This is a genomic window from Methanomethylovorans sp. (assembly GCF_041305605.1).
Lineage (GTDB): Archaea > Halobacteriota > Methanosarcinia > Methanosarcinales > Methanosarcinaceae > Methanomethylovorans.
On record NZ_JBFYLB010000132.1, the window covers coordinates 1 to 41119 of the forward strand.

Genomic DNA, 41119 nt, shown 5'->3' on the forward strand with positions numbered 1-41119 from the left:
TTATGAACGAAGAAGTCGAAGTTGTATGTCCTTCCTGCTCACCACGTCATCCGGTGCTGCATGAAGTCTTGAAATCCGGTGTGAACCCCGTGGTAAAATGTTTAGAGTGTAGTAGTGTCCATCCAACCATAATAGAAACTCCTAAGGCCGTCGATATTAAGGTAATTGTAAGTAGGGGGGAAGTTTCCTTTCCTTTGCGTACCCGTCTGCAGACAGACTATATAGTCCGCGTTGGTGACGAGATGTTCATCGATGACGAGTCTTCTGATGAGGTCTATCCTGTAGTTATAACAGCCATAGAATCAGGTCAAAAAAGGCCTGAAGCAGCTAAAGTTATAGATATTGACTCTCTCTGGGGCAGGGCCATAGATGAGGTATGTGTGAAGATAGCAATTCATGAGGGCACTATCACAAGGTCTGTTATCAAGCAGGTCCCCGGAGGTTATCAGTTTACCATTGGTTCGAACGAAAAGGCCGGTCCAGATGAGTTCAAGATCATAAAAATTAAGGTAAGAGATGGTACTTTCAAATCCCGTGACGGTATTGTTATAGAAGCAAAAAATATAACACGTATCTTTGCAAACCCTGTTCATAGAAGATCATGGGGAAGTGGTACCTCGTGGAGTTCGCGAAGGAGAGAGCAGAGCTGGTAGCTCGTCTTAAAGTACATGGTATAAGCGAAAAAGTACTTAACTCAATGCTTAATGTGCCCAGGCATCTTTTTGTTCCTGCTGTACATATATCAAGTGCTTATGTGGACACGCCACTTAACATTGGATATGGACAAACCATTTCTGCACCTCACATGGTAGCTATCATGTGCAATCTTCTTGACCTGCAGGAAGGTCATAAAGTTCTGGAGATAGGTGCCGGTTCAGGGTATAATGCTGCTGTCATGGCTGAGGTCATAGGAAATACAGGTACAGTGTATTCTACTGAAAGAATACCAGAACTTGTAAAATCCTCAAAAAGTAATCTAAAGGCGGCTGGCTATCGGAACGTGAAGGTTAATCTTTCAGATGGGTCTATAGGGTTGCCTGAGCACGCACCTTATGACAGGATATGTGTAACGGCGTCAGCACCCTCCATTCCCGAACCTTTGGTCCAGCAGCTTAGATCCGGGGGGAGAATGGTTATTCCGGTTGGGGAAATGTTCCAGTCTCTCTACCTCGTTATGAAAAAGAGTGACGGCACTGTGGTTAGTAAAGAATGGGGTGGGGTAGTTTTTGTTCCTTTAATTGGAAGACATGGTTTTCATTTCGAGTCAAAGCCCTATAGGCATCATTGAAAATTTCATTTCATTTGAACAAATCTGCTGTTCATATATCAGAGAGAGGAGTTTTGATGGCATATCTATATGAGATATGTTGAACAATAGTTGATGATAGGGGACAGTGTTCTAATCATGGGAAATGAGGAAGGTGTAAAGGAAGTTTTTGTAAAAGGTATTTTCCTCGTAAATATGCTGGGTGGTACATCTCCTGCAGTATTGTTGGAAGGTGGGGATGGTTTAGTGATGCCTATTCATATTGGTCAGGCTGAAGCAGTGTCAATTGATACGGTGATACGCAATGAGACACTTCCCCGTCCTATGACTCATGACCTTCTGGTATCTATTCTTGAGCGTATGGAAGTTGAAGTTGACAGTGTGTTCATCGATGATAAAATAGATAATGTATATTATGCCCGCCTGGTGCTCAACAATGGTGGGAAACGTATGGAATTTGATGCAAGGCCAAGCGATTGCATTGCCATAGCTTTAAGAAAAGGTGCTCGTATCATGATATCTGAGGACTTGATCATAAGTGATGCTGTGAGCAAGGATCTGCTCAAAGGGGCACGTTCGCTATCTCTGTATTGACCTAATAATTTCAAAAAACATATATAGTGTTCAGTTAATGTTCCTGTATGAGGCACAGGATATTCTATAATCCTTTTACGATGGTTTTTACTTTTGTGCTGTTCCTTTTACTCTCGATTAGTGTCTCCTTTCTCTTTTTAGGACTAGTAAGTTCTGCTTTTGTAAAACTATTCAATTTTGGCTGGGGTTATGCTTTCCTTCTTCTTTTTATATGCCTAATTGGCAGCAATATCAATGTCCCTCTCACTACATTGGAAACCCTGGTGCCCATTCCTAACGGCAATTTCGTCAGGGTCTTTGGTGTAAAATATCGCATACCTTTCAAGGAAAGTTTTATCAGAAAGACAACGGTAGCTGTGAACATTGGAGGAGCGGTTATACCCACCCTTGTATCGGTATATCTTCTTTATAGGTACCCTGGGGCTCTAATATATTCTATATACGGGATAATTATCGTAGCCCTAATTACCAAACAGGTAGCGCGTCCTGTAAAGGGAGTGGGGATAGTGACACCTGCATTGGTGCCCCCCCTGGTTGCTGCACTGAGTTCCATACTAATAATCTCTCAATTTCCTGCAAATCCTGAGTTCATTTTCATAATTGCATACACAGGTGGAACCATAGGTACTTTGATCGGAGCAGACCTGCTCAACCTGCGCGGCATAGCAAAGATAGGTGCTCCTGTGGTTAGTATAGGTGGAGCAGGAACTTTTGATGGTGTCTTCCTTGCAGGCATTATAGCTGTGCTCTTGGTCTGAGGGATTCATAATCTATTAATACGAGTTTCCCTTGATAATGCATTATGCTCACAAAAAGAATAATTCCCTGTCTCGACGTGACACTTGATGAAGCAGGCGGCACCGTGGTCAAGGGTGTCGAGTTCGTGGACCTGAGAAAAGCAGGTGATCCTGTGGAACTTGCCAAGCGCTACAATGAACAAGGCGCCGATGAACTGGTATTTCTGGATATCACAGCTTCTCATGAGGGCAGAGGCACTATGATCAATGTGATAGAAAGGACTGCAGATGAGGTTTTTATTCCTCTTACTGTGGGGGGTGGTATTAATTCAATTGAGGACATCCGGCAGATCCTCAGAGCTGGTGCTGACAAAGTTTCTATCAACACTGCTGCAGTGAAAAATCCAGACCTTATCAGGCAATCATCAGAGATATTCGGTTCCCAATGCATTGTCACTGCCATCGACTGCAAGCGCAATCCGGATGTTGAGAACAATCCGGATAAGGTTATACTGGAGCTTGAAGATGGTACTCCTGCATGGTACGAAGTTGTTATCTACGGAGGCAGGAAACCCACAGGTATCGATGCGGTGCAGTGGGCAAAAAAGGTAGAAGAACTGGGCTCAGGTGAGATCCTGCTGACCAGTATGGATAAGGATGGCACATATGATGGTTTTGACATCCCTGTCACAAGAAAACTATCTGAGGAACTGGATATCCCTGTGATAGCATCAGGCGGTGTGGGCAATCCACAGCATATGTATGAAGGCTTCACTAAAGGCAAAGCTGATGCTGCATTGGCTGCAAGCATCTTCCACTTCGGAGAATACACTGTGCAGGATGTAAAAGAGTATCTCAAGGAAAGGGAGATACCTGTCAGGCTGTAATTTTGGAGATGTTGTAATGGAGATCAAGGAATTCCAGCAGCTTATGTATGATTTGTACGCTCATAATGACAGGAAGCGCGGTGCGGCTGCTACCATGCTCTGGCTAGTAGAGGAAGTGGGTGAACTCGCAGAGGCTGTACGCAGAAATGATACCGAGAACATAAGGGAAGAACTTGCGGATTGTTTTGCCTGGGTCGGTGCCCTGGCAAACCTTTATGATGTTGATCTTGAATTAGCTTTTCTGGAGAAATACCCGCTTGTATGTCCCACTTGTGGCAAAAATCCATGCGTATGCATAGACTGATCTGCAATAAGCAACTCATAGATCACATATAGGGTTCGCAATGAATGTAGAGAATGCTATTTTTTCCATACTTCTCGCGTAAGCGATTCTCTACTTCAGTGCATATATCATGAGCTTCGATAAGGCTAAGGTTCTTATCTACCTGGATATGCACATCAGTGGCAATATTATTGCCTACCTTCCTTGTTTTAAGCTTGTGGAAGTCTTTAACACCATTAGTTGATGCAATAATATGCTGTATGCCCTCAATGACGTCTTTTTCAGGAGCGGCCTCAGTAAGCTCATTTGTACTCTTATATGTGATATCGAATGCAACCTTGAATATGAAGAAACTTAATATTACCGCAGCAATTGGGTCGAGAATTGCCCATTTACCCCCAAGAACTATTGCTCCGCCAATTCCCAGCATTGTTCCCACTGAAGAGAATGCATCTGAGCGGTGATGCCATGCATTTGCAACCATTGCATTACTTTTGATCGTTTTGGCATAACTCAAAGTGTATCTGTATAAGAATTCCTTTGTAAGGATAGAAAACACTGCAGCAATGAAGGCTATCATTCCAGGTTGTTCAAGTTTTCCACCATTAATTACCAAAAGAATTTTGCTCAAACCACTAGCGAGAATCTCTACTCCTATTATAAAAAGCACAATGCCTACAAAAGCTGCGCACAGAGTCTCTATTTTGCCGTGACCGTAGTGATGATTATTGTCCGCAGGTTTTCCTGCAGCCTTTAGACCCACAATTACAACAACATCAGTTATAAAGTCGGAAAGTGAATGAACAGCGTCTGCGATCATTGCTGCACTGTTACCTAAAATTCCAGCAATGAACTTAAAAACAGTCAGGACAATGTTTATTATCATCCCATTTACGGTTACTTTTACTGCGGTTCCACTTCTTTCGTTCTCTGTGTGCATACGATTGGATGCTCCATTGAATCAAATAAAGATTAATATCTCTCTATTTAACTCTTTGTGTATTTTTTGAGCACCATTTTCTTTTTTGAATCCCTTTATTACTTATTATTTCCTTTATTTATTAAGTATTTGAAAATATGTTTTGTCATCCTATCTCTTATAGGTGTTTATTTTAACTCTCATCCCTTATTCATCTATTTTTTTTTATTTCTAGTGTAATTTAAATAGAAAGAAGACAGAATTATCATATACACTTGGAGTGGTGCATATGCTTAACAATGTTAAAAAATACTATGTCATGATGCTCTTGTTGGCATTAGCTCTCTTTGGTAGTGGCTGTGTCAGGGATTTTGATGAAGCGTCTTCACTATTTATCACAGATACCGAGTTGTCAGCGGATAAAGTGACCACTTCTTTTGTCAATCTTAATGTGACCACTTATATTTTACACGAGGGTGGCGCTCAGAAAAATGATACTTTACTGCAACTGAAGGTATTTGACAGTAATACGGGTTTTCTCAAGTTGCGTGAGGTTAGTGATGTAGGTCCGATAAAAGAAGGCGAAACATCTCCAGTGTCTCAGTCTATCAGGTTGCCCAAGGAAGGCAGATACAGGTTAGAATTCTTTTTGTCAGAAGGCAACAAAACAAAATCTACAGCAGAGATTTATCTGAGTGGCCTTGAAAGCTTGAAGACAGATGTGCAGGAAATAGGTATAGGCATAGATGGCATGGATTTTCTGGTTAAAAAGGTTGTAGGTAATAATGTTGTGATAGAAAATGATATCTATTTAACTAATTCAGGTTCTAATGTCAGTGAAAACTATAAGATGCTTGTCAAAGCCCGTGAAATGGATGCACGTCTTATAGCGAATAAAGTCTGGACCACTACCGGGACTATCGGTCCGGAAGAGACTGTGATCAGAAGTGTAAACCTTACGGTACCTGACAACTATAATTATGTTGTGGAGGTCATCATCTGGAAGGACAACACAATAGTAAAGCGTGGAGAGGATTACGTCCAGTTGAACCCTCAAAAGGTTATTGATAAGAACAAGACTGTAGAGTCAAAGGATGTTGTTACAAGTGATTTTATTGTGGAAGAACCTACAACTTGGGGAGAGCCTTCATATGAAGTACCTTATGAAGAAACAGGAACTCCCGGATTTGGTTCAGGTCTTGCTATAATATCTATAATTGCAGCATTGATCATGTTCAGGAGGAAATCTGCATGAGTGGGGATTTAGAAGAAACTGGAATTATGGGACAGGTACCATCTACTGCATCTGTAAAGGCGAAAGATAAGAAGGCTTCTTCAATAGAGGATTATTTTAGAGGAGGTTTATTCGTACTGGTAGCTCTTCTGCTTGCAATTTCCTCTCTTCAGTTCTATGGTTCTATAAACGATGTGATCTACACATGGTTCAAGTCGGAATATATTCCCATCATCAGGGCTGGGTTCAATCTTGCAGTAGTAGTTTTCTGTTTGTATGTTATCAAATTCCACCTGATGAAAAAGAATATATGATTTTTCCATCTTTTTTGCTCTAAGTGCTGGCCGGAAACTTCAAAGTCTTCTGGCTATCTTTTATATATTGTGACATCATCACAAACCCCCATGCTACATATCCCTGAACTTCTGGCCCCTGCCGGTGATATGCTATCTCTTAAGGCTGCTGTGGAAAATGGTGCAGATGCAGTGTATCTGGGTGTTAAGAAGCTCAGTGCCAGAGCATACGCTTTTAATTTTTCCCTCGATGAGCTGGAACAGGCTATCGATTATGCTCATCTCAGAGGGGTGAAGGTATATGTTACAGTGAATACTCTTATAAAAGATGCAGAATTTTCTGAAGCTGCCCGAACACTGCAGAGTATTGCAGCATATGGGGCAGATGCCGTAATAGTGCAGGATATGGGCTTGCTTTCTTTCTTATGCGAACTCCTCCCGGAACTTCCTGTACATGCAAGTACCCAGATGACAGTCCATAACACTGAAAGTGTGCGTTTACTTGAAGATCTGGGTGTAAAAAGAATTGTGCTGGCACGAGAACTATCGCTTGAAGCCATTGGTTCCATATGTGATAATACACAAGCAGAACTTGAAGTATTCATTCATGGTGCCTTATGTATCTGTTATTCAGGACAATGTTTGTTTAGCAGCATGATCGGTGGGAGAAGCGGTAACAGGGGGTACTGTGCCCAGCCTTGTCGAAAGCAGTATACCTTGAAGAAGAACGGAAGAGTAGTAAGTGTCCAGAGTAATTTCCTGCTAAGCCCAAAGGATCTGAACACTTCAGAAATCCTGCCCCATCTTATTGAAGCTGGTGTTTCGTCTTTTAAGATAGAAGGAAGGATGAAACGACCCGAATATGTGGCAGGTGTAGTGGGTATTTACAGGCGGCTTCTGGACCGGTATGCTGCAGACCCCACAGGTTATTTTGTATCCGGGGAAGAGTTTAGGATGCTTGAACAGCTTTTTAACAGGGGTTTCACCCATGGCTATCTCTCGGGAAAACCACGCGTTGAGCTGATGGACCATGGTGTGCCATATAATCGGGGGGTTCTGGTGGGCACTGTAAGGGGGCAGTCTGGAGGAGGGTATGTAAGCCTTAAATTGTCAGGTTCTCTTAACGTCGGTGATGGAATAGGCTTTTCATGTGGGGATGTGGGTGAGACCGTTACCAGAATATCCTACGGGGGCAAACCGCTCACCTCTGCTGATAAAGGCATGATCGTGGACCTGCTTCTTTCCAACTCTGTATCCGCAGGCACGCAAGTTTACAGGACTTCTGATACCTCTCTTCTTAAGTCCATGGAACGATCTTTTGATTCTCAAACACCTGTACGCAAAGTGGCTGTGAGGCTTAAGCTTATTGCTATCAAAGGCAAACATCTGGAACTGAATTTTCAGGACAGCGATAACAATATAGTAAGAATAATCTCGGAATACATTGTAGAGCCCTCTCAGAAAAACCCAACAACTAAAGGGGATATGGAAAAACAGCTCTTAAAGCTTGGAAATACTGTTTTCCATCCGGTCTCACTGGAAGTTATCTCAGACCTGGATATTTTTGTTCCTATCAAGGAACTGAACAATATCCGCAACAATGCTGTTCAGGAAATGGACAAAATAAGAACAAGCAAATGGAAACGTATATTTGAGCGCTTTATTTTTTCACTTCCTCCTCACCAAGAGCAAAATCTAGGAAAACCTTTGCTGGCTGTCAGTGTGAATACTCTAGATGGTTTGTTATCTGCAGTTGATGAAGGCGCAGATCTCATTTATTTTGGAGATGAGAACTACCGTGACCATACGAAAGCCAAATTCAAAGAAGCACATGATGTTGTATTTAGGGCAGGCTGCAGGATATATCTCACAACACCATCTATTGTTTGGGATTATGAAATGAATGAACTGCAATTGCTCATCCGGCAGGCTCTGGAAGTCGGTTTCCATGGAGTGCTTGTTGGTAATCTTGGTGTTCTTAGATTAGTACAACAGATAGGTTGCAATTTTATTGTTGATCATCACCTTAACATTTTGAACCATAGGACGGTCTCATTTTTCAAGAGATTAGCTGCTGAAGCGGTGGTATTATCTGCGGAACTTACTCTGGAACAGATTTCATCTTTAAGTAGGTATGGCAATGTGGAATGTATGGTGCATGGCGACCTGCAGCTCATGGTCACAGAAAATTGCATTGTTGGAAGTTTGCTGGGAGGTAAAGGCAATGCCTGTTGTATGCCTTGCAGAACAAACAATTTTACAATAATGGACGAGAAAGGTTTTGAATTTCCATTATTGATGGATGAACACTGTCGGACCCATATTTTCAATTCCAGGGAATTATGTCTGCTGGATGATATTTCCAGCTTTGTTAAAGCAGGTGTTCGCAGATTCAGGATAGATGCAAGGTATATGGGCGTACAAAAAGTGCAAGCAGTTGTAGCTGCATACAGACAACGCATAAATGAATGTGTTTCTCAGGAAGCGATTTCTGGTCTTACATGCAGGGACCTGTCTGATAAATATACAAAAGGGCATTATTTCAGGGGTGTATTATGAAGGTATTCTTTTCAGGTTCAATCCGGGGAGGGAGGGAATTGTTGTCAGTTTACCAATATCTTTGCACATTTATCGTGTCTGAGGGCCATGAAGTGCTTAGCGAGCATGTGGTGGACCCTCAGCTTGAAGACATTGAATCTTCTATGACAGAGCAGGAGATCTTTACAAGAGATATGGACTTATTAGGTCACAGTGCATGCCTTATTGCAGAGGTTACCATTCCTTCCATTGGGGTTGGCTATGAGGTATGTAGCGCGGTTCAAAGGAATATGCCAGTGCTATGCCTGTACAGATCAGGTTCACATGTATCATCTATGATCCTGGGCAATCGTAATGTTGTCCTGCAAGGGTATTCCATACGGGAGGAACTTGACTCTATAGTGTTAGGTTTCCTTGCCTCGCTGCAAGTAAAATATAGGGACAATAGTTAAATATTTATTCTGCCTTATATACTATACATGGTAACAGAGATCATAATTGTCCTGGCTGCAATAGTAATTGCATACCTGCTTTATAAAGTCCTAAAGACTGTAAAGAACATGGTCGTCAATACTATCATGGGCTTGCTGGTACTTGTGATAGCCAACACTGTTTTCGGACTGGAAATAGCATACTCATGGGTCGTGGTTCTCACTTGCGCGATCGCAGGTGTTGTTGGGGCCATCCTTGTAATCCTGCTGAACTATGCAGGCATCTTTTTCTGATGATACGCGCATAACGGCACTTATCATGTGCCGGATATACTTCTCTCCTCTATACTTCTTTTCCAATAGATTATTTTTCAGTTCAAGGAATTCGAATCCTTTGAAAAGTGTTCTTATTTCTTCCAGAGTGAAGTAATGGTAGAGTATCCCATGTTGACGCACAAAAGTATGTTCTTCTACTTCCTCTCCTCCAAATCTCATATCCTGAGAACCAAACACCTCAAAAAAGACCAAACCATTTGATTTCAAAATTCTTTTTATCTCTGAGACTGCAGTGTATCTCCCCGATTCGGTCAGGTGCTGCAGCACTCCCAGGCATATAACAGCATCAAAAGTCTCTCCCTTTAAGGGTAGGTGAGTAAGGCTTGCAGTGGCATAATCAGCTTTTCGATTATGTTTTTCCAGGTAATCCTTTGCTCTAGTCAAAGCTGTAAATGAAATATCTATGCCTGTCGTGCTATAGCTGGAAGAAAGGGGTAATAAATGTCTTCCGCATCCGCATCCAACATCCAGTACTTTGCTTCCCGTAGGAAGCCTTTCTGTTATATGGGACGTTGAGCCAGCACATCCCCATTGCAGATGCCTGTACTCCTTTTCCCATGCAAAAATATGTTCTTTTTCTATCAATTCTATATTATGGCCTGTAACTTGCAGCTTCACTGAATCTCTTTGCAAGGAAGTCCTTTTCCATTGATGAAAGGAACCATCCGGCTTTGGGGCCGGATTGTTGTCCCAAAACTGCCAGGTAAATAGCTTTGAACATTTCGGTGGGTTTTACTTCCAAGTTATCGGAAGGAATTCCTATTATACGTGCCATCTTAGTGTTAAGTGATGACCCCTTCTCCTTCGAAGAATAGACCAGATTATGATAATCTTCCCCACTTAGCTCTTTCGCCGCATCAATTTCCTCGGACAACGCTTTAAGGAAAGCTCTCTGCAAATCGTTCAGTGTTGCAGCCTGTACGGGAATTTCTTCCTTCACACTGAACTTCACCATGTCAGGAGCATACATTTCAAGCCATTTTCCTACATTTTCAGCAAGTTCCAGGATACACTTTTCATTCTTCGTGCTGTATCCTGATCTTTCCACTATCTTCATTACCTTGTCAAGATCGCCATGAGCCACCTGATAAATGGTGATCATATGCCTGAATGGAATGTCTGTATGGCATATGCCAGCTGCATGTGATAGTTCTTTAAGTCTTTTGCTATAGCTGGATTCTTCGGTGTCAGCGCTCAGTTTTTCATATTCATCCACCAGGTTTAACAGAGGCAGGGATGGATCGAAACGAATATGTTTTTCAGGTTTTGTTCTTATTATGAGATACCTAAGGATCTCTGGTGGGAGCACTTCCAGCATTTCGGATATTGATACCACTACGCCGCTTGAGGAGGACATTGCCCCTTTTGTACCCAGCATGATCCATTCATATACTACCGGATATGGTGCCTTATATCCGTATATCTCTTCACTTATGGCTTTACCTGTATCGTAGGATCCACCCTTGGAAGCATGATCCTTTCCAAAAGGTTCAACAGTTACACCCAACACGCCCCAGCGGGCGGGCCAGTCCACACGCCAAGTGAGTTTTCCTCCCCCTCGCATTGACACTGTTCCGGAGTCGCCACAAGAGCAGACGTAATCCACTGTCTCTGAATTGATATCAAAGCCAGTTACTTTTGTGGTTGTAAGCCGGGCACATTTCTTACAGATCGGATTAAAGGGGCTCCAATCTGCTGTGACCTCCTTTCCGGAATGTTTCTGGAGAATATGTGCTATCTTGTCCCTATTGAGGAGTGCTGTCTTGATGCTTCCAACATACATTCCCTGCTTATACATCTCGTCAGCACGGTATATTTTGGGATGGATTCCTAAGCGGTCCAGAGCTGTGTAGAAAGGCTTGAGAAAATGCTCTGCATAACTGGTACATTCACCGCATGGGCATGGTATTTCTGAAATGGGTTTTCCCACATGTGGTGCAAAACTTTCATCCAGGAAAGGATATACTTTCCTCAGAGGGTCGTATGTGTCAGCAACATATATTATCTCTGCATTTGCTCCCTGGTCCAGCAGAGCGCGGTATGTTGCATCTGCTGTAACTACTTCTCTCATGTTCCCGATGTGTATGTGTCCTGAGGGAGTGATGCCAGTTGCAACCAGGTGCTTTTTTCCGCTCCCGATTATTTCCTCTGCCATGACATCTGCCCAATGCGTGATATCTGTCATATTAGTTCACCAAATTCATGATAATGATGCTTTATGAAATTATATACTATTATTTTAGGGCTGTGGTGTGACGATATATGTAAGTGCGAGTTTCACATTTCAGCCAATTTTTATTATTATATCATATATATTACTCTTACTGATTGGTTTTTATCTACCTATAACATAAACTCTATCATTCAATGCAGGGCGATAAATATGCAATCACTTACTCTTAAAGAACGCTTTGTCCGAGCCCTTAAAGGAAAGGAAGTAGACAAAGTACCGGTGTGCTCGGTCACACAGACAGCAACAGTTGAAATGATGGAAGTAACCGGTGCAAAATGGCCTCAGGCCCACTACGATCCGGAAAAGATGGCCACTCTGGCGATCGCAGGTCATAAGCTGGCTGGTCTGGAAGGCATAAGGTTTCCCTTCTGTACAACTGTAATCGCACAAACCTTAGGGTGTAAGATAGATGAGGGAAACATCGATACTCACCCATATCAATTGAGTTTCCCATGCGCCGATGTAAAAGATGTGAAAAACATAAACGTTCCCGAGGACCTTTGTGAAAGTGAGAGAATATCCACTGTTCTGAAAGCAGCAGAGATTGTAAGGGCGAGAGTGGGAGAAGATGTACCTTTGATCGCTGGTATGATCGGACCGGCAGCAGTTGCTTTTTATCTGGCAGGTGCAAAGAACTATCTTATGTGGTGCATTCAACACCCAGAAACTATACAGGAACTCATGGAGATCGGTACTGAAGTATGTATAGAGTATTCAAATACACTCTTTGAACATGGAGTAGATGCTGTAAACCTCTCTGATTCCGAGGCTGGGCCTGATATATTTCCATCTCCCATGTTTGAATCCATGGTGCTTCCACAGTACAGGAAGCTTACTTCCAGATTACATGGGCTTTCAGTATTGCATATATGTGGAGATGCCACAGAGATACTCGATCAGATGGCAGTATCAGGGTTCAATGGACTGAGCATTGAAGAAAAGGTCAATGTAAGATATGCACGGCACATCATAGGGGACAGGGCATGTTTGATCGGTAACGTTTCACCTACAATGACCCTTCTCTCAAAGTCACCTGAATCCATAAAAAAGGAGGCTAAGCAATGCATCGAGGACGGAGTGGGTATACTTGCCCCAGGGTGCGGTATTGAACCCCATACCTCAATCGAGAACCTGCAGGCATTTGTGAATGCGAGAAACGAATATTATCAAGGGCATGTATAGTGAACTGTTCGTTTTTCACGAATATTGGTATTTTCACTATATAATGGCCCATTCGGTATTGTAAACAACTATCCGTATGTTAATCTCTAATTCATCCCTTTGAGGGGTCAAATTGTTGTTTGCTCAGTCACTGGCCTTCACATGAGAACAAATGTTCGCACAAGTACGAATCGAAAGAGTTAATTAGTAGTATATGCTCTTTTCTTCAATGACTCGTATCACGCCCGAAGGAGAAAGGAACAGTCTTTCAGTCATGAAGGACATATTCATGCTGTATCGGATGCGGGACCCTGCAGGCAATGAGCTTGCCTCTCTTATTGAAATGCTGGGCACTCATGGTGCTATTGCATCTGCCCCGGTTCTTTATGATGAGGGTGACCATCCAGAAGATGATGAAACAGACACTAATGCTACTCAGGCCGTGCTCATCTTTACCGGTGAACTCCAAAGTTCAGCAGTTCAATAACCTTTTTTTCATATTCCTCAAAGAACGGATAGCTTTTGATAATATGTCCGTTATTTTCAAGAGTGTCCAGAAAACCATACCAATAGACAACTAATCCATGACCACACATTTGTTCGTAATGGCTGAACTGTTTTTTCATATAATACTTGTGTTCCTGCTCATCCCCGAACATCGCCTTACTTTCTATCCATGAGACTTTTTTTCCTTCCAATGTAATAGATTCAGGTAGCAAGAAGTCCGGAGTTTTAGTCATACTCTGTTCTCTTAATTGATCCTCGGTCAGGAAATCTATTTTATGAGCCTTTAACCAGAGAGAGATTATTTCCTCTCCAAGCTTTCCTTTTTCCAATTGCAGGCTATGTGCACGGGGAGAAAAGAAATGATCATTTTCAAGTGCTTCTGTGATCTCTTTACTCAAACGGCTACTTTCAAGCCTCTCCGGAAAATTGAAAGCAATTTTTTTAGGTATGTTCAACTCTTTCAGGATAAGGGAAGCCATCAATGTGGCAGGTATCCTGTTCATTCCAGCCATTTCAACTATGGTTTTACCACTGTTCCATTGTTCCAGTTGTACAGGTCCGCTTCTCTTTAAGTTGCTAAATTTCGATTTCACCATAGTTACTGTCTTTTGAGACAAAATCGTATAAGCAATGCCAGGATGTATCTCAAACCTTTTGGCTACAGATCCGACATCCGCTATATCCCATAGGGACTGATATATCTCTTCATATCTGTTTTTTTCCATGGACTGTCCCTTTCCTGTGACCATTTACTAAGATACATTCATTACAACGCTTTTTTCCACAGTATGATTTTGCATATTCAACGACAAGTGCATGGTATTCTTTGAACATACCAACGTCATGGGGAAGCAGGTTTTCAAACATTTCTTGCAGTTGTTCATAATTCCCTTCCACGCCCATACAGCCCATAATGCGTGTAGTATACGCATCGATCACAAATTTAGGTTTGTCAGCAGCATACAATATTATACTATCTGCAGTTTCATTGCCAACACCGTTCATAGATAACAAAATTTTACGTAACTGGTCCATGGGAAGCTTGAACAGTTCATCCATGTCATTTTCTATCATAAACTGTGCTGCATTTTTTAACCTACTGGCTTTCTGTCGATAGAATCCGCAGCATCTTATCATCCTTTCCAGTAAGGTAATATCTGCTTTGGCAAGATCATATGGTTCAAGCATTCCTGCTCGTCTTAGGTTTCCTATGGCTTTTTCTACGTTGGACCACTTTGTCTGCTGTGTTAGAAAAGTGCCTATTATTACTTCAAATCGCGTTTGTGCAGGCCACCAATACTGCGGCCCAAATTCTTTTAGAAGTAACTCGTATATTTCATGGAGGTCATTTTTTTCTATTTCTGAGGGTAACAGAGGATCATCATCTCCAAAGCTTTTCTCAGTTTTCAGAAAAGTCTATAACATCACTTTTTATATGTTCTATCCTTCTTTATTTTATCGTGGGTTTCGATAACAGTTGTATTTTTGTCACTTTCAGTTACCTTCTCAAAGTGTTTTTCGATCTGCATATCCTGTATAGCATTTTGAAAACAATTTTCTGGTTCTTTTTCAGGCATCTCTGGACTGCCGATATCTCTTCCTAATTTTGTCCTCGTATTTTCTATGTATGTATCCAGGATCACTCTGTCAGAAAGCGTTGTTTTGTGGGAACTTCCGTATCCTATAATGCAATTAGCTTCTTTAGTGCGCCAATCCACATGATATAGATGGCATTGTTTTCCTTTGCAACTTGATTTTCCGTCAAGAGGACACTTTACAGGCAATCCCACAATGATAGCCAATAATGATTCTTGGTTTAGATCTTCTTTATAGAACCGGCAATAAGGGGTGCCACGCTCACAGAACTCTGTGCCTTCTCCAGTGTGTCCGTAGCTATGATATCACGGACACCAGCATTAAAAAGGCGTAACACTGCATTTTTTGCCAATACGGGATGTACACATGCAAGATAAACATCTCTTGCACCCTGTCCCTTGAGAAGTTTTATAGATTCTGCCATTGTACCGCCTGTAGCTATCATGTCATCCACCAGAACAACATCCCTGCCAGAGACATCCATATTCTTCGTCTTGATGGTTACGGTGTCTCCCGAGAGCCTGGTCTTTTCAAGGTGATCATACTGAAGACCAACGCCCTTTGCTGTATTCTCTGCAAGGTTCACAGCACCTATGTCCGGAGCTACTATCAATGGATCTTTCAGTTGGAGGGAGCTTATATACTTGCCTATGACATCTGATGCGTCCAGGTCAAATGCATCAGAACTGAAATAATCCAGGATACTTGGCTTGTGGATATTTACAGTAAATATTCTGTCTGCAGATATGGCTCGAGCTACGGCTCTTGCGCTGATAGGCTCTCCACATTTGAACTTCTGATCTTGGCGTGCGTATCCCATATAGGGGATGACAACGTTCACTACCTGTGCATCTTCACAGGCATCTATCATAAGTAGCAGTGCCATGAGGTCAGAATCTGTTGCAGTACTCTGTATTATGGTTACTTCGTCCATAGGTTCTTCCATTATACGGGTATAAATCTCCCCATCGGGAAAACGGTTGAACTCACACAGAGTTGGTTCAATGTTCATTTCCCTTGCTACGCGGGTAGCAAGTGCCTGTGATGCCGGCCCTCCTATTATCTTCAATTTAAGTACCTCATGAAATTGTTTACTGGATCTTTTATGATCTGATTTTCCTACTCTACTATGTCTTATGTTAATTAGTTTTGGTTCCCTTTATCTTTTCGAGCACGCTTATGTTCTGTATGGATGTGTTGGGATAATTGCCTGTATTATCTTTTTCTGCAGATTTCACCATATCCCATACTGTAAGTAGTGCGATCGAGACGCCAGTAAGAGCTTCCATTTCTACTCCTGTTCTGCCAACAGATCTTACTTCAACGTTAGCTACTAGTGACTTCTCTCGGAATGAAAAGTTTACGTCCACTGCTGTTATAGGTATCTGGTGGCACATTGGTATCAGTTCCGGCGTTCTTTTTACTCCAAGTATAGCCGCCGTTCTGGCAGTGGCCAATACATTTCCTTTTTCTATATTTCCATTTTTAATTCTCTCAAGAGTTGAGTCAGAAAGTAAGATCTCACCGACTGCTCTTGCACGTCTTTCAACAATATCTTTGATACTTATGTCCACCATTATGGCTCTATCATCCTTCAGGTGGCTTAATTTTGTTTCCAAGGGAACCACCATCAATCAGTCTATACGCAATTTTTGCCTCTGTTGATAGTCCTCAACAATATTCTCTAATTTCTCTCTAAGATCTTTAGCTTCATCAACAGTCAATTTGAGTATTTCCTCGTCTTCTGCATGGGTAATTATTATTCTTACGTTTTTTCTCTCGATATCAACGCTGATCTTCCGTTTCTCATCTTTTGCCATTATAATTCACTCCCTCATTACATCAGTTATCCTTTCTATTATATCGGTAGCCAGTAATCCATACCCTTTATCTTTGAATGCAAGGTCTCCCGCAGTTCCATTTATATACGCTGCGCAGGCTGCAGCTTTCATTGGTGGATTGATGGCTAAAAGTGCACCTGTGATACCTGCAAGCACATCTCCGGTGCCACCTACACTCATTCCTGCATTACCTGTCCGGTTAAGCATAACTTTCCTTCCATCAGAGACAATATCTACTTTTCCTTTGAGGAGGGTAACTACTTTCTTTTCTCTGGAAAATGCCATTACTTCCTCTATCCTGTTATTTATCTCCGTAGAGGTTTCTATTTTTCTTATTCGTGCGAACTCTCTGGCATGGGGTGTAATTACTACTTCAGAATAAGTGCCTTTAGTTTCTTCGAGGGCAGGCAATGCATCTGCATCAAGGACTAGTTTTTTGCACAGGGGAATTATTCTGCGTGCAGTTTCAACCACTTCTTCATCATTCCCAAGGCCCATACCCATAACAATCACATCGTGCTGATAAGCAAGTTTTGTGACCAGCGGTATATCTTCACTGCAAAGTCTTTGGCTTGATAGACAACGTACAATAAGATCAGGAGAGAACGATGCGATGGTACCAGCTACATTGGCTGGAGCTGCCACTGTTACAATATCAGCTCCTGTTCTGAGTGCTGCCAGGGCTGCCAAGGCAGGAGCTCCTGAATAAGCACCTCCGCCAATGATTAGTATTCTGCCAGCTTGTCCCTTATGGGAATCAGGGGTTCTTATATTCAGAGTCCTCAGGTTCCCTATGCCTGTAAAACTTTCAGCATGAGAACAAATACCTATGCTTGAGACCTTTACCTCTCCTGTGTAATAGAATGCGACAGGTGTGCTCAATTCTTCTTTCATTTTATGGAAGGTAATTGTCAGGTCTGCTTTGACACATTTTACCTGTTCGCTCTTTGTGTCTGGTGTCCCAGAAGGCAGATCAATGGCTATCACGTATTTCCCGGATAAATTGATAAGTTCTATTGCCGAAGCTTCAGGTTCTCTTATCTTCCCTGCTACGCCAGTTCCAAGTATCCCATCAACTATGACATCGGCATTATTGATCAATTCGGATAGTGACACATCTCCAGGGTTTGTTATCTCTTTTATATTATTGATCTTGCAATGTCTAAGCAGCAGGAAGTTTCTCTTTGCTTCTTCAGTGCGGATGGAGGCTACATTCCCTAAAAGTATCACATCGACCTGAAATTGTGGGTATTCGCAAAGGTGGCGTGCAGCTACAAAAGCATCTCCTCCGTTGTTCCCTCTGCCCGCAACTAGCAATATTTTCCCTCCGGAGAAACGATCTCTTATCTCTTTTGATATTGAAGAACCTGCGTTCTCCATGAGCTGGATGGGTAAAAGACCAAGCTGCGCACAATTTGCATCAATGGCTTTCATTTCTTCCCAGGTGATGGAATCCATAGTTACCTATTAATCCATTGTTTGCATTCTATTTATTCATTGATATGTCCCGAATCCAGTAATTAACCGAAGATCATGGTTTAACTGTGATGAAGTTTAACGGAGGTCGTCCTATTAACGCCAGCACCAAAGAGATGAATGCCATGGACAAGTCCAAAATAAAACCACTTTATCTTGTCCTAGGCAGCGGTAGTTTAGGTTTCGCTCTTGTAAAAGAGCTCAAGGAACGTGATAAGGAATTATTTGTAGTAGACAAGGACCCTCAAAAGGTGGAAACCCTAAGGGAAGAAGCTTATGATGCTATGGTAGGCGACATCAGCGATCCGGAAGTTCTGGAAAAGATCAACACCAAAAACCTAGCAGCTATAATGATCCTGAGTTCTGACCCGCTGGCTAATAAAGCGGCGCTGGCAAATATACGAAAGAAGGTTTCACCTGATGTTTATTGTGTAGCCCGAGCCTCGGATGCCATCAACATGCAGGAAATGGAAGCCCTTGGGGCTGACCTTGTGATCATTCCTCCTAAGGTCGTGGCAAAATCCCTCGCAAGATCTCTGGAAAGAGCCGAGTCCATGTTAAGGGGGAACAAACTTGTCCAGTGGTTCAACGGGCTAAGGGGGAAAACAATGGCAATAGTCGTACACAATAATCCGGATCCAGATTCAATCTCCGGTGCTCTTGCTTTACAGGAGATCGCTAAAAGTTTTGATGTAGTTTCGGATATTCTTTACGGCGGAGAAATAGGCCATCAGGAGAACAAAGCCTTTGTGAATTTGTTGGGTATAGACCTTTTCAAGATGGAAGATCGTGATATCTCAAATTATGATAAAGTTGCTCTTGTAGATTGTGCAGTCCCGGGTTCCAATAATAAATTGCAACCTGGCACTCATATAGGTGCTGTCTTTGATCATCATCCGGTTGGTGATACACATATCGATGCTGAGTTCATTGATATACGTCCGAATGTAGGTGCTTCGGCAACCATCCTTACCAAATATCTTCAGGAATTAAATATAGATATCGACCAGAAGCTTGCAACTGCTTTGCTGTATGGTATCCGTACTGATACTCTGGACTTTAAAAGGAATACGGATCCGTCCGATCTTTCTGCAGCATCTTTTTTGTATCCTCTTTCTGAACATGACATCCTTGATCAGCTTGAGCGTCCTTCCATGTCCACGGAAACTCTGGATGTGTTGGGTGAGGCAATTCTCAACAGGCAAATATATAGCGGTTATCTCATCTCTAATGTAGGAAGCATCAGGGACAGGGATACATTGCCTCAGGCAGCAGACTATCTGTTGAACCTTGAAGGAATATCTACTACCTTGGTCTTTGGTGTATCAGAGGACACAATTTTCATTTCGGGCAGAAGCAACGACATACGTGTGAACCTTGGTGATGCCATGAAAAAGGCATTTGGCGAAGGTTCCGGTGGTGGTCATGCTAATGCTGCAGCTGCGCAGATCCCTCTGGGTGTGTTCAGTGTTGCAAAAGACAGGCAAACTTTGCTCAAGCTTGTGAACGAGTCAGTTGTTAAAAGGTTCCTTAATGCGGTGGGTGTGGAAGAGTCAAGCAAGAAATAGTCTGTAGAGGATTAATTTCTTTTTCCTCTTTATTTTCTTATCTATCCTTTGTTTTTGTCTTTAGCTGTTACATAAGTTTATTCTATATTTTGCTCTGTAACTACTAGATGCATCATGTTACTGCGGCTATATGTGTTTCTTGCGTTTTCATATTTATTCATACAAACTTCTATTATTATGAAGATGGTGTGCTTATGTATGAATTTATATGAACAGGCAGAGGAAATCGTTTCATATTTGTATGAAAGTTATTATTCTATATTTATCTTCACAATCGGTTAATTTGTATTCTTTGTCCTTTGCATTTTGTGCTCTTGTTCAATTGTTAGAACAATTTCTATACGTCTGCATTCTATTATCTTTTTTGTAGAGTAGATATAATATCACAGACCTTCAATAATATTCATTATTATATACACTTATTATAATAGGGATTGTCCGACATCTTGATTACTAATCTTGCATCAATACAACCTACAATGTCGTTTCCAGATCAATACAAAAATCTCCTTCTGGAATATGCCAGAAAAGAGCTTCATAAAGCATCTGAGTTGAAAGTCGAAACCATTGGCTCGCAAATCAGGGAAATAGGATTCTTATGCACACAATGCGGGAGTTGTTGCAGAGGCTATCACAGTGACAACCGGGTAATGCTGCTGCCACAGGATATTTTGAATCTGTCTAAAAACAGTAGTTTATCCGCAGCAGAATTTGTATTACCTTTTATTGCGGCTGAAGTTGAAGACGCTCTAAATGGTATTTCTGATCTCTCTGGTCTCATTCCGTATCTCGATAAAGACGGGAATGTACACAGTTTTGGATGGATGCTCAAACGCAAGAAACACGGTGACTGTTTTTTTCTTGAAAGAGGGGATCTGCCATATAAATGTGCTATCTATGATTTTAGACCTGCTCTCTGTCAGACGTATCCTTTTTACCTAGAGGAATGCGAGCTTCATACTTCGGAATGTGAAGGATTAGGGTCAAGTATATCATATGAGGATAGCCTTTTACTTGCCAGGTTGGTGCTCAAAAGGTACATGCTTGAACTTGAAGAGCGTATCTTGGTATATCAGCGATATGAGCATTTCGAGCCAATGGACACAAACGTTGGCTTTTCTCTGGAAAGGTTCAAAAAGGGGCATGTATTTTATATAGTGCATGACAGTGAAGGGACTCATCGCATATGCGAGCGTATGTAATCCCTATTGTCAATCTCTTTATTTATAATGAAAAATTAGAACGTTGATCACCATGTCTGAGAACATCGATTATCCAATGACTATTGCCGAGAAGATCTTCTCCAAAGCATCGGGGAAAACCGTAAAAGCAGGCGAATTCGTACTTGCAGATATTGATCGTGCAATGACGCATGATATCACTGGTCCTCTTGCAATTGACGGTTTTTATGAGATCATGGAAAGCAAGCAAGAGAAGAAAGTGTGGGATTCCAGCAAGATAGTTATCATTTTTGATCACCAGGTGCCTGCAGATTCTCTTAATGCTGCAGCAAACCACATAAAACTGCGCAAGTTCGCCCAGGAGCAGGGTATCCTTAATTATGATGTATATGAAGGTATCTGCCATCAGATAATGCCTGAAAAAGGGCATGTAAGGCCCGGTGACCTTGTAGTTGGTTCAGACTCACATACCTGCGCATATGGTGCTATCGGCGCTTTTTCCACAGGTATTGGTTCGACGGACATGGCGGCTGTCTTTGCTACCGGCAAGCTGTGGTTTAAGGTCCCTGAGACCATAAGGTTCGAAGTGGAAGGTAAGCTGCCAAAAATGGTGTACTCTAAAGACCTGATACTGCACCTTATAGGTGACGTGGGTGTGGAAGGAGCCCGTTATCAGGCTGCAGAGTATGCTGGATCAACCATACATAATATGTCAATTTCCGAGAGGATGACTATATCTAATATGGCTATAGAGATGGGTGGCAAAGCTGGTATAATCGAAGCAGATGAGACAACTGAAGCTTACCTTAAGGAGCGCATTCCTGATTATAAATTTGATCCACGCTGGAAACCTGATGAAGGTGCAACCTACACTGAGGTAAGGAAATATGATGTCTCTAAGCTTGAACCACAGGTAGCTTGCCCTCACAACGTTGACAATGTAAAGCCTGTTTCAGAAGTCGAAGGCACAAAACTTAACCAGATATTCGTGGGTTCATGTACCAACGGCAGGTTCGAAGATATTGAAATCGTAGCAAAGATAATGGGTGATGAACCGGTTGCCAAAGGTGTCAGGCTGCTTATTATCCCTGCTTCAAGGACAGAATACCTCAAAGTCCTAAAAGCCGGTTATGTGGAACAGTTCATGGAGGCAGGTGCCATAGTGGAAGCTCCGTGTTGTGGTCCATGTATGGGCGGTTCTTTTGGATTGCTAGGTGATGGTGAAGTAGGGCTTGCAACATCTAACCGTAACTTCAAGGGCAGGGAAGGAAGCCCGGCATCATTTGTCTACTTGAGTTCCCCTGCAACTGCTGCAGCCTCAGCTCTTACCGGTGAGATCACAGATCCGAGGAAAATTTGAGGTATTGAGACCAAAAGAAATAAATACATTTCTTCAGTGATAATTTGGCTAAGACGTTGGTTCTACCAATACCCGTCATATTGGATGGATTAACTCCAACGTCTTCACATTAAATTCTATTTTTGGACCAACAGGGAAAACTCTTTACACAAAGACCGCTTCAGTGCATGCACTTCGTATTCATTCTGATGAGGTGAACCATGTCCGACGCTGATCTTTCTGTCCTTAATGAAGTGTATGATGTTATCCGTGACCGCAAGCTGAACCCTGTAGAAGGTTCATATGTATGTTCCTTGCTCAATCATCGAAAAGGCATCAACAAGATCCTTGAAAAAGTTGGAGAAGAAACCATAGAAACCATTCTGGCGGCAAAAGAAAAAGAAAAAGGACATATCGTTTCTGAATCCTCTGATCTCCTATTCCATTTGCTGGTTATGTTTGCAGCGCTTGATATCTCTCTTGAGGACATTGCCGAGGAAATGAAGAAGAGAAGAAAATAATTCTCTTTTTATTTCTCGTATATCAGTCCTTTATCAGTATACTGCAAGTTCATGCAGCACATCTGTTTTTGAGAGTACGCTTTTTGGAACTCCGTCATAGGTCACTATAATAAAACCCACTCCATGGGCGTTGAATAACTTTACGGCATCTATCAGGGAAGCTTCAGAATCAATTGTTACCAGGTCCGTTGCCATTATGTCTCTCGCTTTTGCATCCATTGTTCCCTTTGCAAGGGCGTGTCCAATATCCTTAAAGGTAATTACCCCTACTATGTTTCCGTTGTCTTCTACGGGAGCACCATGTATGTTACTTTGGAACAGCATCATAGCAGTATCTTTTATACTTGTGTTCAAGTTCACTGAGATGAAATTTTTGCTGGAATAGTGTCTCACAGACTTTTTAGGCAAAGAGATCATTTCATTGATAGAGAAAACTAACGTATTTTCGGTGTCGTCCCTACCCACGATTTCCCCTCTTACTATCAGTCTGTTGACTGGAGTAGGTCCCATCTGTACGTGGTCTCCCTGCTCAAAGCTTCTTATGTTGCCAAGTACCTTGATCATGCCATGGCAAAGGTCCGGATGGCGTACAGTGGTAAAACTTATTTCTGCTACCGTTGCTCCTTCTACTACGTTCCCATTCCTGTAGATGGGTACCATGGCTTCATTCTCCATCGCTGTGACGTTTAAAGCCTCATAAGCTTCTCCTGTTGCCTTATAGCCACCTTTGGGCCCAGGTACTCCCTCCACAAGCCCAAGTACTTTTAAGGACTGCATCTGGTTTCTGACCGTACCCGGATTTCTATTGATTATTTCTGCTATTTCTTCACCTTTTATAGCGCGGTCTTTTTCTCTCTGGAGATTGATTAAAGCAATAAGGATATCTTTCTGGATAGGTGTGAGCTCCATGTGATCACCATTCGCCTCTTATAAAACTAAAATATAGTACTCCACCCATATATATATAATTGAGTATTTCTCATCAATGTTAATTATATTCTCTCTACAGAACAACAATTATATACGTCATATACCTTGAACCTCATACAGGTAAAGAAACAATGATATTCGAGAAGATTCCTACTATCCGCACTTCTGATGAACTAATAGATAAAGCCTTTAGAAGAGGTGTAAGGGCAGCAACTGGGAAAAAATCAAGTAGTAAGGCCAGCTTCCTTGATTCCCAGGAGTCTATGCTGCTAACTTCAGCTAATATATTAACCGATAATCTGGCTAATGTCAGCAAAAAATTTCCGAACTTTGATGAGTTGTCCGGTTTTTACTATGAACTGGCAGATATACTCGTAGGCGTGGACAAATTACGCACTTCTCTCTCCAGGGTAGCGTGGACAAGTGAAAAGATACATGATCTTGCCAGAGAATATGTGAGTCGCATGCGCGGTAGTCCAGTTCCAGATACCTTGCGTAAACAATGTTTTGGTCGCATAGGATCTTTGATGGATTCCATAAGCAAGGATCTTTTGCTCTTAAATGAAGCCCGTAATATCCTGCGCAAACTACCCGATGTTCACGAAGAGCCAACAATTGTTGTGGCAGGTTACCCTAACACCGGTAAATCCAGTTTTGTTACAGCAGCAACGAAGGCAACTCCTGAAGTGGCACCTTATCCGTTTACCACCAAAGGCATATCCATAGGTCATTTCTCCATAGGTGATCTTCGGTATCAGGTGATTGATACCCCAGGTCTTCTGGACAGGCCAATGTCTAAGAGGAACGATATTGAACTGCAGGCCATTACTGCCTTAAAGCATCTGGATGCAGTGGTGCTTTTCCTTGTTGATGCAAGTGAGAACTGTGGTTATACTATTGAGGAGCAAAAAAATCTATTACAAGAAGTTAGAAATCAATTCGATTTGCCGATACTGGTTGTCTCTAACAAATCTGACCTGCCTCATTTTCAGAATCTGGATTTCACAGAGATGTCAATGTCCACCTCTACAGGTGAAGGAATTGATGAAGTGATTACAGCTCTTGTGGGCATGATTAAACAAAAAAAGAATGATGAACCTGTGCTTTAATTCATGTAAGCACTTTCTTCATTATTTCCAGTGCTTTGAGGATGTTTGACATGGATGATGCATAAGATATTCTGATATGTCCATCTCCTCCCTCTCCAAAAGCTGTCCCAGGTACTACAACTACTCCATTGGCTATGAGCTTTGAAGCTACCATATTGCACTCTTCCACTTCAGGGAATGCATAGAATGCTCCTTTTGGAACAATACATTGAAGTCCCATGGATCTGAGTCCGGATATCAATACATCTCTGCGTTGCAGGAATTCCTGCTTCATCAGAAACACTGAATCCTGGGGTCCGGATATAGCTGCAAGAGCCGCTTTCTGTGCAATGGAATTAGCACATGCCTGTACATACTGGTGAACCTTCAACATCTGTTCCACATATTCATTCTTAGCAGCCACATATCCTATTCTCCATCCAGTCATGGCATAGGTCTTGGAAACAGCATTAACCGTAATCACATTGTCTGTGAACTGAGCAGGGCTGACATGTTCCCCTTCATATATGAAATGTTCATATACTTCATCAGAAATGATTGTGATATTTTTGTCATCTGCTATTTCTGCAAAGGCTTTCATATCTTTCTTACTCTGCACTGCACCAGTGGGATTAGCGGGAGAATTAATTATCATTGCCTTTATTTTGGGGTTCATTTTCTCCATTATGGCTTCTGGACTGATGGTGAGTTCCTCATCCAAAGGGATGCTGGATACTTTCCCCCCCATCATGTTCACAAGTGCGTTATATGACACAAATCCAGGATTTGCTATCATCACTTCATCGCCAGGGTTTACAAGAGAAGCAATGGCAAGTTCAAGAGCTTCCGATGCTCCGGAAGTTACGATGATTTCCGAAGGATCCACAGCAAAGGAATTCTCATCTTTATACTTCCGGCTCAATTCTTCGCGAAGTTCTGCAATTCCCGGGCCAGCTGTGTATGCGGTGAATCCCGAGTTTATTGCATCAATGGCTGCCTGTTTTATATGTTGCGGGGTATCAAAATCAGGCTGTCCCAGTCCAAGATTAATGGCATCAGAGCCCGCAGCCTCGAACATTTTTCTGATGCCTGATATGTTCATACTAAGGACCCTGTCAGCAAACTTCGATCCACACATATAGTTTCCCCCTCTCATTTATTCCAGTGTGCTGTGTCTTGATTTAAGGTCTTCTTCCGAGGCACCGGTTATGTAGATTAGTTCTGCTATGGCCCCATCCAGGAAAACACTGGCTGATGTCTCAAAAGATGTGCCAAGGGGGGTCAGGTATGAGTACTCTCCTCTAAGGTGTCTCTCAACATATTCGCCGGCATCTTCTTTTGTTCTTCCTGCTATCTTCACGATAGTGTCAGATATCTTCCCCAATGTAGATTCGTCGTTAGAAGTGATGGTGATGAGTTTAGCACCTATTTCTTTTGTGATCTTTCCCAGGTTGGCTATTGAACGTGTCTGTCCGGAACCAGATATTGCAATTACCACATCTTCTTTTGTTACTGCGGGTGTTGTGGATTCTCCTACAACATAAGCTGTGAATCCAAGATGCATAAGTCTCATGGCGAAGGCCCTTCCAACAAGTCCTGATCTCCCGGCCCCCATTACAAAAACTGCCCTTGCATTAGTAATGTGTTCCAGCATTTGCTTGATGCTCTGCCTGTCAAGCTCAGCAACTACTTTTTGAAGATGTTTTGCCATAAGCTCCATTGATGAAATCAAATACTTGCATTCGGTAACTTCTAATCTTTTTTGTATCATTTTCTCACTTGCCTTATCGCTTAGAAATTTGATGTACTTCTGCTCTCATCCTTATAGGTTATATTTTTGAGTTTCCATTCCTCTATGTTGTGCAGTTCCTGATACAATCTCATAATATTGGCATAATCGCCTGCCCAGTATATATCAATAAGCACATTAGTTTCCTTAAGCTCTTTAAATATGGAATCTGCCAGATATATCAGAGCTTTGTTGCTTAAGAAGGGGACATTAAAAGTTGCCCTGTACCCACCATCGGATTTAGCGTAAGAGATCAGTACATACCCATAACTTTCGTAAACAGTGATGTCATCAAAGCTGCAAATTATCTCTTTTTCATGAACTGCCAACTTGTCAACATTGGATATGCAGATGAGAACTTTCCATATTACTGTGCCAGGCACGGTCCGGCCAAACCATACTGATATTTTTCCGTAGCTACACACTACATTAACGTCATCTCTCCCCATCTCCATGGTAGAAAGGGATTGAGTAGGTGATATCATTGCTCCAGTATTGTCTGCCGGTTCTATCTTGCTCACAGTCAGCACCTAGTATCACATCTCATTCATGAGCTGATAGGAGTGCACTTATCATATTCCTATCCTTTTTGAGGGTTTTAAGCTGGTCTGCAGGTCCTATCACTGTAAGCCTTGTGCGTACAGTGTTCTTTTTAAGTATTTTTCCAAATATTGACGTATCAGCTTTGGATGGATAGCTCTCCATTTCTATTCCGGAGAACCCTTCTGGATCGATCAGTGTCATTGTCATTTCTATGAGGTTTGCCTCTTCTTCAGGTGTCAGACCTTTTTCCAGGACAAGGATCTTGCCGCTTCTGACCTCATCGATAATGAATCTGACTTTTTCCACAGGAGCCATCTCAGCAAGTTTTTCTTCGGATATGAGGTCCATCTGGATTCCTTGCATTTTCATCACCCAAACCTTTTTGCAATCTCTTCATAGAGTGTATCTATGTTCTTTCCTTCAAGCGCGGATATGGCTACCATGGGATGCTGGGGGAATGCTTCCCTAATAGTGGAAGGTGACGATTCAGGAAGATCGATCTTATTGGCAGCTATCAAGAGGGGTAACTTCCTTGCTTCCATATTGCCTATCACTGTGACATTAACCTGGGTGTATGGGTCTTCTGTGGCATCCATCACAAGTATGACTCCATCAAGGTTATCAAGCCATTTGACTGCCTCAATTACTCCTTCAGTTGCTTCTTTTGCCCTCCTTTTTGCTTCATTCTCTTCCATTCCATGTCCCATGAACTCATGAAAGTCTATTTTTGTGGCAAGACCCGGTGTGTCTATTATGTCCAAGGTGATGGAATGTCCATTTGCCTTAATTGTCACGCCTTCACGGCGTCTTGCACGACGTGTTTCATGTGCTATATGGGACACAGAACCCATTGCATCCCCGGTCCAGTCGCGCAGGATACGATTTGCAAGTGTAGTCTTTCCTGCGTTAGGCGGACCATATATGCCTATACGTGCGTTCTTTTTTCGGAAGAGCTTTTTAAAAAAGTCAGAAAAATTTTGCCTAAATGCTGTAATTACGCCCATTTATTCCCTCCTGGAAATCCAGCTCACGAAACGTGAAATGTTATTTTTCTATAATAATCCTTTGATTTATAATAGTTATGTATCCTTGTTCTGTTTTTCTGTCCCATGTCTTATTCCTGTGATGCAGCCATAGCTGAATTAATAGCTATTTCTGCGATGTTAGCTCCATAATCACCAGTCCTTTCTATACTATCCATCACAATGCCCAGTGCTACTATTGCTTCATGGGATTCTATCTTCAAAAGATACTGGTTAAGCTTATTGATCTTTGGTTTAAGGGTATGCTCTCTCTCTATTACCTTATTTGCAAGTTCAGCATCGTGGTTATATAAGGATTCCATGGCGTCTTCAACTATCTGGCGGGTTGCTTCAGTAGCTTTTTCAATCATTTCCATTATATTATCCGGGATCGCATAGTCCATGTGCATGGCCATATTCGCTATTTTCTGTGCATGGTCTGCAATACGTTCAAGTGGGCCTGCTGCCATTCGAAGGTCATGGTATTCATCTATTGATGTCTCCGAAGTGTCCGGAAGCTTGGTACCTTTGAGCACTGCACGGAATTGTTTTGCTGTGAGAAGGAAAAGTCTGTCTACATCATCATCTCTTTGTATCACGTCCAGTGCCAGGTCTTTGTCATTGGTCTTAAGTGCTCTAATAGCATCTTTTTGCATCGAATTAGATAAAAGGAACATTCTTCTTACGCTTTTTTTAATTGATATTTCATTGGGATTGAGCAAATCCTTTATCACAACTTTTTTTCCCGTTTCTTCTATTATCTCAGGTCCAATTAGCTTATAGCACATCTCACGTATGATGTTCTTCTGTTCGGCCAGCATTCTATCTGACTTTATTTCTAATATGTCTGCCCCTACAAGGTAGGCTGCTATTATATCCCTTATCAGGATCTCTCCCATACGATCAGTGACATCGAGCTGGGTCTTTCTAACGGATGGAGTATCCTGGATCGGATCGATCACAAGCTTGCCGTCCGGTTGTGGTGAAAGTGAAAGGCGGCTTCCAGTCTTTATGCCTACTTTGTCTGCCCATTGCTTGGGCAGGGAAACTATATAGGTTGACCCACCGGTTTGTTGCACTTTTCTGGTCTCTATGGCAATCCCTCTTTGTACTCAGGTTTATAGGATATATAGAAATTAGGTTTGTATATATACATTTGTCTAGCATGAGCGAATTAATATATATTTGGGTGTATTATTTCAATACATGAACCCTCTGCGCATAAACTCCTCGGAACTTATTCTGCTTAGAAAGATTCTGCCTCTCCTATGTATCATTGTTCCATGGGAGTTCTACTTTTACAACATATCATACAGTTCAGGTTGGGGAATCAAATTCTCACTCTTCTATGTGAATTTTGATATCACATATGGCACTCTTTTTGTAAATGTGGTGCAGCAGCTATCTATGTTGTCTTATGGTGGTCTAACTCCTTCTCTTCTTGCTCCTTCTTTTCGTACTATCTCCTGGTTTTTAGGAGCGTTAATCTGTATGGTAGTATTGATCAATGAGATTTTCAAAGAGAACTTGTCAGAAACGTTCAGTGTGCATACCTCTGGTTATCTTCTCCTATTGTGTTCAGCATTTAACATCCTAGGTTCTTTTGTGGTATGGAGCAGTTCTTTTAAAGCTATACCAGTTGGTTTTGCGTTCAGTCTATTCGCAGCTTACGTCTTTCTCTCAGCCAAGTGGAATATGTCACTAACCATAGATGATTGTTGATTCCTGCTAGTTGATACGAGGCGACATATTAAATAGGTACCAAAGCACCTTTGTTCATACTCATTGGTGAAGGTATGAACGTGAAAATCAAGATGATAGATAATCTGGAAATTACTTGGCTCGGCAAGGCTGGTTTCAGGCTTCGCGGGGAAAATGTTACAATATACATGGATCCATATGGTTTGTCAGGAAATATTCCTCTGGAAGACATGGCGGATATAATCCTTCTCACCAACGAGCATCCGCAAAGCTTTGATCCGGACTCCATCCGCATTGTAAGGAGTAGCAGTACCACTACGCTGTTGCCGGAAAATATGAGCGTGCAATTCAGGGGCGATGCACGGCGTGTGGAAGCAGGCGATGAATTGATGGATGATCTCTGTATCAAAGGTATTTCCATAGAGGTAGTGCCTTCTTACAAACCGGATGCTTCCTCAGGCCCAAAAGAAGCAGGTGTCGGATATGTCATAACCATTGCCGGTAAAAGAATATATTATGCGGGTGTTACAGGTCTGATCCCGGAAATGCAGACGATGTCTGTGGATATTGTAATACTTCCAGTGGGTGATTGTACCATGAACGAAGAAAAAGCTGCAGAAGCGGTAGCTATTATTTCGCCTAAAGTGGTCATTCCTGTATCTTATGGGTGTGCAGGTATTCCTGTTGCTAATATGCAGGCCTTCAGAGAGAAAGTATACAGGAAAGCTCCTGATGTAGAAGTGTTGTTTCCAGAAGATTTCTAGTCTGATATTTAATCTGGTATAATATGTCTCGTTTTAAAAAGAAAAGCAAGAATCTTGCGAAGGATTTGGCTATGGAGCGCATTCAAAGACTCTTTGAATTGGCAGATGCGGAGTACAGCTCAAATTCAATCAGGAGCGATGAATATGTTTTACTTGCAAGAAAGATCGGAATGCGCTATCTTGTGAGGTTTCCCCGGGAATTAAAGGTAAGGTTTTGCAAAAGTTGTGGAAGCTATCTTGTTCCGGGTGGTAATTGCAGAATACGCCTCAAAGGAAGGTATATAACAATATCCTGTCTCAAATGTGGTAATGTCAGGCGCTATATCTATCACTCTGTAAAGACTTCGGAATCTTCATCAGGTAAATAGATTTAATAAATGTACGATCAGATAGGTGGTAATGAATATTATCAATCCCATTGTAGCATATAGGAAAATATTTCGATATACTACTTCTTTTTCTGATCCAGGATAAATACCCATCCCTCCTCCTTTACAACTCTTTGAGCCACATCCGCCACATCCTGTACCGGGATGGCTAAGTACTGCTTTATTTTCTTTTTGGACCACAGGAAGAATGACCTTTTTTTCTGCCATATTCTCATCCAATTCTATATGCTTATAAAATTAAGCGACGAGAGGGGGATTCGAACCCCCGAAGTGCGGGGCACCACAGGATTAGCAATCCTGCGCCATACCGGGCTTGGCTATCTCGTCATGAAAAATGAACATTTCCCGACTTCCGTTCCTAATGTTATCTACATATTTAACGCTTTTCCATAAAGTGGCAGGCACACCTCAGGTCGCTGTCATTCACATACACAAGTGGTCTGCAGTCTCGCCTCCACCCCGCAACCCTACAAGCGACGGTTGTTCACGGTTGGTCTGCTCCCTTCCGGGCCTGAACTGGTCCCCACGATCAAGATATAAAAACATGTTCTCCAACAAGCCCTTATATCAACATCATCCAAGCAGGACGGAGTTTCTTAGTTGAAACCACAGGTTTGAGGATGATCCAGACATCTTCCATCGGCTTCGTCCCCCGCATATCGGCGATTTCGGGTTATAGATGACGCCGGACTATCCGGACTAGCCTGCCAAGGACTAATAATGTGTAGGTACTAATAAACCTATTCCCTCTATTCCGGTGAAAAATGATAGGAACAGTTTAAATCAGAATATCTACATAGAAGTGTTTGTATCAAAGTATAAGAGTATCAATATAAGAAACGGGGCTGAACAATGGAAGAACTTGTAGGATTTGTTACTGGAAACAATAACAGGAAGAAACTACTGTCTCTTCTCGGATCAAAAAAAGAGATGGACACAGAACGTATAGCAAAGACAATACATATTTTCCGTCCATCTGTAGACAAGATCATTGAAGAACTGATAGGAAAAGAACTCGTGGAGAGGCAAGGGGATAATTACAGGTTAACTGATCTGGGTGCAACAGTGGAGCGCATGATACATAATATATGAACGCAGGTTTTATGCCAGGGTGTCTGATCTTAATTTTATCCCTTTTTCGGTAATTACGTACTCTATAGGGTTGGGTCTGTGCTGTATGCCTTTGCTTTTTGATACGCACATATATCTTCTGCCACCCTCTGAGTTTCTCAATATGATTATATTATCCATCAGAAATTCTGCATTCATTCTGGTATTTTCCGTAATACTACTGGAAGATTTAGGTATTGTGAATACCGATGTGACATTTCGTGTTTTCAGGTATTGAAGCAGAGAGTACAAGTGTCCTCTTAATTGTAACTGGTCAGGCAGCATCATTTCAAGGTTGAATATGCCATCAAAGAACAACCTTCTGGCATTTGTTTCCATTATATGTTCCTTGATCAAGGTCTCATGTTCTTCGGGCCACATGCTATCAGGGTCAGCAGAGATAACTTTTAGCAGTCCATTATCTATATATTTTTCCATTTCCCATCCATGTCGTTTTGCTTCAGAGACCAGTGAATTGCACAACCCCTCAAAGTTGACGATAACGCAGGGTTCTTTTTGATCAAGTCCTTTTGAGATGAATTGCATTCCAAATGTTGTCTTCCCTGTACCGGGTTTACCTGTGACCAACGTACTGCTGTTACTAAATAATCCTCCTTTTAATAATCTGTCCAGTCCCGGAATCCCAGAACTTACCTTCTCCGGTAAACTGGTCATCGATTCTTTCTCTTGTGAGTAAGATATCATGCTGAATCCTTCGGTACTCATCCTGTAACGATATTTTCTGTATATATTTTCAGTATTCTTTTGAGGGTCCATTCCTCTCAGTTTCAGGACTTCCAGGAAGTTGCCAGCCCTTAAACCATTATCTTCCCTTGAAAGGTATATTATGCCATCAACTAAGTGGCTTACTACTGAGTCATGCAACTCCTCTTTCAGCATTTCTCCGGTAAGGACTACAAGTGCTTTCCATTCCTGTATCATGGAATCAAGTGTATAGAAAAACCTTCTTTTTTCAGGTTCTATGAATCCAAAACCAAGGGGTGTCACAGGGTCAAGGACTATTCTATCAGGTTTTGAGGAGCCAACCACATTTCCTATGTCTATCAATGTACTCAAAGGGTCCTTTTCGGATATGGAACGATTTATGGGATGAATGCGAATCCTACTATCAAAGAAGTTCATTCTGGAAAAGTACATCTTCAACTTTTCAGGCGATTCTGTTGTAAATGGTATATATAGTGTCTTCTCTCCATTTTTTGCAGCATGGGAAAGCATCTGCAGGCAAAAACTTGTCTTACCGACACCTGTAGTTCCCGCTAATAATATAGTCGATGGTGATTTCAGAGTGCCGATGATTTCGTCAACTCCTCGGATACCAAATACCAGTTCTTTCAGCTCGTCCATTCTGTATATCAATACAGATAGACTAATACTTATATTTTCTTAATATTTTCATAGTTCTAAAAAATAAGCAGCCGGATTAAAGTATCATTTTACAGCTAAATGATATGACAAATATTATGTAATGGTAAGTAATATGAGAATGCATGCCAAGGGTTTCCATTGTAATGCCCTCCATGAACGAGGAATCCACTATAAGGACCTGCATACTGAAAGCTATGTCCTTTTTTGAGATCAGAGGTGTCGAAGGTGAAATAATTGTGGTGGATAACTCTACGGACCGAACTGCAGAAATAGCCAGGTCCATGGGTGCAGTGGTAATTACCTCGGTAAAGGGCTATGGGAATGCATATCTTAAAGGACTTGCAAAGGCAACAGGGGACTATATAGCCATAGCAGATGCAGATAACACTTATGATCTCAACGAACTGCCCATGTTCTTCGATATCCTAATGAAAGGAGAGGCTGATTTTGTAATTGGCAGCAGGCTAAGAGGCAACATAAAAAAAGGTGCAATGCCATGGTTACACCGATATTTAGGTAATCCTTTCCTTACATGGTTACTTAATGTCCTGTTTGGTACAAGTATTTCAGATGCTCATTGTGGAATGAGGGCTTTTACCCGAGATGCGCTTGAAAAGATGAACCTTAAAAGCCATGGTATGGAATTAGCTTCAGAGATGGTTATCGAAGCCGCAGACAAAGGTCTGCGTATAAAGGAAGTTCCTATCTCTTATGATCTGCGGGATTCTCCTTCCAAGCTCAGATCTTTACACGATGGCTGGAGGCATATTAGGTTCATGATGCTTTACCGCCCGGTTTCTTTCCTGCTTGTGCCGGGGATGTTCGTGTTTATAGTAGGGGCAGCCTTGCTGTTCACGCTGCCACGTATGGGCAATGTGGCTGAAACCAGGCTTCATTCATTCATATTGGCAAGTATGCTGACAGTCATAGGTAGTCAGTTCTTTGCAACTGGCCTTTATCTGGGTGCTTATGGGTACATAAATGGGTTATACGTGAAGGAGAATTCTTTCATAAAAAAGATCATGGACTATCATTCACTTGAAGTGGAACTGTTTTCAGGGATGGTGTTTTTGCTCGCAGGCATATTCATTGGTCTGAAAGTAGTCTTATCATGGGTAAGTTCAGGCTATGGTTCACTTTTTCAGATACAAACAGCGATATTTGCCATGGTATTCGGTTCCATAGGCTTGCAAATGATCTTCACAGCTATATTCCTAAGTGTCCTTATGCTGGGAATGGACACCGATAGGTGACATCATGAAGATCGCCCTTGTATATGATGCAGTTTATCCATGGGTGAAAGGTGGCGCTGAAAAGAGAATATATGAACTGGGTAAGCGCCTCTTTGCCAAGGGACACGAAGTGCATCTTTTTGGGATCAAATGGTGGGAAGGTGCAGATGTTATTGAATATGAGGGCATGTTCCTACATGGCGTCTGTAAAGCAAGGGAACTTTATGTGGAAGGAAGAAGGTCTATTGCTGTAGCACTAATCTTCTCTTTAAGACTGTTTACACATCTCAGGCGTGAGAAATTCGATCTTATTGATGTAAGTGTATTTCCTTATTTTTCATGTTTTACAGTAAAACTTGTTTCTGTCTTAAATAAGAGCCTTGTAGTGTACACTTGGCATGAAGTATGGGGTGAGTACTGGTACGAATATATGGGTAAGGCAGGTTTTTTTGGGATATTGATCGAAAAAGCAGTCTCAAAAATTTCTGGAAACAATATCGCGGTTTCCAAATGGACTAAAAAAAGGCTAGAAGCACTGGGAGTTCCTGAAGGGAAGATCACAGTTATCCCAAATGGTATTGATCTTAAGGAGATCTCCAAGATCGAGGCAGAAGTTGGCAATTCCTCGGCGGGGTTGGAAGGAAAACTCTATGACGTTATTTTTGCCGGGAGGCTTATTAAGGATAAAAATATCGATTTTCTACTTAGGGCAGTGTCTGTTCTAAAAGTTAATCGTCCTGATATCATTTGCTGCATTGTGGGTGATGGTCCTGAAAAATCAGGACTCATCGAACTTTCAAATAATATGGGAATTTCCACAAACATTGAATTTGTAGGTTTTCAGGATTATAGTTCTCTTATCGGAAAAATGAAAGCTTCAAAGGTTTTTGTACTTCCTTCTTCGAGAGAAGGTTTTGGGATGGTTGTAATAGAAGCATTTGCTTGCGGGGTGCCTGTGGTAACTGTAAAAGAGAAGTATAATGCGGCACAAGGGCTGGTTGAGGATGGAGTTGACGGGTTTGTTGTGTCTTTAGAAGAGAGGGAGATTGCGGAAGCAGTGGGAAAAATACTTGAGGGTAATCAATGTTGTAAAAACATGTCTAAGGCTGCGTTTCAGAAATCTAAAGATTATGATTGGAATGAAGCATTATTGAAATTGGAACAATATTTATGAGGCATCGGAATGAAAGTTGCTATTTTTCATGACTACATCGGAGCAATTGGAGGAGGGGAAAAATTGGTTCTGACACTTGCAAAAGGACTAGGGGCAGATGTAATTACTACAGATGTGGACATGGACTCTGTAACCAAAATGGGTTTTGAGGACGTAAAGATCATAAGCATTGGGAAAACTTTAAAAGTACCACCTCTCAAACAAATAGATGCTTCTTTTAAGTTTGCAACATGTGATTTTTCCAAAAAGTACGATTTTTTTATTTTTTCAGGTAACTGGGCATTTTTTGCAGCGAAAAAGCACAAACCAAATGTTTACTATTGTCACACACCAACAAGAGCTTTTTATGATCTCTATGAAGTCTACCGTAAAAACCAGTCTGTGTTTGTTTCTCTTCCATTTGTCATTTGGGTACATTTTCACCGGAGAGTTTCTGAGTACTATCTTACTCACGTATCTAAGATTGTGACAAATTCCATGAATACTCAAAAAAGGATACAAAGGTATTTTGGCAGAGACTCAGTTATTATTTATCCTCCAGTTGATACTTCAAGGTTCGAATACAAAGAATATGGGGATTTCTGGCTGTCTGTGAACAGGCTTTATCCTGAAAAGAGAGTAGAACTACAGATAGAAGCATTCAGAGAAATGCCTGATCAAAATTTGATCATTGTGGGAGGTTATGCGACAGGGGATCATGCATCGGGATACGCAGCTAAATTGGTGATGGGACTTCCAGCAAATGTAACGTTGATGGGAAGTGTTTCAGAGGAAAAACTACTTGAATTATATGCCACCTGTAAAGGGCATATTACAACAGCACTTGATGAAGATTTTGGAATGACTCCTATAGAAGCCATGGCGTCAGGCAAACCAACGGTTGCGGTAAAAGAAGGGGGTTACCTTGAAACTGTGTTAGATGAAGTGACAGGCTTGCTCGTGGAACCAGAAGTACTTTCAATTGTTGCTGCTATCAAAGAAGTGTCTTCAGACCCACAAAAGTATCGGGAAGCATGCATTAAAAGAGCTAAAGAATTTGATGTGTCTACAATGCTTCAAAAAATGCGGACAATGCTGGTCCCATGAAACTATATATCTTTATATCTCAACTAATTAATCACTGTAGGATCAAAGGGATGAAAGGATGAGTAAGATCGATTCTCTCTCTGTCAGGACTAAAATATTGTTAGTAATGTTTTTTGCATTGCTCATACGTTTGTTTCCACTATCTTTTCTCTTCTCGGATGGTAGGGTGACCTTTGTAAGTTATGATTCTTACTATCACATGAGAAGTATCCTCTATACTACGCAGCATTTTCCGGGTCATCTCCTGTCTGATTCTTACATCAACTATCCATTGGGTTTTGACATAAGCTGGCCTCCTCTCTATGATGTCCTGGCTTCCATGCTGGCATTAATCGTTGGGATGGGCAATCCAAGTAATAGTACCATTGAACTGGTTGCGGCACTTTTTCCCGTGGCCCTTGGAACTCTTTCCTTGATACCTTTGTATTTTGCAGCTTCAAATCTTTTCGGCCGCAGGGTAGGTTTTTACAGTATAGTGGTCCTGGCAGTAATGCCTATCCATCTCATGGTTTCCATGTTCGGTGCAACAGACCATCATGTTGCTGAGATCTTGCTATCGACCACAGCTTTTTCATTGTTCATTTTCTCACTTAAGGAAGGTACGTCTTCTGATTTTTGCAGAAAATTAACAAAAAGCGAACTCATAACATGTGTTCGGTCCCGCTCAGTGTTTTATGCTATAGGGGCGGGTATTACGCTTGCTCTTTCTGTCCTCACATGGACAGGTTCACCTATATTCATAGGTCTTTTTGCATTGTATGTACCTGTACAATTGGCTCTTGACCTTAAGGTTAAAAGAACCTCAGTTTACTTGTTGCTCAGCTCTTGTGTAATGTATCTGGCTGCTCTTGTATTTATCATCCCTTTTGTACTGATCATGGTAAGGGAAGGGTATGAGTTGAGTGCAGCTTTTGTTTCATGGTTCCATGTACTCTACGTATTGGCAATGTTCGGTTTTGTGTTGATATGTTGGGTAGTAGCTAATCTTATAGGTAACAAGGGTCAGTGGTGGCATTATCCGTTGGCCATCCTTATCCTTATTGCAGTTGGGATCACTGGTTTAAGGTCATTGATGCCAACTTTCTTCTCAAACATCTCTGCGGGAATCGGTTATCTGTTAGGACTTGATGAAACCCTTAGTACTATCAACGAAGCTTTACCTCTGTTCTGGGATCAGTATGGAAGTTTCACTTTGCAGTCTGTTTGGGGTGGATTCGGCCTGTTTTTCCTGTCTGCCCTAGTATCTCTTCTTATTATCTTACGGAAAGGGGAACCTTCAAAAAATCCCACAATCGCCTTCTTTGTGATATGGTCGATCATTGTTTTTGTACTTGCCTTCTCTCAAAGACGCTTTATGTACTTGCTATCGATCAATGTGGCAGTTATGTCAGGTTATCTTATGGGTCAGTTGCATTCATGGATGATGCCAAAGACAGTTAAAGAGCATGGAGGGAAGCACAAAAAGGTAAATGCAAATTCTAGCAATATGCCATTAGTGCTGATACTCGGGATGTTACTCCTGCCGGGTACTTTAATATCTGTAGCTGCGGTGTCCAATCCATCTGTTATGCCTTCTGACTGGCAGGCAAGCCTGGACTGGCTCAAGGAGAACACTCCGGTGACCTCTTACTATAGTGATCCCTTGCAGACTCCTGAGTATGGGGTTCTCAGTTGGTGGGACTTTGGTAATTGGATCATCTACAGGTCCCAAAGGCCAGTAGTTACCAATAACTTCCAACCCAGCGTACAAGAAGTAGCTATCTTTTTCTTGTCCCAGAATGAAACAAACGCATCAAGTATACTTGATAGAAGAAACGTAAAGTATATACTGACAGATATCTCAATGGTCAAGGGCAAATTCTTCAGTATTGCTAAACTTGCAGGTGAGGATTATGATAGCTTCTTCGACGAAGAAACCGTCAACAAAGGTTCATCTACAGTAACCACGAAAGTAGAGAATGACAAGTTCAAGAACTCAATGCTTGTTAAGTTACATATTTATGATGGCAGTGGTTCCGGTCACTATCGCTTGCTGTATGAATCCAATACCACTGTTACCAAGGACCCGGAAGTTAAATATGTCAAAGTGTTCGAATACGTGCGTGGAGTGACGGTGACAGGCAAGGCCGAACCCGGTGAAACAGTTTACGGGGCAACCAGTCTTATCAGTAATGAAGGAAGGGAGTTTGATTATTATAATTCTGCAGTTGCAGATGATAATGGTACTTACAGCCTTGTCCTTGCTTACTCAACTCAGGGTAATAATTCATCAACTTACGCAGTTGTTCCATACACTATCATCGGGGATAAAAGCCGGTCTTCCAAAGAGATCGATGTTTCGGAGAGTGCTGTCCAGGCAGGTCAAGTTTTGGAGTTAGATATAGTATAAAAGTCGCACTATTATACTTCAACCGGGGTTAAAACTAAATATATACAACACATTATATTTACGAGGTCTCTGTATGGGACTTCCAGGTGATATAATGCTTTACAGATGTCCACTATGTGAAGGAAAAATGAACAGATGGAGGTATCCTGCCATTAAAAGGCAGGATAATTTCGGAAGGCAACTTGTGATTTATAAATGTGTTGAATGCGGTAATGAAGGGACTTATCCTGATATCTAGTTTCAGAACATTGAATATACTTCTTCATGCGGATGGATCACAAAACCATCAGGTGCGATCTCGTAGGGGTGGATCTTTTTGCTGTGATCTGATCCGCGCATCTTATATATTTCCAAGCTGCGCATGCGCACGTTCTCATGCCTTTTATAGTACAAAACAATGGTTCCATCAGTAACGAAATTCTCAACTCCGAACCTTGAGGGGCTTGATTCGTCTATTACTTCACAGGTCATCATGGAAGTAAGTCCGATCACTTCAAGTGTGGTACTGAGCTTGAGCAACTCTACACGGATCTTTGCTGGATCTTGCAAATAGAAACTTATAGATGTCGTAGAGTCTACAAGAGCCCTTCGTGCATTGATCTCCTCTTGGGTGGTAATTATCTGGTCCATAAGGGAACGGATGTCAAATGGGCGGATATCCACATATTTCTCCTGAGAAGGTATGCCGATCTTTGTAGAACAGGCATCTATTATAGCAAGTTTGTTCTCTTCTTCCAGTTCCTCAAGGTTCCAGCCGAACTTGAGCACGTTCTCACGTATCTGCTCAGGTCTTTCCTCGGTTGCTACTATGATCCCGTTTTCTCCGTATTTTGTGATACCATTATATATGAACTGGATGGAGAAATTTGTTTTTCCGGCTCCAGATGTGCCCGAAATCAAATATGTTCTGTCCCTTATAAGTCCTCCGCCACAAAGTTCATCAAAGCCGGGTATACCGGTCCTAACTCTGTTCGGGCCTTCTTCCATCTTTATCTCTTCAGATACAGCTCCATCAAACATCTTGCGTTTCGCCTCGTTTTGTACTTAATCTTTGGTACTTATAATATATCTCGGAAGATATAAATGTATTGAGATAATCATAATGATAATGATATCTAACATAATCATATTTTAATCTATTCGACAATCTATTAAATAGACTTTCTTGCTTGTCGTTGTTTGAGAGGATATGCATGTTGGAGTTCGACATTTCCCGTTAAATACATCGATACTTGCCATTGCGACGCGAATAATACCCCATTTGAGACCACAAAAGATTTAAAAGGGAAATTAATTAATAGGCTCTTGTAATCCAATATGACGGGATTAAGAGGGTGATGATGAGAACTTCGTCAATGGGCGAACTTAATGTTCTCCTGATGAAGGTCTGAGGGCGCATAAGCGTTCTAATCCAATGATCCTCACTCTTAGATATACATAAACTAACGGAGGAAAATAATGAGTAAATTCGCAGCAGTAACAATTGCTGCACTTATGCTGATGGCAGTATTCGTTTCATCTGCAAGTGCAGCAGCTTCTGTAAACACCGTGGAGGTAAGAAGCCCGGTGTTCAG

Annotated in this window: 46 protein-coding genes, 1 tRNA gene and 1 other RNA gene; 26 read left to right on the forward strand and 22 right to left on the reverse strand. The window is 41.8% G+C overall.

From position 1 onward, the window contains the following. The 6 genes from ACCM36_RS08135 to ACCM36_RS08160 form a co-directional block, all read left to right on the forward strand. On the forward strand, nt 1-653 hold a 653-nt coding region (locus tag ACCM36_RS08135), incomplete at its 5' end, for an HVO_0476 family zinc finger protein (RefSeq protein WP_370573251.1). After that, nucleotides 620-1288, forward strand: a complete 669-nt coding sequence (locus ACCM36_RS08140; protein ID WP_370573252.1) for a protein-L-isoaspartate O-methyltransferase — start codon at nt 620-622, stop codon at nt 1286-1288. The genes ACCM36_RS08135 and ACCM36_RS08140, both read left to right, overlap by 34 nt. A 117-nt stretch (nt 1289-1405) precedes the next feature. After that, nucleotides 1406-1861 carry a bifunctional nuclease family protein gene (locus ACCM36_RS08145; protein WP_370573253.1) on the forward strand — a complete coding sequence of 152 codons (456 nt, stop codon included), beginning with the start codon at nt 1406-1408 and terminating at the stop codon, nt 1859-1861. A gap of 47 nt (nt 1862-1908) precedes the next feature. Continuing rightward, the gene (locus ACCM36_RS08150) at nt 1909-2619 is read left to right on the forward strand and encodes a DUF1614 domain-containing protein (protein ID WP_370573254.1); all 711 of its coding nucleotides are present in this window, start codon (nt 1909-1911) and stop codon (nt 2617-2619) included. Between the two features lie 44 nt (nt 2620-2663). Then, nucleotides 2664-3485 (forward strand): imidazole glycerol phosphate synthase subunit HisF, encoded by an 822-nt coding sequence (hisF, locus tag ACCM36_RS08155; protein WP_370573255.1) that lies wholly within the window; start codon nt 2664-2666, stop codon nt 3483-3485. Between the two features lie 16 nt (nt 3486-3501). After that, on the forward strand, nt 3502-3789 hold the full coding sequence (locus ACCM36_RS08160) for a MazG nucleotide pyrophosphohydrolase domain-containing protein (protein WP_370573256.1): 288 nt from the start codon (nt 3502-3504) through the stop codon (nt 3787-3789). Nucleotides 3790-3811: 22 nt separating this feature from the next. Here ACCM36_RS08160 and ACCM36_RS08165 read toward each other — a convergent pair whose 3' ends face one another. Then, nucleotides 3812-4708, reverse strand: coding sequence for a cation diffusion facilitator family transporter (locus tag ACCM36_RS08165; protein ID WP_370573257.1), 897 nt, complete (start codon nt 4706-4708; stop codon nt 3812-3814). A 268-nt stretch (nt 4709-4976) separates the two neighbouring features. Between ACCM36_RS08165 and ACCM36_RS08170 the strand changes: the two genes are divergently transcribed. From ACCM36_RS08170 to ACCM36_RS08190, 5 genes are all read left to right on the forward strand, one after another. After that, nucleotides 4977-5942 (forward strand): hypothetical protein, encoded by a 966-nt coding sequence (locus ACCM36_RS08170; protein ID WP_370573258.1) that lies wholly within the window; start codon nt 4977-4979, stop codon nt 5940-5942. After that, nucleotides 5939-6235 (forward strand): hypothetical protein, encoded by a 297-nt coding sequence (locus tag ACCM36_RS08175; protein ID WP_370573259.1) that lies wholly within the window; start codon nt 5939-5941, stop codon nt 6233-6235. Before ACCM36_RS08170 ends, ACCM36_RS08175 begins: the two co-directional genes overlap by 4 nt. 90 nt (nt 6236-6325) lie before the next feature. Beyond that, on the forward strand, nt 6326-8773 hold the full coding sequence (locus ACCM36_RS08180) for a DUF3656 domain-containing protein (RefSeq protein ID WP_370573260.1): 2448 nt from the start codon (nt 6326-6328) through the stop codon (nt 8771-8773). Continuing rightward, nucleotides 8770-9204: a nucleoside 2-deoxyribosyltransferase gene (locus ACCM36_RS08185; protein ID WP_370573261.1), complete on the forward strand. Its 435-nt coding sequence runs from the start codon at nt 8770-8772 to the stop codon at nt 9202-9204. Before ACCM36_RS08180 ends, ACCM36_RS08185 begins: the two co-directional genes overlap by 4 nt. A gap of 27 nt (nt 9205-9231) precedes the next feature. Then, nucleotides 9232-9477: a pro-sigmaK processing inhibitor BofA family protein gene (locus tag ACCM36_RS08190; protein WP_370573262.1), complete on the forward strand. Its 246-nt coding sequence runs from the start codon at nt 9232-9234 to the stop codon at nt 9475-9477. Here the strand turns inward: ACCM36_RS08190 and ACCM36_RS08195 are convergent. Both ACCM36_RS08195 and lysS read right to left on the reverse strand, forming a co-directional pair. Then, complete coding sequence (locus ACCM36_RS08195; protein ID WP_370573263.1) at nt 9388-10137, reverse strand: class I SAM-dependent methyltransferase; 750 nt, start codon at nt 10135-10137, stop codon at nt 9388-9390. The two genes, ACCM36_RS08190 and ACCM36_RS08195, sit on opposite strands and share 90 nt — an antisense overlap. After that, nucleotides 10112-11704 (reverse strand): lysine--tRNA ligase, encoded by a 1593-nt coding sequence (lysS, locus tag ACCM36_RS08200; RefSeq protein ID WP_370573264.1) that lies wholly within the window; start codon nt 11702-11704, stop codon nt 10112-10114. The genes ACCM36_RS08195 and lysS overlap by 26 nt, the downstream gene beginning before the upstream one ends. Nucleotides 11705-11902: 198 nt before the next feature. On the opposite strand from lysS, the gene mtaA reads away from it, so the two are divergent. Together mtaA and ACCM36_RS08210 are read left to right on the forward strand one after the other, a co-directional pair. Further along, complete coding sequence (mtaA, locus tag ACCM36_RS08205; protein WP_370573265.1) at nt 11903-12934, forward strand: methylcobamide:CoM methyltransferase MtaA; 1032 nt, start codon at nt 11903-11905, stop codon at nt 12932-12934. Between the two features lie 208 nt (nt 12935-13142). Continuing rightward, entirely contained in the window at nt 13143-13400 is a 258-nt protein-coding gene (locus ACCM36_RS08210; protein WP_370573267.1) for a hypothetical protein, read from the forward strand. Here the strand turns inward: ACCM36_RS08210 and ACCM36_RS08215 are convergent. The 7 genes from ACCM36_RS08215 to ACCM36_RS08245 all read right to left on the reverse strand — a co-directional run bounded on the left by ACCM36_RS08215 (nt 13366) and on the right by ACCM36_RS08245 (nt 18315). Then, complete coding sequence (locus ACCM36_RS08215) at nt 13366-14145, reverse strand: C15orf41 family protein (protein ID WP_370573268.1); 780 nt, start codon at nt 14143-14145, stop codon at nt 13366-13368. The genes ACCM36_RS08210 and ACCM36_RS08215 overlap by 35 nt on opposite strands. After that, nucleotides 14126-14686 (reverse strand): endonuclease III domain-containing protein, encoded by a 561-nt coding sequence (locus tag ACCM36_RS08220; RefSeq protein WP_370573299.1) that lies wholly within the window; start codon nt 14684-14686, stop codon nt 14126-14128. The genes ACCM36_RS08215 and ACCM36_RS08220 overlap by 20 nt, the downstream gene beginning before the upstream one ends. Before the next feature lie 158 nt (nt 14687-14844). After that, nucleotides 14845-15222 (reverse strand): hypothetical protein, encoded by a 378-nt coding sequence (locus tag ACCM36_RS08225; protein WP_370573269.1) that lies wholly within the window; start codon nt 15220-15222, stop codon nt 14845-14847. Between the two features lie 14 nt (nt 15223-15236). Continuing rightward, nucleotides 15237-16085: a ribose-phosphate diphosphokinase gene (locus ACCM36_RS08230; protein WP_370573270.1), complete on the reverse strand. Its 849-nt coding sequence runs from the start codon at nt 16083-16085 to the stop codon at nt 15237-15239. Nucleotides 16086-16155: 70 nt separating this feature from the next. Next, nucleotides 16156-16647, reverse strand: a complete 492-nt coding sequence (gene moaC / locus ACCM36_RS08235; protein WP_370573271.1) for a cyclic pyranopterin monophosphate synthase MoaC — start codon at nt 16645-16647, stop codon at nt 16156-16158. 3 nt (nt 16648-16650) lie between these two features. Further along, nucleotides 16651-16836, reverse strand: coding sequence for a hypothetical protein (locus tag ACCM36_RS08240; RefSeq protein WP_370573272.1), 186 nt, complete (start codon nt 16834-16836; stop codon nt 16651-16653). Between the two features lie 6 nt (nt 16837-16842). Further along, complete coding sequence (locus ACCM36_RS08245; RefSeq protein ID WP_370573273.1) at nt 16843-18315, reverse strand: NAD(P)H-hydrate dehydratase; 1473 nt, start codon at nt 18313-18315, stop codon at nt 16843-16845. 89 nt (nt 18316-18404) lie between these two features. Here ACCM36_RS08245 and ACCM36_RS08250 point away from each other — a divergent pair, with 89 nt between their 5' ends. The 4 genes from ACCM36_RS08250 (at nt 18405) to hisE (ending at nt 22942) form a co-directional block, all read left to right on the forward strand. After that, nucleotides 18405-19901, forward strand: a complete 1497-nt coding sequence (locus tag ACCM36_RS08250) for a DHH family phosphoesterase (protein WP_370573274.1) — start codon at nt 18405-18407, stop codon at nt 19899-19901. A gap of 479 nt (nt 19902-20380) precedes the next feature. Beyond that, a complete protein-coding gene (locus tag ACCM36_RS08255) occupies nt 20381-21103 on the forward strand; it encodes a YkgJ family cysteine cluster protein (RefSeq protein WP_370573276.1) in 723 nt (240 codons plus the stop codon). 52 nt (nt 21104-21155) lie between these two features. Next, nucleotides 21156-22442 (forward strand): 3-isopropylmalate dehydratase large subunit, encoded by a 1287-nt coding sequence (locus tag ACCM36_RS08260; protein ID WP_370573278.1) that lies wholly within the window; start codon nt 21156-21158, stop codon nt 22440-22442. Nucleotides 22443-22642: 200 nt separating this feature from the next. After that, nucleotides 22643-22942 carry a phosphoribosyl-ATP diphosphatase gene (hisE, locus tag ACCM36_RS08265; protein ID WP_370573279.1) on the forward strand — a complete coding sequence of 100 codons (300 nt, stop codon included), beginning with the start codon at nt 22643-22645 and terminating at the stop codon, nt 22940-22942. Between the two features lie 33 nt (nt 22943-22975). Here the strand turns inward: hisE and ACCM36_RS08270 are convergent, their stop codons facing one another. Further along, nucleotides 22976-23851, reverse strand: coding sequence for a CBS domain-containing protein (locus ACCM36_RS08270; RefSeq protein WP_370573280.1), 876 nt, complete (start codon nt 23849-23851; stop codon nt 22976-22978). Between the two features lie 152 nt (nt 23852-24003). On the opposite strand from ACCM36_RS08270, the gene ACCM36_RS08275 reads away from it, so the two are divergent. Further along, entirely contained in the window at nt 24004-24981 is a 978-nt protein-coding gene (locus ACCM36_RS08275; RefSeq protein ID WP_370573281.1) for an NOG1 family protein, read from the forward strand. A 1-nt stretch (nt 24982) separates the two neighbouring features. On the opposite strand, the gene ACCM36_RS08280 is transcribed toward ACCM36_RS08275, so the two are convergent. The 6 genes from ACCM36_RS08280 to ACCM36_RS08305 all read right to left on the reverse strand — a co-directional run bounded on the left by ACCM36_RS08280 (nt 24983) and on the right by ACCM36_RS08305 (nt 29393). Beyond that, the gene (locus tag ACCM36_RS08280) at nt 24983-26098 is read right to left on the reverse strand and encodes a pyridoxal phosphate-dependent aminotransferase (RefSeq protein WP_370573282.1); all 1116 of its coding nucleotides are present in this window, start codon (nt 26096-26098) and stop codon (nt 24983-24985) included. An 18-nt stretch (nt 26099-26116) separates the two neighbouring features. After that, nucleotides 26117-26731: a 6-phospho-3-hexuloisomerase gene (hxlB, locus tag ACCM36_RS08285; protein WP_370573283.1), complete on the reverse strand. Its 615-nt coding sequence runs from the start codon at nt 26729-26731 to the stop codon at nt 26117-26119. Between the two features lie 20 nt (nt 26732-26751). Then, nucleotides 26752-27279: a hypothetical protein gene (locus tag ACCM36_RS08290; protein WP_370573284.1), complete on the reverse strand. Its 528-nt coding sequence runs from the start codon at nt 27277-27279 to the stop codon at nt 26752-26754. A 13-nt stretch (nt 27280-27292) separates the two neighbouring features. Beyond that, nucleotides 27293-27655 carry a DUF2073 domain-containing protein gene (locus ACCM36_RS08295; RefSeq protein WP_370573285.1) on the reverse strand — a complete coding sequence of 121 codons (363 nt, stop codon included), beginning with the start codon at nt 27653-27655 and terminating at the stop codon, nt 27293-27295. A 5-nt stretch (nt 27656-27660) separates the two neighbouring features. Next, the gene (locus ACCM36_RS08300; protein WP_370573286.1) at nt 27661-28296 is read right to left on the reverse strand and encodes an Era-like GTP-binding protein; all 636 of its coding nucleotides are present in this window, start codon (nt 28294-28296) and stop codon (nt 27661-27663) included. A gap of 110 nt (nt 28297-28406) precedes the next feature. Continuing rightward, nucleotides 28407-29393, reverse strand: a complete 987-nt coding sequence (locus ACCM36_RS08305; protein ID WP_370573287.1) for a PhoU domain-containing protein — start codon at nt 29391-29393, stop codon at nt 28407-28409. Between the two features lie 717 nt (nt 29394-30110). Between ACCM36_RS08305 and ACCM36_RS08310 the strand changes: the two genes are divergently transcribed. Both ACCM36_RS08310 and ACCM36_RS08315 read left to right on the forward strand, forming a co-directional pair. Beyond that, the gene (locus tag ACCM36_RS08310) at nt 30111-30779 is read left to right on the forward strand and encodes an MBL fold metallo-hydrolase (RefSeq protein ID WP_370573288.1); all 669 of its coding nucleotides are present in this window, start codon (nt 30111-30113) and stop codon (nt 30777-30779) included. 23 nt (nt 30780-30802) lie between these two features. After that, complete coding sequence (locus ACCM36_RS08315) at nt 30803-31147, forward strand: ribonuclease P protein component 4 (protein ID WP_370573289.1); 345 nt, start codon at nt 30803-30805, stop codon at nt 31145-31147. Here the strand turns inward: ACCM36_RS08315 and ACCM36_RS08320 are convergent. The 3 genes from ACCM36_RS08320 to ffs all read right to left on the reverse strand — a co-directional run bounded on the left by ACCM36_RS08320 (nt 31136) and on the right by ffs (nt 31878). Continuing rightward, on the reverse strand, nt 31136-31375 hold the full coding sequence (locus ACCM36_RS08320; RefSeq protein WP_370573290.1) for a hypothetical protein: 240 nt from the start codon (nt 31373-31375) through the stop codon (nt 31136-31138). The two genes, ACCM36_RS08315 and ACCM36_RS08320, sit on opposite strands and share 12 nt — an antisense overlap. Before the next feature lie 35 nt (nt 31376-31410). Then, a tRNA-Ser gene (locus tag ACCM36_RS08325) sits at nt 31411-31495 on the reverse strand. Between the two features lie 68 nt (nt 31496-31563). Continuing rightward, nucleotides 31564-31878: signal recognition particle sRNA (gene ffs / locus ACCM36_RS08330), an RNA gene on the reverse strand. Between the two features lie 142 nt (nt 31879-32020). Here ffs and ACCM36_RS08335 point away from each other — a divergent pair. After that, nucleotides 32021-32260 (forward strand): transcriptional regulator, encoded by a 240-nt coding sequence (locus ACCM36_RS08335; protein WP_370573291.1) that lies wholly within the window; start codon nt 32021-32023, stop codon nt 32258-32260. A gap of 9 nt (nt 32261-32269) precedes the next feature. On the opposite strand, the gene ACCM36_RS08340 is transcribed toward ACCM36_RS08335, so the two are convergent. Further along, on the reverse strand, nt 32270-33643 hold the full coding sequence (locus ACCM36_RS08340; protein ID WP_370573292.1) for an RAD55 family ATPase: 1374 nt from the start codon (nt 33641-33643) through the stop codon (nt 32270-32272). Between the two features lie 143 nt (nt 33644-33786). Here ACCM36_RS08340 and ACCM36_RS08345 point away from each other — a divergent pair, with 143 nt between their 5' ends. The 5 genes from ACCM36_RS08345 to ACCM36_RS08365 all read left to right on the forward strand — a co-directional run bounded on the left by ACCM36_RS08345 (nt 33787) and on the right by ACCM36_RS08365 (nt 39783). After that, the gene (locus tag ACCM36_RS08345) at nt 33787-34917 is read left to right on the forward strand and encodes a glycosyltransferase family 2 protein (protein ID WP_370573293.1); all 1131 of its coding nucleotides are present in this window, start codon (nt 33787-33789) and stop codon (nt 34915-34917) included. Between the two features lie 4 nt (nt 34918-34921). After that, a complete protein-coding gene (locus ACCM36_RS08350) occupies nt 34922-36070 on the forward strand; it encodes a glycosyltransferase family 4 protein (protein ID WP_370573294.1) in 1149 nt (382 codons plus the stop codon). 9 nt (nt 36071-36079) lie between these two features. Further along, the gene (locus tag ACCM36_RS08355) at nt 36080-37156 is read left to right on the forward strand and encodes a glycosyltransferase (protein WP_370573295.1); all 1077 of its coding nucleotides are present in this window, start codon (nt 36080-36082) and stop codon (nt 37154-37156) included. Nucleotides 37157-37214: 58 nt separating this feature from the next. After that, nucleotides 37215-39545, forward strand: a complete 2331-nt coding sequence (locus ACCM36_RS08360) for an oligosaccharyl transferase, archaeosortase A system-associated (protein ID WP_370573296.1) — start codon at nt 37215-37217, stop codon at nt 39543-39545. A 73-nt stretch (nt 39546-39618) separates the two neighbouring features. Beyond that, the gene (locus ACCM36_RS08365) at nt 39619-39783 is read left to right on the forward strand and encodes a hypothetical protein (RefSeq protein WP_370573297.1); all 165 of its coding nucleotides are present in this window, start codon (nt 39619-39621) and stop codon (nt 39781-39783) included. Between the two features lie 2 nt (nt 39784-39785). On the opposite strand, the gene ACCM36_RS08370 is transcribed toward ACCM36_RS08365, so the two are convergent. Then, nucleotides 39786-40565, reverse strand: a complete 780-nt coding sequence (locus ACCM36_RS08370) for an ATPase domain-containing protein (protein WP_370573298.1) — start codon at nt 40563-40565, stop codon at nt 39786-39788. Nucleotides 40566-41119: the final 554 nt, after the last annotated feature.

Excerpts from the sequence above, each read along its gene's own strand:
- ACCM36_RS08315 (WP_370573289.1), top strand. The coding sequence starts at position 30,803 with ATGTCTCGTTTTAAAAAGAAAAGCAAGAATCTTGCGAAGGATTTGGCT.
- ACCM36_RS08215 (WP_370573268.1), bottom strand. The coding sequence starts at position 14,145 with ATGGAAAAAAACAGATATGAAGAGATATATCAGTCCCTATGGGATATA.
- ACCM36_RS08240 (WP_370573272.1), bottom strand. The coding sequence starts at position 16,836 with ATGGCAAAAGATGAGAAACGGAAGATCAGCGTTGATATCGAGAGAAAA.
- ACCM36_RS08350 (WP_370573294.1), top strand. The coding sequence starts at position 34,922 with ATGAAGATCGCCCTTGTATATGATGCAGTTTATCCATGGGTGAAAGGT.
- ACCM36_RS08300 (WP_370573286.1), bottom strand. The coding sequence starts at position 28,296 with ATGGGCGTAATTACAGCATTTAGGCAAAATTTTTCTGACTTTTTTAAA.
- ACCM36_RS08370 (WP_370573298.1), bottom strand. The coding sequence starts at position 40,565 with ATGTTTGATGGAGCTGTATCTGAAGAGATAAAGATGGAAGAAGGCCCG.
- ACCM36_RS08175 (WP_370573259.1), top strand. The coding sequence starts at position 5,939 with ATGAGTGGGGATTTAGAAGAAACTGGAATTATGGGACAGGTACCATCT.
- ACCM36_RS08210 (WP_370573267.1), top strand. The coding sequence starts at position 13,143 with ATGACTCGTATCACGCCCGAAGGAGAAAGGAACAGTCTTTCAGTCATG.
- ACCM36_RS08345 (WP_370573293.1), top strand. The coding sequence starts at position 33,787 with ATGCCAAGGGTTTCCATTGTAATGCCCTCCATGAACGAGGAATCCACT.
- ACCM36_RS08335 (WP_370573291.1), top strand. The coding sequence starts at position 32,021 with ATGGAAGAACTTGTAGGATTTGTTACTGGAAACAATAACAGGAAGAAA.
- hisF (WP_370573255.1), top strand. The coding sequence starts at position 2,664 with ATGCTCACAAAAAGAATAATTCCCTGTCTCGACGTGACACTTGATGAA.
- ACCM36_RS08160 (WP_370573256.1), top strand. The coding sequence starts at position 3,502 with ATGGAGATCAAGGAATTCCAGCAGCTTATGTATGATTTGTACGCTCAT.
- ACCM36_RS08280 (WP_370573282.1), bottom strand. The coding sequence starts at position 26,098 with ATGTGTGGATCGAAGTTTGCTGACAGGGTCCTTAGTATGAACATATCA.
- ACCM36_RS08180 (WP_370573260.1), top strand. The coding sequence starts at position 6,326 with ATGCTACATATCCCTGAACTTCTGGCCCCTGCCGGTGATATGCTATCT.
- ACCM36_RS08340 (WP_370573292.1), bottom strand. The coding sequence starts at position 33,643 with ATGGACGAGCTGAAAGAACTGGTATTTGGTATCCGAGGAGTTGACGAA.
- ACCM36_RS08320 (WP_370573290.1), bottom strand. The coding sequence starts at position 31,375 with ATGGCAGAAAAAAAGGTCATTCTTCCTGTGGTCCAAAAAGAAAATAAA.
- moaC (WP_370573271.1), bottom strand. The coding sequence starts at position 16,647 with ATGGTGGTTCCCTTGGAAACAAAATTAAGCCACCTGAAGGATGATAGA.
- ACCM36_RS08270 (WP_370573280.1), bottom strand. The coding sequence starts at position 23,851 with ATGGAGCTCACACCTATCCAGAAAGATATCCTTATTGCTTTAATCAAT.
- ACCM36_RS08260 (WP_370573278.1), top strand. The coding sequence starts at position 21,156 with ATGTCTGAGAACATCGATTATCCAATGACTATTGCCGAGAAGATCTTC.
- ACCM36_RS08190 (WP_370573262.1), top strand. The coding sequence starts at position 9,232 with ATGGTAACAGAGATCATAATTGTCCTGGCTGCAATAGTAATTGCATAC.
- lysS (WP_370573264.1), bottom strand. The coding sequence starts at position 11,704 with ATGACAGATATCACGCATTGGGCAGATGTCATGGCAGAGGAAATAATC.
- ACCM36_RS08365 (WP_370573297.1), top strand. The coding sequence starts at position 39,619 with ATGGGACTTCCAGGTGATATAATGCTTTACAGATGTCCACTATGTGAA.
- hxlB (WP_370573283.1), bottom strand. The coding sequence starts at position 26,731 with ATGATACAAAAAAGATTAGAAGTTACCGAATGCAAGTATTTGATTTCA.
- ACCM36_RS08185 (WP_370573261.1), top strand. The coding sequence starts at position 8,770 with ATGAAGGTATTCTTTTCAGGTTCAATCCGGGGAGGGAGGGAATTGTTG.
- ACCM36_RS08255 (WP_370573276.1), top strand. The coding sequence starts at position 20,381 with ATGTCGTTTCCAGATCAATACAAAAATCTCCTTCTGGAATATGCCAGA.
- ACCM36_RS08165 (WP_370573257.1), bottom strand. The coding sequence starts at position 4,708 with ATGCACACAGAGAACGAAAGAAGTGGAACCGCAGTAAAAGTAACCGTA.
- mtaA (WP_370573265.1), top strand. The coding sequence starts at position 11,903 with ATGCAATCACTTACTCTTAAAGAACGCTTTGTCCGAGCCCTTAAAGGA.
- ACCM36_RS08245 (WP_370573273.1), bottom strand. The coding sequence starts at position 18,315 with ATGGATTCCATCACCTGGGAAGAAATGAAAGCCATTGATGCAAATTGT.
- ACCM36_RS08145 (WP_370573253.1), top strand. The coding sequence starts at position 1,406 with ATGGGAAATGAGGAAGGTGTAAAGGAAGTTTTTGTAAAAGGTATTTTC.
- hisE (WP_370573279.1), top strand. The coding sequence starts at position 22,643 with ATGTCCGACGCTGATCTTTCTGTCCTTAATGAAGTGTATGATGTTATC.
- ACCM36_RS08150 (WP_370573254.1), top strand. The coding sequence starts at position 1,909 with ATGAGGCACAGGATATTCTATAATCCTTTTACGATGGTTTTTACTTTT.
- ACCM36_RS08275 (WP_370573281.1), top strand. The coding sequence starts at position 24,004 with ATGATATTCGAGAAGATTCCTACTATCCGCACTTCTGATGAACTAATA.
- ACCM36_RS08360 (WP_370573296.1), top strand. The coding sequence starts at position 37,215 with ATGAGTAAGATCGATTCTCTCTCTGTCAGGACTAAAATATTGTTAGTA.
- ACCM36_RS08250 (WP_370573274.1), top strand. The coding sequence starts at position 18,405 with ATGAAGTTTAACGGAGGTCGTCCTATTAACGCCAGCACCAAAGAGATG.
- ACCM36_RS08310 (WP_370573288.1), top strand. The coding sequence starts at position 30,111 with ATGAACGTGAAAATCAAGATGATAGATAATCTGGAAATTACTTGGCTC.
- ACCM36_RS08170 (WP_370573258.1), top strand. The coding sequence starts at position 4,977 with ATGCTTAACAATGTTAAAAAATACTATGTCATGATGCTCTTGTTGGCA.
- ACCM36_RS08355 (WP_370573295.1), top strand. The coding sequence starts at position 36,080 with ATGAAAGTTGCTATTTTTCATGACTACATCGGAGCAATTGGAGGAGGG.
- ACCM36_RS08295 (WP_370573285.1), bottom strand. The coding sequence starts at position 27,655 with ATGCAAGGAATCCAGATGGACCTCATATCCGAAGAAAAACTTGCTGAG.